Origin of the sequence: Aeromicrobium sp. 636 (genome assembly GCF_024433585.1) — a bacterium.
Taxonomy (GTDB): domain Bacteria; phylum Actinomycetota; class Actinomycetes; order Propionibacteriales; family Nocardioidaceae; genus Aeromicrobium; species Aeromicrobium senzhongii.
The window spans coordinates 169,542-227,212 of sequence record NZ_WNJU01000001.1 but is presented as its reverse complement, the minus strand read 5'-3'; the positions used below and the strand labels follow the sequence as shown (position 1 = coordinate 227,212).

Annotated in this window: 52 protein-coding genes (2 of these 52 cut by a window edge); 21 read left to right on the top strand and 31 right to left on the bottom strand. The window is 70.8% G+C overall.

The window, feature by feature from the left end; genetic code table 11:
• On the top strand, positions 1 to 302 hold the 3' portion of the coding sequence (locus GL325_RS15855) for a MaoC/PaaZ C-terminal domain-containing protein (protein ID WP_223110942.1). It extends 577 nt beyond the left edge of the window; the window shows 302 of its 879 coding nt (coding positions 578-879); its start codon lies beyond the left edge, outside the window; it ends in the stop codon at positions 300 to 302.
• Between the two features lie 42 nt (positions 303 to 344).
• Here GL325_RS15855 and GL325_RS01080 read toward each other — a convergent pair whose 3' ends face one another.
• The 8 genes from GL325_RS01080 to GL325_RS01045 all read right to left on the bottom strand — a co-directional run bounded on the left by GL325_RS01080 (position 345) and on the right by GL325_RS01045 (position 13,382).
• On the bottom strand, positions 345 to 1,223 hold the full coding sequence (locus GL325_RS01080) for an acyl-CoA thioesterase II (protein ID WP_187411385.1): 879 nt from the start codon (positions 1,221 to 1,223) through the stop codon (positions 345 to 347).
• 86 nt (positions 1,224 to 1,309) lie between these two features.
• Positions 1,310 to 2,206, bottom strand: a complete 897-nt coding sequence (locus GL325_RS01075) for a PAC2 family protein (protein WP_154594854.1) — start codon at positions 2,204 to 2,206, stop codon at positions 1,310 to 1,312.
• Complete coding sequence (gene dxs / locus GL325_RS01070) at positions 2,203 to 4,098, bottom strand: 1-deoxy-D-xylulose-5-phosphate synthase (protein WP_187768338.1); 1,896 nt, start codon at positions 4,096 to 4,098, stop codon at positions 2,203 to 2,205. Before dxs ends, GL325_RS01075 begins: the two co-directional genes overlap by 4 nt.
• Positions 4,099 to 4,166: 68 nt before the next feature.
• Positions 4,167 to 4,673 carry a flavin reductase gene (locus GL325_RS01065; RefSeq protein WP_187768337.1) on the bottom strand — a complete coding sequence of 169 codons (507 nt, stop codon included), beginning with the start codon at positions 4,671 to 4,673 and terminating at the stop codon, positions 4,167 to 4,169.
• Positions 4,674 to 4,767: 94 nt separating this feature from the next.
• The gene (gene acnA / locus GL325_RS01060) at positions 4,768 to 7,557 is read right to left on the bottom strand and encodes an aconitate hydratase AcnA (protein ID WP_187768336.1); all 2,790 of its coding nucleotides are present in this window, start codon (positions 7,555 to 7,557) and stop codon (positions 4,768 to 4,770) included.
• Positions 7,558 to 7,698: 141 nt separating this feature from the next.
• Entirely contained in the window at positions 7,699 to 10,209 is a 2,511-nt protein-coding gene (locus tag GL325_RS01055) for an SCO7613 C-terminal domain-containing membrane protein (RefSeq protein WP_187768335.1), read from the bottom strand.
• A 22-nt stretch (positions 10,210 to 10,231) separates the two neighbouring features.
• On the bottom strand, positions 10,232 to 11,437 hold the full coding sequence (locus GL325_RS01050; RefSeq protein ID WP_255955317.1) for a class I SAM-dependent RNA methyltransferase: 1,206 nt from the start codon (positions 11,435 to 11,437) through the stop codon (positions 10,232 to 10,234).
• Positions 11,430 to 13,382 (bottom strand): APC family permease, encoded by a 1,953-nt coding sequence (locus GL325_RS01045; RefSeq protein WP_187768988.1) that lies wholly within the window; start codon positions 13,380 to 13,382, stop codon positions 11,430 to 11,432. Before GL325_RS01045 ends, GL325_RS01050 begins: the two co-directional genes overlap by 8 nt.
• 105 nt (positions 13,383 to 13,487) lie before the next feature.
• Between GL325_RS01045 and GL325_RS01040 the strand changes: the two genes are divergently transcribed.
• Both GL325_RS01040 and GL325_RS01035 read left to right on the top strand, forming a co-directional pair.
• On the top strand, positions 13,488 to 14,153 hold the full coding sequence (locus GL325_RS01040) for a TrkA family potassium uptake protein (protein ID WP_187411386.1): 666 nt from the start codon (positions 13,488 to 13,490) through the stop codon (positions 14,151 to 14,153).
• Positions 14,153 to 14,818, top strand: a complete 666-nt coding sequence (locus tag GL325_RS01035) for a TrkA family potassium uptake protein (protein WP_187768333.1) — start codon at positions 14,153 to 14,155, stop codon at positions 14,816 to 14,818. The genes GL325_RS01040 and GL325_RS01035 overlap by 1 nt, the downstream gene beginning before the upstream one ends.
• A 2-nt stretch (positions 14,819 to 14,820) precedes the next feature.
• On the opposite strand, the gene GL325_RS01030 is transcribed toward GL325_RS01035, so the two are convergent.
• The 4 genes from GL325_RS01030 to dut are packed head-to-tail and all read right to left on the bottom strand — an operon-like array spanning position 14,821 to position 16,960.
• Entirely contained in the window at positions 14,821 to 15,501 is a 681-nt protein-coding gene (locus tag GL325_RS01030; protein WP_255955315.1) for a DUF3159 domain-containing protein, read from the bottom strand.
• Positions 15,498 to 15,851: an OB-fold nucleic acid binding domain-containing protein gene (locus tag GL325_RS01025; RefSeq protein WP_154594847.1), complete on the bottom strand. Its 354-nt coding sequence runs from the start codon at positions 15,849 to 15,851 to the stop codon at positions 15,498 to 15,500. Before GL325_RS01025 ends, GL325_RS01030 begins: the two co-directional genes overlap by 4 nt.
• Before the next feature lie 6 nt (positions 15,852 to 15,857).
• Positions 15,858 to 16,490 (bottom strand): DUF3710 domain-containing protein, encoded by a 633-nt coding sequence (locus GL325_RS01020; protein ID WP_154594846.1) that lies wholly within the window; start codon positions 16,488 to 16,490, stop codon positions 15,858 to 15,860.
• On the bottom strand, positions 16,490 to 16,960 hold the full coding sequence (gene dut / locus GL325_RS01015) for a dUTP diphosphatase (protein ID WP_255467018.1): 471 nt from the start codon (positions 16,958 to 16,960) through the stop codon (positions 16,490 to 16,492). The genes GL325_RS01020 and dut overlap by 1 nt, the downstream gene beginning before the upstream one ends.
• Before the next feature lies 1 nt (position 16,961).
• Between dut and GL325_RS01010 the strand changes: the two genes are divergently transcribed.
• On the top strand, positions 16,962 to 17,516 hold the full coding sequence (locus GL325_RS01010) for a DUF3093 domain-containing protein (RefSeq protein ID WP_308209228.1): 555 nt from the start codon (positions 16,962 to 16,964) through the stop codon (positions 17,514 to 17,516).
• Positions 17,485 to 17,853 carry a DUF4235 domain-containing protein gene (locus GL325_RS01005; protein WP_187411387.1) on the top strand — a complete coding sequence of 123 codons (369 nt, stop codon included), beginning with the start codon at positions 17,485 to 17,487 and terminating at the stop codon, positions 17,851 to 17,853. The genes GL325_RS01010 and GL325_RS01005 overlap by 32 nt, the downstream gene beginning before the upstream one ends.
• A 64-nt stretch (positions 17,854 to 17,917) precedes the next feature.
• On the opposite strand, the gene GL325_RS01000 is transcribed toward GL325_RS01005, so the two are convergent.
• The 3 genes from GL325_RS01000 to GL325_RS00990 form a co-directional block, all read right to left on the bottom strand.
• The gene (locus GL325_RS01000; RefSeq protein WP_154594842.1) at positions 17,918 to 18,217 is read right to left on the bottom strand and encodes a DUF4193 domain-containing protein; all 300 of its coding nucleotides are present in this window, start codon (positions 18,215 to 18,217) and stop codon (positions 17,918 to 17,920) included.
• 164 nt (positions 18,218 to 18,381) lie between these two features.
• A complete protein-coding gene (locus tag GL325_RS00995) occupies positions 18,382 to 19,170 on the bottom strand; it encodes an inositol monophosphatase family protein (protein WP_187411388.1) in 789 nt (262 codons plus the stop codon).
• Positions 19,167 to 20,207, bottom strand: coding sequence for a ferrochelatase (locus GL325_RS00990; RefSeq protein WP_187768332.1), 1,041 nt, complete (start codon positions 20,205 to 20,207; stop codon positions 19,167 to 19,169). Before GL325_RS00990 ends, GL325_RS00995 begins: the two co-directional genes overlap by 4 nt.
• Before the next feature lie 56 nt (positions 20,208 to 20,263).
• Here GL325_RS00990 and GL325_RS00985 point away from each other — a divergent pair, with 56 nt between their 5' ends.
• Both GL325_RS00985 and sepH read left to right on the top strand, forming a co-directional pair.
• Positions 20,264 to 21,442, top strand: coding sequence for an MFS transporter (locus GL325_RS00985; RefSeq protein WP_154594840.1), 1,179 nt, complete (start codon positions 20,264 to 20,266; stop codon positions 21,440 to 21,442).
• Positions 21,443 to 21,569: 127 nt separating this feature from the next.
• Entirely contained in the window at positions 21,570 to 22,442 is an 873-nt protein-coding gene (sepH, locus tag GL325_RS00980; RefSeq protein WP_187768331.1) for a septation protein SepH, read from the top strand.
• 105 nt (positions 22,443 to 22,547) lie between these two features.
• On the opposite strand, the gene GL325_RS00975 is transcribed toward sepH, so the two are convergent.
• Genes GL325_RS00975 through GL325_RS00960 form a run of 4 tightly spaced genes read right to left on the bottom strand, consistent with a single transcriptional unit; the run spans position 22,548 to position 27,597 of the window.
• Positions 22,548 to 23,201 (bottom strand): thymidine kinase, encoded by a 654-nt coding sequence (locus GL325_RS00975; protein WP_187411389.1) that lies wholly within the window; start codon positions 23,199 to 23,201, stop codon positions 22,548 to 22,550.
• Positions 23,202 to 23,216: 15 nt separating this feature from the next.
• The gene (locus GL325_RS00970; RefSeq protein WP_187768330.1) at positions 23,217 to 24,308 is read right to left on the bottom strand and encodes an alkaline phosphatase family protein; all 1,092 of its coding nucleotides are present in this window, start codon (positions 24,306 to 24,308) and stop codon (positions 23,217 to 23,219) included.
• The gene (locus GL325_RS00965; RefSeq protein ID WP_187411390.1) at positions 24,305 to 24,880 is read right to left on the bottom strand and encodes a DUF5998 family protein; all 576 of its coding nucleotides are present in this window, start codon (positions 24,878 to 24,880) and stop codon (positions 24,305 to 24,307) included. Before GL325_RS00965 ends, GL325_RS00970 begins: the two co-directional genes overlap by 4 nt.
• The gene (locus GL325_RS00960) at positions 24,877 to 27,597 is read right to left on the bottom strand and encodes a bifunctional GNAT family N-acetyltransferase/acetate--CoA ligase family protein (protein ID WP_255467019.1); all 2,721 of its coding nucleotides are present in this window, start codon (positions 27,595 to 27,597) and stop codon (positions 24,877 to 24,879) included. Before GL325_RS00960 ends, GL325_RS00965 begins: the two co-directional genes overlap by 4 nt.
• A gap of 61 nt (positions 27,598 to 27,658) precedes the next feature.
• Between GL325_RS00960 and GL325_RS00955 the strand changes: the two genes are divergently transcribed.
• The 5 genes from GL325_RS00955 (at position 27,659) to GL325_RS00935 (ending at position 33,389) form a co-directional block, all read left to right on the top strand.
• Positions 27,659 to 30,136, top strand: a complete 2,478-nt coding sequence (locus GL325_RS00955; RefSeq protein ID WP_154594836.1) for a DNA topoisomerase (ATP-hydrolyzing) subunit A — start codon at positions 27,659 to 27,661, stop codon at positions 30,134 to 30,136.
• A gap of 5 nt (positions 30,137 to 30,141) precedes the next feature.
• Positions 30,142 to 30,828, top strand: a complete 687-nt coding sequence (locus GL325_RS00950) for an LppX_LprAFG lipoprotein (RefSeq protein ID WP_187768329.1) — start codon at positions 30,142 to 30,144, stop codon at positions 30,826 to 30,828.
• 10 nt (positions 30,829 to 30,838) lie between these two features.
• Complete coding sequence (locus tag GL325_RS00945) at positions 30,839 to 32,545, top strand: MFS transporter (protein WP_187768328.1); 1,707 nt, start codon at positions 30,839 to 30,841, stop codon at positions 32,543 to 32,545.
• Positions 32,542 to 33,036 (top strand): carbonic anhydrase, encoded by a 495-nt coding sequence (locus GL325_RS00940; RefSeq protein ID WP_154594833.1) that lies wholly within the window; start codon positions 32,542 to 32,544, stop codon positions 33,034 to 33,036. The genes GL325_RS00945 and GL325_RS00940 overlap by 4 nt, the downstream gene beginning before the upstream one ends.
• An 83-nt stretch (positions 33,037 to 33,119) precedes the next feature.
• Positions 33,120 to 33,389 carry a hypothetical protein gene (locus tag GL325_RS00935; protein ID WP_154594832.1) on the top strand — a complete coding sequence of 90 codons (270 nt, stop codon included), beginning with the start codon at positions 33,120 to 33,122 and terminating at the stop codon, positions 33,387 to 33,389.
• A 67-nt stretch (positions 33,390 to 33,456) separates the two neighbouring features.
• On the opposite strand, the gene GL325_RS00930 is transcribed toward GL325_RS00935, so the two are convergent.
• Positions 33,457 to 35,547, bottom strand: coding sequence for a type IIA DNA topoisomerase subunit B (locus tag GL325_RS00930; protein ID WP_222865748.1), 2,091 nt, complete (start codon positions 35,545 to 35,547; stop codon positions 33,457 to 33,459).
• 128 nt (positions 35,548 to 35,675) lie between these two features.
• Here GL325_RS00930 and GL325_RS00925 point away from each other — a divergent pair, with 128 nt between their 5' ends.
• On the top strand, positions 35,676 to 35,873 hold the full coding sequence (locus tag GL325_RS00925; protein ID WP_154594831.1) for a hypothetical protein: 198 nt from the start codon (positions 35,676 to 35,678) through the stop codon (positions 35,871 to 35,873).
• A 115-nt stretch (positions 35,874 to 35,988) separates the two neighbouring features.
• On the opposite strand, the gene GL325_RS00920 is transcribed toward GL325_RS00925, so the two are convergent.
• The 8 genes from GL325_RS00920 to GL325_RS00885 form a co-directional block, all read right to left on the bottom strand.
• Positions 35,989 to 37,446, bottom strand: coding sequence for a phospholipase D-like domain-containing protein (locus GL325_RS00920; RefSeq protein ID WP_187768327.1), 1,458 nt, complete (start codon positions 37,444 to 37,446; stop codon positions 35,989 to 35,991).
• Positions 37,447 to 37,614: 168 nt separating this feature from the next.
• A complete protein-coding gene (locus tag GL325_RS00915; protein WP_187411392.1) occupies positions 37,615 to 38,946 on the bottom strand; it encodes an RNA polymerase sigma factor in 1,332 nt (443 codons plus the stop codon).
• A 101-nt stretch (positions 38,947 to 39,047) separates the two neighbouring features.
• Positions 39,048 to 40,523, bottom strand: coding sequence for a glutamate-cysteine ligase family protein (locus tag GL325_RS00910; RefSeq protein WP_187768326.1), 1,476 nt, complete (start codon positions 40,521 to 40,523; stop codon positions 39,048 to 39,050).
• A 19-nt stretch (positions 40,524 to 40,542) separates the two neighbouring features.
• Positions 40,543 to 41,514: a DUF4192 domain-containing protein gene (locus tag GL325_RS00905; RefSeq protein WP_187768325.1), complete on the bottom strand. Its 972-nt coding sequence runs from the start codon at positions 41,512 to 41,514 to the stop codon at positions 40,543 to 40,545.
• Between the two features lie 90 nt (positions 41,515 to 41,604).
• Positions 41,605 to 42,189 (bottom strand): hypothetical protein, encoded by a 585-nt coding sequence (locus GL325_RS00900; protein ID WP_187768324.1) that lies wholly within the window; start codon positions 42,187 to 42,189, stop codon positions 41,605 to 41,607.
• Complete coding sequence (locus tag GL325_RS00895; RefSeq protein ID WP_187768323.1) at positions 42,186 to 43,838, bottom strand: copper resistance protein CopC; 1,653 nt, start codon at positions 43,836 to 43,838, stop codon at positions 42,186 to 42,188. Before GL325_RS00895 ends, GL325_RS00900 begins: the two co-directional genes overlap by 4 nt.
• Complete coding sequence (locus GL325_RS00890; RefSeq protein WP_187768322.1) at positions 43,835 to 44,527, bottom strand: YcnI family protein; 693 nt, start codon at positions 44,525 to 44,527, stop codon at positions 43,835 to 43,837. The genes GL325_RS00895 and GL325_RS00890 overlap by 4 nt, the downstream gene beginning before the upstream one ends.
• 44 nt (positions 44,528 to 44,571) lie before the next feature.
• Positions 44,572 to 45,117, bottom strand: coding sequence for a hypothetical protein (locus tag GL325_RS00885; RefSeq protein ID WP_187768321.1), 546 nt, complete (start codon positions 45,115 to 45,117; stop codon positions 44,572 to 44,574).
• 298 nt (positions 45,118 to 45,415) lie between these two features.
• Between GL325_RS00885 and GL325_RS00880 the strand changes: the two genes are divergently transcribed.
• The 5 genes from GL325_RS00880 (at position 45,416) to lepB (ending at position 51,259) form a co-directional block, all read left to right on the top strand.
• A complete protein-coding gene (locus tag GL325_RS00880; RefSeq protein ID WP_187768320.1) occupies positions 45,416 to 46,903 on the top strand; it encodes a hypothetical protein in 1,488 nt (495 codons plus the stop codon).
• 135 nt (positions 46,904 to 47,038) lie between these two features.
• Positions 47,039 to 47,794 (top strand): hypothetical protein, encoded by a 756-nt coding sequence (locus GL325_RS00875; protein ID WP_187768319.1) that lies wholly within the window; start codon positions 47,039 to 47,041, stop codon positions 47,792 to 47,794.
• A 17-nt stretch (positions 47,795 to 47,811) separates the two neighbouring features.
• Complete coding sequence (locus GL325_RS00870; RefSeq protein WP_187768318.1) at positions 47,812 to 49,902, top strand: hypothetical protein; 2,091 nt, start codon at positions 47,812 to 47,814, stop codon at positions 49,900 to 49,902.
• A 104-nt stretch (positions 49,903 to 50,006) separates the two neighbouring features.
• Positions 50,007 to 50,696: a DUF305 domain-containing protein gene (locus GL325_RS00865; RefSeq protein ID WP_187768317.1), complete on the top strand. Its 690-nt coding sequence runs from the start codon at positions 50,007 to 50,009 to the stop codon at positions 50,694 to 50,696.
• Positions 50,681 to 51,259, top strand: coding sequence for a signal peptidase I (gene lepB, locus GL325_RS00860; protein WP_187768316.1), 579 nt, complete (start codon positions 50,681 to 50,683; stop codon positions 51,257 to 51,259). Before GL325_RS00865 ends, lepB begins: the two co-directional genes overlap by 16 nt.
• Positions 51,260 to 51,267: 8 nt before the next feature.
• Here lepB and GL325_RS00855 read toward each other — a convergent pair whose 3' ends face one another.
• Together GL325_RS00855 and GL325_RS00850 are read right to left on the bottom strand one after the other, a co-directional pair.
• On the bottom strand, positions 51,268 to 51,576 hold the full coding sequence (locus tag GL325_RS00855) for a helix-turn-helix domain-containing protein (RefSeq protein ID WP_222865749.1): 309 nt from the start codon (positions 51,574 to 51,576) through the stop codon (positions 51,268 to 51,270).
• Entirely contained in the window at positions 51,573 to 53,057 is a 1,485-nt protein-coding gene (locus tag GL325_RS00850; RefSeq protein WP_187768315.1) for an APC family permease, read from the bottom strand. Before GL325_RS00850 ends, GL325_RS00855 begins: the two co-directional genes overlap by 4 nt.
• Before the next feature lie 99 nt (positions 53,058 to 53,156).
• Here GL325_RS00850 and GL325_RS00845 point away from each other — a divergent pair, with 99 nt between their 5' ends.
• From GL325_RS00845 to GL325_RS00835, 3 genes are all read left to right on the top strand, one after another.
• Positions 53,157 to 54,494, top strand: coding sequence for a DNA polymerase IV (locus GL325_RS00845; RefSeq protein WP_187768314.1), 1,338 nt, complete (start codon positions 53,157 to 53,159; stop codon positions 54,492 to 54,494).
• The gene (locus GL325_RS00840) at positions 54,491 to 56,617 is read left to right on the top strand and encodes a S9 family peptidase (RefSeq protein WP_187768313.1); all 2,127 of its coding nucleotides are present in this window, start codon (positions 54,491 to 54,493) and stop codon (positions 56,615 to 56,617) included. The genes GL325_RS00845 and GL325_RS00840 overlap by 4 nt, the downstream gene beginning before the upstream one ends.
• Before the next feature lie 102 nt (positions 56,618 to 56,719).
• Positions 56,720 to 57,616: an RNA polymerase sigma factor RpoD/SigA gene (locus GL325_RS00835; protein ID WP_154596129.1), complete on the top strand. Its 897-nt coding sequence runs from the start codon at positions 56,720 to 56,722 to the stop codon at positions 57,614 to 57,616.
• Between the two features lie 39 nt (positions 57,617 to 57,655).
• Here the strand turns inward: GL325_RS00835 and coaE are convergent, their stop codons facing one another.
• Positions 57,656 to 57,671, bottom strand: partial view of a dephospho-CoA kinase gene (gene coaE, locus GL325_RS00830; RefSeq protein WP_187768312.1) — the final stretch only. Its footprint extends 593 nt past the window's final position; 16 of the gene's 609 nt are visible here — the last part of the coding sequence; the start codon falls outside the window, past its right edge; the stop codon is at positions 57,656 to 57,658.

Genomic DNA, 57,671 nt, shown 5'->3' with positions numbered 1-57,671 from the left:
GCCGCCGGTACGGAGCCGTCTCGGGCGACCGCAACCCGATCCACCTCTACCCGTGGACGGCCAAGGCGTTCGGGTTCCCGCGCCAGATCGCGCACGGCATGTGGACGAAGGCGCACAGCCTCGCCACGCTGCAGAACCGCCTGCCGGACTCCTACACGGTCGACGTGGAGTTCAAGAAGCCGGTGCTGCTGCCCTCGACGGTGGTGTTCGGCACCGACAACGAGGGTGAGGTCACGACGTTCGGCGTCCGTGACTCGCGCAAGTCCGTCCCGCACCTCGTGGGGCGCATCACGCCGGTCTGACCGACCCGCTGGGTCCCCGCTCGCCTCACGCGAGCGTGGGACTCAGCGGTCCTCGGGGCGCTTGGCGGGGCGGATGAGCCCCTCCTGCGCCACCGTGGCGACCAGCGTGCCGTCCTGCTTGAAGACCCGGGCCGTGCTGAGTCCACGCGCACCCGAGGCCGAGGGCGACGTCTGGTCGTAGAGCAGCCACTCGTCGGCCCGGAACGGCCGGTGGAACCACACCACGTGGTCGAGCGACGCGGGCTGGACCTTGGGCGAGCTGATCAGCACGCCGTGCGGCACGAGCGCCGCACCCAGCAGGCTGAAGTCGCTGTAGTACGTGAACGCCGCGCGGTGCAGCTGCGGGTCGTCGGGCAGCTGCTCGGCCGCGCGGAACCACATCCGCTGCACGACGGGCTGGAGCTGGCGGCTCGGGTCGTCCTCGGGGCGCGGGTCGCCCACGTACCGCATGTCGAAGCCGCCCCACTCCTGCTGCCACTGCTCGGTGCCGTCGGGGCTGATGAACTGCACCAGGTCGAGCATCGACGTGGCCTCGTCGGGCCCCGGCGTCGGCGGGAGCACGTCCTGGTGGTCCCAGCCCGCCTCGTCCTTCTGGAACGAGGCGGTCATGTAGAAGATGACCTCACCGTGCTGACGTGCCGACACCCGGCGCGTGGCGAACGACCGACCGTCGCGGACGCTCTCGACGTCATAGATGATCGGGATGCTCGGGTCGCCGCCCAGGATGAAGTAGACGTGCAGCGAGTGCAGCTGCTTGCCGTCCGTCACCGTGCGCTGGGCCGCGCTGACCGCCTGGCCCGCCACCTGCCCACCGAAGACGCGCTTGAGTCGGGAGTTCTCCGGCTGACCGCCCCGGAACAGATTGACCTCGAGTTGTTCGACATCCAGTAGATCGACGAGTTCGTTCACGGAGGCAGGCACGACCGCGATCCTATCGAACCCGGACCGTCCCACCGGCCGCTACGGTGCCGGGCTACGGTGATCTCGGTCCCACCGGCAGCGGGCTCTCAGCCCTGATCGTCCTTGCGCTGCCGCGCCAAGAACTGCTCCAACTGGCTGGCGAGCTCATCGCCGGTCGGCAGGCTCGCGTCGTCGGCCAGGAGGGACTCGGCCGCACCGCGACTGAAGATGTCGTACTGCTCCTCGAGCCCGGCCAGCACCTGCTCGCCGTCCTGGTCGGAGATCTGCTGCTCGATCTCGTGGATCGAGTCGGGCTGGCGGGCCCGCAGGTCCTCCAGGTCCAGATCCAGGTCCAGGCGCAGTGCGACCGCCTCCAGCAGCGCGAGCGCGGCCGTCGGGTACTCGACCTGCGTCAGGTAGTGCGGGACGTGCACCACGTAGCCGATCGCGTCCAGGCGCTGCTCGCGCATCCGGTACTCCAGCAGCGACTGCGCCGAGGACGGCACCGTCACCTCGGCGTTCCAGAAGTTCTGGCGATCGACCAGCTCGCTGCGCGTGCCGTGCATCGTGAGCAGCGGGGGCCGGGTGTGCGGGACCCCCATGGGGATGCCGCCGAGAGCGACCGTCAGCGGGACGCCGAGCTCGGTGATGACGTCGATCGTCTCGGCGACGAAGGACTCCCAGCCGAAGTCGGGCTCGGGACCGGCCAGCAACAGGTACGGCTTGCCGGAGCGGTCGACGTGACGGGTGATCTGCAGGACCGGCTCGACGTAGTCGACGTAGTGGTCGCGTCGGAACGTGATCGGGGGCCGGCGGGCCCGGTAGTCGTAGTACGAGTCCAGGTCGAACTCGTGCACGACCTCGCCATCGGGCGTGCGCAGTTGCTCGGCCGCCAGCACGGAGGAGGACCCCGCACTGAGGAAGCCGTCGAGGGCGACGATCAGGGGGATCGGGTCGCGCTCGTAGTCATCGGAACGTCGTCGTGAAAACCACTTCGGAGTCAACGCAGGTCACCCTCGGGACATTCCTTCAGCCGATCGAGCGCGTCGGCCGCGATCGCGTCGGGCGTCAGGCCGAGTCGGTCGAGAATGACGTCGCGCTTCGCGTGGTCGAGGAACTCCTGGGCCACGGCGTGGATCCGGACGGGCATGACCAGGCCCCGGTCGCAGATCTCGTTCAGGATCGTGGAGCCGACGCCGCCCTGGCGGCCGTTGTCCTCGATGGTCACGACGAGCCGGTGCTCGGCGGCCAGGTCGAGCAGCGTGGGGTCCAGCGGCTTGATCCAGCGCGGGTCGACGACGGTCGAGCCGACGCCGGAGTCCTCGAGCAGGCGAGCGACCTCGACGGCCATCGCGGCCATCGTGCCCACGCCCACCACGAGCACCTCGGGATCGGCTCCGCGGTGCAGGACGTCCATCGAGCCGACGCGGTCGATCGCCTCCAGGTCGGCCGGGACGGCGCCCTTGGCGAAGCGGACCACGCTGGGGGCGTCGGCGACCTCGACGGCCTCACGCAGCAGCTCGCGCAGACGGCTGCCGTCGCGCGGGGCCGCCAGGTGCAGACCGGGGACGATCTGCATGAGGGACATGTCCCACATGCCGTTGTGGCTCGCGCCGTCGTCGCCGGTGACGCCGGCACGGTCGAGCACGAAGGTGACGCCCTGGCGGTGCAGGGCGACGTCCATCAGCACCTGGTCGAAGGCCCGGTTGAGGAACGTGGCGTAGACCGCGACGACCGGGTGGAGGCCGCCCATGGCCATGCCGGCGGCACTGGTGACCGCGTGCTGCTCGGCGATGCCGACATCGAGGACCCGGTCGGGGAACTTGTCCGCGAACGCGTCCAGGCCGGTCGGGTAGAGCATGGCGGCGGTGATGCCCACGACGTCGGGACGATCGTCGGCGATGCGGACGATCTCGTCGCGGAACACGGAGGTCCATCCCGCGGGCGCGATGCTCACCGCCTCACCCGTCAGGCGGTCGAACGGGTGCGACTGGTGCATCTGGTCGTTCTCGTTGGAGACGGCGATGTCGTAGCCGTGACCCTTCGTGGTGATCGCGTGCACCAGCACGGGGCCGCCGAAGTGGCGGGCCGCGGAGAGCGCCTGCTCCAGCGCCCGCCGGTCGTGACCGTCGATGGGACCGAGGTACTTGATCCCCAGGTCCTCGAACAAGCCTTGGGGCGCCAGCGCGTCCTTGAAGCCCTTCTTGATCGCGTGCAGCGCCTCGTAGGCGACACCGACGACCTTGGGCCCCGTCGTCATCCGCTCACGGACGGCACTGAGCGCAGGCTCGTACCGCGGGTTGGTGCGGATCTGCGTGAGGCGGTTCGCGAGGCCCCCGACGGTCGGGGTGTAGGAGCGCCCGTTGTCGTTGACGACGATGACCACCCGGCGCGAGTTGTCGGCGCAGATGTTGTTGATGGCCTCCCACGCCATGCCGCCGGTCAGCGCACCGTCGCCGATGACCGCCACGACGTGGTCGTCCTTGCCCTGCACCGCGTTCGCGCGAGCGAGTCCGTCGGCGTAGGACAGCGACGTGGAGGCGTGCGAGTTCTCGACCCAGTCGTGCGGCGACTCGGCCTGGGACGGGTAGCCGGACAGGCCGCCCTCCTTGCGCAGGCGCCCCTGGGCGAACTGGTCGGCGCGGCCCGTCAGCATCTTGTGGACGTACGACTGGTGACCGGTGTCCCAGACGATCTTGTCGTTCGGCGAATCGAAGACCCGGTGCAGCGCGATCGTCAGCTCGACCACGCCCAGGTTCGGGCCGAGGTGACCGCCGTTGGCGGCCACCGACTCGATCAGCAGCTCACGGACCTCGGCGGCGAGTTGGGTCAGCGCCTCATCGTCCAGTCCTCGCAGGTCTGCGGGACCGGACACGGAACTGAGGACAGATGCCATTGCTCCATCGTAACGACGCCCCACCAGCGCGCCCCCTCGACTGGCCGCCACCGGTCCGGCAGCAGGTGTCAGTCCAGGTCGTGGAACCGCCCGCGGGCGTGAGCGACGCCGGTCGAGGACTCCACACCGACCTCGTCCACCACCCCGGAGAGCCGCAGCGACCAGCCCGTCTCCGTGACTCCGTCGACGGTGGCACCCCACCAGGAGCGGCCGTCGAGCCGGGGTCCCCACGAGGACTGGACCCACTCCCCCACGGTGAACATCCCGCCCGGCGCCGGCGCGAGTCCCGCGAACACCTCCGCCAGGTAGGCGTCCCCGGCGCGCAGGACGCTGACGGCGACGCGGGACCCGACCTCGACCGACTCCCCCAAGGTGGCGTCGGGATCGACGAACGCCTCGAACCGGGCCGGATCCCCGTCGACCAGCACGATCGCCGACACGGTCAGGCCGGCGCGGTCACGACCGGAGCCGGTGGCCACGACCGTGACCGGCGCGGGCAAGCGCCCGCGCAGGCGCCGGAAGGCGTCCTTGTCGCGGTCCGGGGGTACGAAGGGGTGCTCCGAGTGGATCGTCACGAACCCATCCCATCATCGAACGTCGTGCCGTGGGCATGAGAAAGGCGCGCCCCCGCCACCGGTCCGGTGACGAAGACGCGCCTTCGGCTCACACTCAGTCCAGCAGCGAGCGCAGCACGTACGGCATGATGCCGCCGTTGCGGTAGTAGTTCGCCTCACCGGGGGTGTCGATCCGGACGACGGCGTCGAACTCGATGTCGTCGGCCTTGACCTTGACGGTGCGCGGCGTGCGTCCCTCGTTGAGCTCGGTGACGCCGGTGACCGTGAAGGTCTCCTCGCCGGTCAGGCCCAGCGACTCGGCGTTCTGGCCCTCGGGGAACTGCAGCGGCAGGACGCCCATGCCGATGAGGTTCGAGCGGTGGATCCGCTCGTACGACTCGGCGATGACGACCTTGACGCCCAGCAGCGCGGTGCCCTTGGCGGCCCAGTCGCGCGACGAGCCCGAGCCGTACTCCTTGCCCGCCAGGACGACCAGCGGGATGCCGGCGGCCTGGTAGTTCTCGGAGGCCTCGAAGACCGTCGTGACCTCACCGTCGGCCGAGAAGTCGCGGGTGAAGCCACCCTCGGTCCCGGGCGCGATCTGGTTACGCAGGCGGATGTTCGCGAACGTGCCGCGGATCATCACCTCGTGGTTGCCACGGCGCGAGCCCAGGGAGTTGAAGTCGCGCGGCTGCACGCCCTTCTCCATGAGGTACTTGCCTGCAGGGCTGTCCTTCTTGATCGCACCGGCCGGGCTGATGTGGTCGGTCGTGACCGAGTCGCCCAGCTTCAGCAGGACGCGCGCACCGTCGATGTCGGTGACCGGGTCGGGCTCGAGGCCCATCCCGTCGAAGTACGGCGCCTTGCGGACGTACGTCGAGTCCTCGTCCCACGCGAACGTGTCGCCCTCGGGGGTCGGCAGGTTCTGCCAGCGCTCGTCACCGGCGAAGACGTCGGCGTACTCGCGGCTGAAGGTGTCGGAGTCGATCGACGAGGCGATGACGTCCTCGACCTCGGACGGCGACGGCCAGATGTCCTTCATGAAGACGTCGTTGCCGTCGGCGTCCTGACCCAGCGGATCGTTGAACAGGTCGACGTCCATCGAGCCGGCCAGCGCGTACGCGATGACCAGCGGCGGGGACGCCAGGTAGTTCATCTTGATGTCGGGGTTGATGCGGCCCTCGAAGTTGCGGTTGCCCGAGAGCACGGCGGTGACGGCCAGGTCGCCCTCGTTGACGGCGGCGCTGACCTCGGGGATCAGCGGGCCCGAGTTGCCGATGCAGGTCGTGCAGCCGTAGCCGACGAGGTTGAAGCCGAGCTTGTCGAGGTAGACGTTCAGACCCGACTTCTCGTAGTAGTCGGTGACGACCTTCGAACCGGGGGCCAGCGTGGTCTTGACCCACGGCTTGCGCTGCAGGCCCTTCTCGACGGCCTTCTTCGCCAGCAGGCCGGCGCCGATCATGACCGACGGGTTCGACGTGTTGGTGCACGACGTGATCGCCGCGATCGTCACGGCGCCGTGGTCGACCTCGAAGGTCGTGCCGTCCTCGAGCGTGACGGTCTGGGGGTTGCGAACCCGCTCGCCGGGCGCACCCGTGGCGTGCTCGCTGGGGCCCTCGCCGCCGTTCGCGAAGGTCGACGTCTTGGGCGGGTCGGACGCCGGGAAGGAGTCCTCGACCGCCTCGTCGTAGCCGTTGAGCTGCTGCTCGTCGTGGTCGACGTAGTCGCGCAACGAGGAGCGGAACGCGGTCTTGCTCTCGGTCAGTGCGATGCGGTCCTGCGGACGCTTCGGGCCGGCGATCGACGGGACGACGTCACCGAGGTCGAGCTCGAGGTACTCGCTGTAGCGCGCCTCGTGCTCGGGGTCGTGCCACAGGCCCTGCGCCTTGGCGTAGGCCTCGACGAGCGCGACCTCCTCGGCGCTGCGGCCGGTGAGCTTGAGGTACTTCGTGGTCTCGTCGTCGATCGGGAAGACCGCGATGGTGGAGCCGTACTCGGGGCTCATGTTGCCGATCGTGGCGCGGTTGGCCAGCGGGACGGCGCCGACGCCCGAGCCGTAGAACTCGACGAACTTGCCGACGACGCCGTGCTCGCGCAGCTTCTCGGTGATCGTCAGGACCAGGTCGGTCGCGGTCGCACCCTGCGGCAGCTCGCCGGAGAGCTTGAAGCCGACGACGCGCGGGATCAGCATGCTGATCGGCTGGCCGAGCATCGCGGCCTCGGCCTCGATGCCGCCGACGCCCCAGCCCACGACGCCCAGGCCGTTGACCATGGTGGTGTGCGAGTCGGTGCCGACGCAGGAGTCGGGGTACGCGACGCCGTCACGGGTGAAGACGGTGCGCGCGAGCTTCTCGATGTTGACCTGGTGCACGATGCCGGTGCCCGGGGGAACGACGCGGAAGTCGCTGAAGGCGCCCTGGCCCCAGCGCAGGAACTTGTAGCGCTCGCCGTTGCGCTCGTACTCGATCTCGACGTTGCGCTCGAACGCCTCGGGCGTGCCGAAGACGTCGGCGATGACGGAGTGGTCGATGACCATCTCGGCCGGCGCGAGGGGGTTGATCTTGGAGGGGTCGCCGCCCAGGTCGGCCATCGCCTCGCGCATCGTGGCGAGGTCGACGACGCACGGGACACCGGTGAAGTCCTGCATGATCACGCGGGCCGGCGTGAACTGGATCTCCTTGCTCGGGTCGGCCTTCGGGTCCCACGAGGCCAGGGCCTTGATGTCGTCCGCCGTGATGTCGGCGCCGTCCTCGGTGCGCAGCAGCGCCTCGAGCAGGATCTTGAGACTGAACGGCAGGGAGGCGACGTCGAGTCCCTCGCCCTGAACCGCATCGAGTCGGTAGTAGTCGTAGGACGTGTCTCCGACCGCCAGGGAATCCTTCGCCTGGAATGTGTCGACGCTCATGGGCTTCTCCTTCACTGGTGTTCCCATCCTGCCTTCGCGCGGCATCTCGTGCCGGATCAGGATGACCTAGGACGCACCATTTATCTTGATGTCAAGATACACGATATCAACTGATTCTGGGCTGCGCCGCTCAGGCGACCCTCACCGGAGTGCGGCCAGTCGCGCGACGAGGGCACGCCCCTCGGCGACGCGCTTCTCCCAGGTCGTACCCACCACGAGCAGCACCAGGCCTGCGGCGGCGATCAGGATCCACCGTTGCAGGGCCAGCGCCGTGGGACCGACGTTCGCCAGGACCACGAGCAGCAGCACCGCCGAGCCCGCCACGACGGGCGCACCCCAGCGCAGGACCACTCCAGCGGCGAGGCAGGCCGCCGCCACGAGCGCCAACAGCCCGGCACGCAGGCTGGTCGGCTCGGCGAGCGCCTGGGGCAGCGACGGCAGCAACGCCAGCGTCAGGCCCGGGACCAGCACCGACCAGGTCCGGCTGGCCGGATCGGTGCGCAGGCGCCACAGTCCCGCTGCGAGGACCGCGACCGCGAAGGGCGCCGTGTACGCCTCGACCGTGCCGACCTCGCTGGCGGCCAGACGGGTCACCCACGCCCCGCCCACGAAACCGGCCGCGACCCATCGCAGGTACGTCCGGTCGTCGTCCAGGAGTCCGACGACGGCGGCCGCGACGGCCCCGATCGTGAACACCAGCGCGGCCGTCGCGAGATCGTCCGCCTCCACGAGGGCGATGAACAGCGAGAGCGCGGCGACGACCTCGACGGCGATCCGGTGCCAGACCAGCTCATCCAGGGCCAGGGTCAGCAGCAGCGCCGCAGCCGCACAGCCGGCGATGATCGGACTCCACCACGTGGCGTCCGTGTCCGACAGGTTCAGGACGAGACCGATCGTCGCGATGGCGGCGCCGGCCGCGAGACCCAGCGACACCGCGGAGGTCCCCCGCCTGAACTCCTCGGGGTCGTCGAAGCCCGCAAGCGCGCACATCGCCAGACCGGCGGCGACCAGGCCCCACGTCCAAGCCGTGACCGGAGCGTCGCCCGGCACGACCGCGACGGCCGCCAGGACGGCCACGGGCGGCAGCACCGCGAACCACGCAGGGCCCCGCCGCAGGGCGAAGGCGAGACCGGCGCCCACGAGCACCACCGTGATCGCATGCACGAGGAACGGCAGTGTCGAGGACGCGACGGCCGTGACGACGGCCGCTCCCCCGGCGACGACGCCCAACGGCAGACGGAGGTGGTCGGGGACGAGCCGGGGCGAGGGCCACCGGCCCATGGCCCACCACGCCACCAACAGACCCGCGGCGACGCCGAGGACCTTCCAGTCCTCGCGAACGGCGATGTCGGAGGGGCGCACCCAGAGGTCACTCGGCGATCCGTAGCCGGAAGCGACATCGGCCCGCTCGAGGTTCATCATCGCCACCGCGCCGCCCCACAACACCAGGGCAGCCCCGGTGACGACCGTGCCCCACCGCACACCGAGCGACCACGCATCGGGCCGCGCGACGAGGAGGGCCAGCAGTGCGACGACCGCCGCCACCGCCACGAGACCGATGCTCCCGGCCGCGTCGGCGCGCCACGCCCATCCGGACACCGCCAACCCGACCAGGTAGAGCAGTCCGACCGTGGCCGAGCCGACGAGCCAGGGCCGGAGGGCGACCATGAGGACACCCCCGAGGAGGGCCGCCGCGACGAGCGTGAACAGCGGCAGCGCGTCCGCGAAGGTCAGGGCCGGGGAGCCGGACTGCGCCTGGATGACGGCCAGGACGACGGAGAAGGCGCCGAGGCACAGCGCGAGCGCGGCAGCGCCCCACATGGCCCAGGGCATCGCGAGACGGACGCTGATCGCCACGACGACGAGCGGCACGACGAGGGCGGCCATCGCACTCCAGAACCAGGTGTCCTGGTCCCCCAGGTCCAGCAGCCGGTCCATGAGCGCGGGCGCGCTGACCCACGGGGCCAGGCCGGCCGCGATCTGGGGCATCGCCAGGTCGTGGTCGAACGCCGTGCGGGCCCATCGCACCACCACCACGGCGGTGGCCACGACACCGGCGGTCCACACCAGGGAGACGACGGCGAAGTCGCTCCAGCTCAAGCCGAACAGGCCCTCGGCGACCGCGGCCAGGACGTCGACGGTGAGCAGTCCGAGGAACACCGACCAGAGGGCCTCGGCCGCCCCGAAGAGCCGCCGCCGGGTCGCCCAGGTGGCGCAGCCGCCGAACACCGCGGTCACCGCCAGCAGGATCAGGGCACGGCCCAGGATCCCGACGGCGGCCCACGCGATGGTCGCGAAGATCAGGCCGGCGACGATGAGGCAGACCGCACCGAGGCCGAGCAGCACGGAGCCGACCGACCACGCGTGGTGCGCGGGGGCGGGCACCACGCCCGGAACGAAGACGGGCGCGGGAGCCGGCGTGACGGGCTGCTGAGCGGCGGCGGTCGATGCTGGCCGTGCCTCAGGATCGATGCGCGGCGTGCGCGCCTGGACCGCGCGTCCCTGCGCCACGAGCCCGTCCGCCTGGACGAACAGCCCCCAGAGCTGATGGGCCTGCTGCGAGGTCAGGTCGAAGGCACAGTGCGGACACGAGATTCCCCCCGAGATGGCGCCCCGGCAGGCCGGACACGCGTGGGGATCGGCGTACTTCACGGGGGTGACTCAACCGGACCCGTCAGTCGCGCGCAAGCGACACGACACATTCGACGTGGTGTGTCATCGGGAACAGCGCGAACCCGCGCAACGACTCCAGCCGGTAACCGAGGGTCGCGAAGGTGGCGACGTCACGCGCCAGGGCTGCGGGATCGCACGCGACATAGACGATCCGCCGGGGCTCCAGCGCGGCGATGGCGGTGACGGCGTCCTTCGCTCCCTGACGGGGCGGGTCCAGTACGACGACGTCGGCGCGCGCGCCCAGCGTGCCCCGGGCGAGGGCTCGCTCGACCGGAGCGTGCACCGTCGAGGCGTTCGACAGGTCGGCGAGGTTCTCGGCGGCATTCGCGGACGCCCGTCGGTTCCCCTCGACGCTGACCAGCTCGCCCGGAGCACACGCAGGTGCCAGGAACGCGGAGAACAGACCGGCCCCGGCGTAGAGGTCGAGGACGCGATCACCGGGACGGACCTCCGCGGCCTCCATGACGGCATCGACCAAGGTCGTGGCGGCGGCGGGATGGACCTGCCAGAACCCCGAGCCGCTGACCCGGAAGTCCCGCCCGTGGACCCGCTCGACGAGCGTCCCCGTGCCCGCCCGGACGGTGCCGTCCGAGGCGACGACGCCGTCGACCTCGGTCTCGAGCCGGTCGCCGATGGTCGCGTCGGTCACCAGCAGGCGCTGGCCCGTGGACGACACGATGGACTCGACCCGCGGCTCGTCCCAGGTCTGCTCGGTGACGTCGGGCAGGTCGGGGTGCGCGATCGGGCACGACGGGATCGGCAGGACATCGTGACTGCGGTGGCGGCGCAGTCCGGCCATGCCGTTCTCGGCCACCGACCACACCACCCGGGTGCGCCAGTCCAGCAGCGGGCCGACGGCCTCGACCCGCCCGGTCCACTCGAGGCCGGCCAGTCGCTGCAGCTGCTCGCGCACGACGTCGGTGAGGAGCGTCAGCTGACCCTCCGCCGAGACGTGCTGGAAGTCGCAGCCGCCGCAGAGTCCCGGCCCCGACAGTGGGCACGGAGGCTCGACCCGGTCCGGCGAGGGCTGGAGCACGCGGATCGCGTCGGCGCGCAGGAACTTGCGCGAGCGCTCGGTGATGCGGATCTGGACGACCTCGCCGGGCAGCGCATGCCGCACGAACACGACCTGGCCGTCCAGGCGGGCCACGCAGTGGCCACCGTGCGCCACCGGTCCGACCTCGACCACGGGATCCGTCTCAGCCACCGCTCCGCCCTCCGATTCCACGCCGCACGTCACCGGGGGTCGGTCGTGCATGGTCCTTCTTCACACGCTGCGCCGAGGCCAGCTGGTACGGCACGCTGACGACCAGCACCCCGGGCAGGAACAACAACCGGGCCTTCAGACGCAGCGCGGTCTGGTTGTGCAGGAGCTGCTCCCACCACCGGCCGACGACGTACTCCGGGATGTAGATGGTGACGATGTCGCGCGGGTTCTGCGTGCGCTTGGTCTTGACGTACCTGACGATCGGCCGCACGACCTCGCGGTAGGGCGAGTCCAGCACCCGCAACGGTATCGGCACCCGCAACTCGTCCCAGCGGCGCGCGAGCTCGGCGCTGTCGTCCGGGTCGAGGTTGACCGACACGGCCTCCAGCGAGCTGGGCTGGCCGAGCCGGGCGTAGGCGATCGCGCGCATCGTCGGCTTGTGGAGCTTGCTGACCAGCACGATGCCGTGCACCCGAGCAGGCAGCGCGACGTCACTCTCGTCGACGGCGAGCTCCAGGGCAACCCGGTCGTAGTGCCGCGAGATCCCCCGCATCACGAGGAAGACGGCGACCATCGCCAGGATCGCGATCCATGCGCCGGCGAGGAACTTGGTGACGAGAACGATCACGAGCACCGTCGCGGTCATCGCCAGACCGAACGCGTTCACCCCCCGCGACCGGTGCATCCGGCCGCGCTCCGCCGGATCGGTCTCCTCGGCCAGCAGCCGGGTCCAGTGCCGGATCATCCCCAGCTGGCTCAGGGTGAACGACACGAAGACCCCGACGATGTACAGCTGGATCAGCTTCGTGACCTCGGCGTCGAACGCCACGATCAGCACCCCGGCCGCCGCCGCGAGGGTGACGATGCCGTTGCTGAACGCCAGCCGGTCGCCGCGGGTGTGCAGCTGGCGCGGCAGGTGGCCGTCGCGCGCGAGGATCGACGCCAGGACGGGGAAGCCGTTGAAGGCGGTGTTGGCGGCCAGCACCAGGATGATCCCGGTGCAGGCGATGACGAAGTAGAACAGCGGCGGCACGCCCTGGAACAGGGCCGCCGCGAGCTGGCCGATGACCGTCTCCTGGACGTAGCCGTCGCCCACGGGCTTGCCGTCCAGCAGCAGCTGATGGGCCGGGTCCTCGACGTAGCGAAGGTCCATCAGGTCGGCCAGGACGATGATGCTCATCAGCATCACGATCGAGATCGTGCCGAGCAGCAGCAGCGTCGTCGCGGCGTTGCGGCTCTTGGGCTTGCGGAAGGCCGGCACGCCGTTGCTGATCGCCTCGACCCCCGTGAGGGCTGCACAGCCCGACGAGAAGGCGCGGGCGAGCAGGTACGCCATCGCCACGCCCGAGACCGCCCCGGCGAAGGGGTCCTCGGCGGCGATGTCGTACTTCGCGCTCTCGACCTGCGGCAGCGTGCCCAGGGCGTACTGCGTGTAGCCCCAGATCGCCATCAACGCGATGGAGGCCATGAAGAGGTACGTGGGGATCGCGAAGGCCCGGCCGGACTCCTTCGCCCCGCGCAGGTTCACCGCGGTCAGCAGGGCGACCAGCCCGACCGCCGCGGCCGCCTCGTGTCCCTTGAGGAACGGCAGCGCCGCCGCGGCGTTCTGCACGCCCGAGGAGATCGACACCGCGACGGTCAGGACGTAGTCGACCATCAGCGCGCTCGCGACCGTGAGGCCGGCGTTGCGCCCCAGGTTCACGGTCGCGACCTCGTAGTCGCCGCCCCCGCTGGGGTAGGCGTGCACGTTCTGGCGATAGGACGCCACGACCGTGAGCATGACGACCACGACCGCGATCCCGATCTGCCAGTTGAAGGCGTACGCCGTCAGCCCGCCCATCGACAGGGTCAGGAAGATCTCGTCCGGCGCATACGCCACGGACGACAAGGCATCGCTGGCGAAAACGGGCAGCGCGACCCGCTTGGGCAACAACGTCTCGCCCATCTGGGAGGTGCGCAGCTTCTGTCCGATGAGAGCGCGCTTGAGCGCGCCGGTCAATCCCACGCAACCGATGCTAGACCGGTTCCCGACCGGTGTACCGTCGCCGGTGTGCACATCGTGATCATGGGGTGCGGGCGCGTCGGGTCGTCACTGGCCCGCAGCCTGGAGTCCCGGGGACATTCGACCGCCGTGATCGACTCCAACCCCGACGCCTTCCGCCGTCTCGGACCGGCCTTCGCCGGGCTCACCGTGACCGGCATGGGGTTCGATCGGGGCGTCCTGGTCAAGGCCGGGATCGAGGGCGCCGACGCATTCGCCGCCGTCTCCAGCGGCGACAACTCCAACATCATCGCCGCCCGCGTCGCCCGCGAGGTGTTCTCGGTCGAGAACGTCGTCGCCCGCATCTACGACCCCCGGCGCGCCGAGGTCTACGAACGCCTCGGCATCCCGACGGTGGCGACCGTCCCGTGGGCCGCCGACCAGGTCCTGCGCCGCCTGCTGCCGGCCGGCTCCGAGCCGGCCTGGCGCGATCCCTCGGGCCTGCTGCGGCTCGACAACGCCTACGCCCCGTTCGCCTGGGTGGGCCGCACCGTGGCGGCGCTCGAGGCCGAGACCGGCGTACGGGTGGCGTTCATCACCCGGCTGGGCCGGGGCGAGCTGATCGCGGCCGACACCGTCATCCAGGAGGGCGACTACCTGAGCATGTTCCTGGTGGCCGCCCGGGCCGAGGAAGCTCTCGAGGCGCTGGCCGCAGGACCGAAGGAGGACGACTGATGCGCGTTGCGATCGCCGGAGCCGGGGCCGTCGGCCGCTCCGTGGCCCAGGAGCTGCTCGACCACGGACACGGTGTGCTGCTCATCGACAAGTCCGCGACCGCGATCCGCAGCGATCTCGTGCCCGGCGCCCAGTGGCTGTTGGCCGACGCGTGCGAGATGTCCACGCTGGAGGAGGCGCAGCTGCAGACGTGCGACGTGGTGATCGCGGCCACCGGCGACGACAAGGCGAACCTCGTCACGTCGCTGCTGGCCAAGACCGAGTTCACCGTTCCCCGCACGGTCGCCCGGGTGAACAATCCCAGCAACGAGTGGCTCTACGGCGAGTCCTGGGGTGTCGACGTGGCCGTGTCCACGCCGCGCATCATGGCCGCCCTCGTCGAGGAGGCCGTCGCCGTCGGCGACCTCGTGCGCCTGTTCACCTTCCGCCAGAGCAACATCAACCTGGTCGAGATGACCGTCCCGGACGAGTCGGCGCACGTGGGCCGGCGCCTGGGCGACATCGCCTGGCCGCAGGGAGCCACGCCCGTCGCGATCCTGCGCAACCAGCAGTCGCTGCCGCCCGAGGACGATCGCACCATCGAGGCCGGGGACGAGCTCTTGTTCGTCACCTCGCCCGACGCCGAGGCCGACCTGTCGGCCCTGCTGGCACCGCCGAAGGACTGACCTCAGGCCCTGCCGGGCTCGTCGGCGTCGCCCAGGTCGGTGACCGGCGTGCTGTTGCGGCTCAGCAGCCACACCATCGCGGCCAGGGTCGCGATCTGCAACGGCCAGCCCATGACGATCTTCGACGTGCCCAGCCAGCCGATCTGGTCGGCGGCGTAGAGCGGGTACTGCACGACGACGCGCAGGATGCACGGCAGCGCGAACACCAGGGTCAGACGGTTGCACAGCCGTCGCATGCCCGGATCGCGACGCCATCTGCTGAGGTCGCCGACGAGGGCGCCGATCATGACGCCGATCGCCGGCCAGCCGATGACGACGGTGGCGACCAGGACGACGGCGTACCCGGCGTTGTAGATGATGCCGGGCAGGAAGACGTCGCGGGCCTCACCGGTGCGCGAGGCGAACAGCGCCGCGATGCCGATGCCCACGAGCGCGTTGATGACGAACTGCGGGTTCGACCGCTGGACGACCCGGGCGATCAGCAGCACGGCGGTGAGCGCCGAGGCGATGATGAGGCTGAGGGTCAGTTCGCGGGTGCTGAGGTAGCAGACCGTGAACGTGATGGTCGGGACCGCGGCCTCGACGATGCCGCGCACTCCCCCGAAGGCCTCGGCCAGCCGCTGGCGCACGACCTGCTCGACGGTGGCGGCATTGACGTCCGGCTGCTCGGCGGGATCGGTCACGGGTCCAGCCGATACGCGGGGTTGTACATGACACGCTCCTGTCCTCGGTGACCGATCCGCCCGCCGGCGGTCAGGGAACGACCGGCGGCGATGCCCTCGATACGACGTCGTCCCAACCAGATCAGGGTGACCGTACCGGTGCCGTCGTACAGGGTGGCCTCGAGCGCCGTGGCGTCGTCGACGGGGCGCAGGGTGACGTCCTGGAGCACGCCGTGGACGTCGACCCGCTCGCGCGTCGGCGCGTCCTGGATCGCCGAGCATCCTGCGGCGGCCGTCCGGCCACGCAGCTCGGCGTTCTCCTGCTGCTCGAGCGAGAAGCGCTCGAGCCAGCGTGACACCACCCCGGCCATGACCGCCTACTCCTCCGGGATCCGCTGGGCGTCCGGCGGGAGCTGCAGCGGCAGCGACTCGCGCAGGATCCGGGGCTCATCACCGCGCCGGACCCGCAGGTCGCGCAGGATCTCCATGAAGACGCCCTCGTTCGTCGACTCGAGCCCGGCCGCGCCCAGGACCGTGGCGCGCACGACCCAGCGAGGGCCCTCGATGCCGATGAAGCGCGCCGGCTGGATCGCGTCGTTGCCCTCGGTGTCCTTCGCGGGGAACTGCGCCAGCACCTCGGTGCCGAACGGTCCCTCGACCTCCTCGTACCGGCCGCCGCGCTTGTCGACCTCCTCGCGGAGCTCGGCACGGACGCCGTCCCACGTGCCGCCACTGCGCGCGCCGGCGAAGGGCCGCAGCTCGACGGCGGAGCCGCCCGAGGTGACCAGGACGGCCGTGACGACGTCGTCCTCGGTGGGCAGCTGGACCTCGATGTCCCCGCGCATCTTGATCAGCAGGGTCCCCAGGTCGACGTACTCGTCCGGGTTCTCGAGCGGGCGCTCGACGAGGTCGAACGGCCCGTCGGCCCGCGGGCCGGTGACCTCGACGCGCTCGACCGGCGCGGAGTCCGACCCGGAGTCGGTCGCCCCGGACTTCTTGCGACCAAACATCACAGACTTCCTTCCGTTGTCGCCTCGATGGAGGCGTGACCACCCGAGGAACCGTACCCGCCGGCACCCCGCACGGTCTCCGACAGTGCGTCGACCTCGACGAACTCGACCCGCTCGACCCGCTGGACCACCAGTTGCGCGATGCGGTCACCGCGCCGGATGTGGACGGGCTCGCTCAGGTCGTGGTTGATCAGCAACACCTTGACCTCGCCACGGTAACCCGCATCGATGGTGCCCGGCGTGTTCACGACCGAGAGACCGTGCCTCAGCGCGAGCCCCGACCGCGGGTGGATGAAGCCCGCGAATCCTTCCGGCAGGGCGATCGCCACGCCCGTGGGCACGAGCGCCCGCGCGCCCGGCTCGAGCGTGACGTCGACGCTGGAGACGAGATCCGCCCCTGCGTCGGCCGGGTGGGCGTAGGCGGGAAGCGGGACGTCGGCGTCGAGCCGCCGGATCTGCACCTCGGTCACGGTGGCGACGATACTGGCGCACACCCCCATCGGGCACAGTGGAGTGGTGGAAACGAACCCTCGACGTCACTCTGAACGACTCGTCGCCTCCGGCTTGTGGTGGGGCATGGTCGTCCTGACCGCCGTCATCGTGGCGTGGTTGCTGCTGGTCGCGACCAGCCCGTCCGTCGCCGCGACCGTCGGCCTGGCGACACTCGTCGTCCTGGGCGCGGGTCTGTGGCACTGGGGCTCCTTGCGCGTCGTCGCCGAGCCCGGCCGCTTCCGGGCCGGCGACGCGCACCTCGAGGCTCCCCATCTGGGGACGGTCGAGGCACTCGACCCCGCCGCCTGGCGCGCCGCGCTCGACCGTGCCGGCACCGACCGGGCGTTCCTGCTGACGCGCCCCTGGATCGATCGCGGGGTCCGCGTCGCGGTCGCCGATCCGGACGACCCCACGCCCTACTGGCTCGTCTCCACCCGACGTCCCGCCACGGTGGAGCGCGTCGTGGGTCACACTGGTGCTGCCCCCGACGAAAGGACCACCGATGGCCAGGAAGCGCGCGAAGAAGACGACTGACGCGGCGACGACGTCGGTCGCCGAGGCGAAGATCCAGAAGAGTCGCGGCCGCGGCGCCTGGCGCGCCCTGGACGCCGGCTCCGGACTCCTCGCGGCGTCGCTGGCCCCCCGGGTGTCGAACCTCGCCTGGCGCGCGGCCACCGGCCGCAAGCCCCCGACGAACACGCGCAACCCCGAGCTCAGCACCAAGGAGGCCGTCGCCTGGGCGGCCATCGGCGGGGCCACCGTGCAGGTCGTGCGCACCATGGCGCGTCGCAGCGCGGCCAACTACTGGCTGCGGTCCACCGGCGACCTGCCGCCGGGCATGAAGTCACTCAAGGACCCCACCGACCGCTGAAGACAACGACGTCCGGTCCCCCGCAACAGCGGCTGGGACCGGACGTCAGGTGGCTGCGCGAACGTCAGTCGGCGCAGTCCTTGCAGATCGGCATGCCGTTCTTCTCGCTCGCCAGCTGGCTGCGGTGGTGCACCAGGAAGCACGACATGCAGGTGAACTCATCGGACTGCTTCGGCACGACCTTGACGGCCAGCTCCTCGTGCGAGAGGTCGGCGCCGGGCAGCTCGAAGGACTCAGCCGCCTCGACCTCGTCCTCGTCGACCTTGCCCGAGTTCTTCTCGTGGCGACGCGCCTTCAGTTCCTCGATGCTGTCCTCGGACTGCTCTTCGTCGGTCTTGCGCGGCGCATCGTAATCGGTTGCCATCAACTCTCCATGCTGGTTCTCGTGGAACTGTGGTCGTGTTCTTGTGGAACGCGCAGATTCAACCACATGGGTCAAAACCGCTTGCAGCCGGAAGACCTGAACCAGCTCGTGCGGCCGACGTTTCCACTCTCACGGCGAACGCGCGAGTCGAACTCTACGACCGATCAGAAGCGGCAACGCTCGACCAGCGCGAGGAATTCCGCGATCGCGGCGGCCGGGGCTGCGACGACGAGCCGCTCGTCCGGGACTCCGTCGAGGCCCGTGACCACCAGACCGGCCTCGCGGGCGATCAGGCCGCCCGCCGCATGGTCCCACGGCTTGAGGCCCTGCTCGACGTAGGCATCGAGCCGGCCCTCGGCCAGGTCGGTGAGGTCCAGGGCCGCCGCACCGATCCGGCGGATGTCGCGCACATGCGGCAGCATCCGGCCGACGGCGGCCGCCTGGTGCTCGCGCACGCTCGGCACGTAGTTGAAGCCGGTGGCGACGAGCATCTGATCGACGGGAGCCGCGGGAGGACCGGTCAGGCGGGTCCGTTCGTCCCCGTCCACGCGCCAGGCCCCACCGCCGGCGGTGGCCTCGTAGGCCTCACCCGTGGCGATGTTGACCACGACGCCGATCTCGTCGACGCCGTCACGTCGCGCCGCGATGGAGACCGCGTACCTCGGGATGCCGTAGACGAAGTTGACGGTGCCGTCGATCGGGTCGACGACCCACTCGACGCCGGAGGTGCCCGAGACGTCCTGGCCCTCCTCGCCCACGAAGGCGTCGTCGGGGCGGGCGGCGAGGATCCGCTCGCGGATCAACTCCTCACAGGAACGATCGATCGCCGTGACGAGGTCGGTCGGGCTGGACTTCGTGTCCGCCACCCCGACGCGGCCCCGGGGTCGAAGCACGCGCACGTGCTCCGCCGCCTCGGCGGCGACGTCGCGGGCGAGGTCGAGCAGCTCGGTCACGCGATGACCGGGCGCTGCGACCGCGGATTGAGGCAGCAGTCCGCCGCGCAGGTGTCGGCCTTCGGGCCGAACTCGCCCATGGCGGGGCGCTCGGGTGACTCGCCCCGCTCGGCGGCGGCGCGCTCGAGCAGCAGGTCGCGGATCATCGCGGCGTACCGGGGATCGGCGTTCGGGCTCGCCGCACGGGCGAACCGCAGCCCCAGTTTCTCGGCCGTCGCCTTCGCCTCGGTGTCGAGGTCGTAGACGACCTCCATGTGGTCGGCCACGAACCCGATGGGGACGAGCGCCACGCCGGTCACGCCCTGTCCGGCCAGCTCCTCGAGGTGGTCGTTGATGTCCGGCTCGAGCCAGGGCTGGCTCGGCGGCCCCGACCGCGAGCAGTAGGCCAGCGACCACTGCGTCACCCCGAGCGCCTCGGACACCAGCCGGGCCACGGACAGGTGCTGGCGCTCGTAGAGTCCGCACCCCGGTCCGCCGCTGGCCTCGTTCATCTGGTCGGGGACCGAGTGCGTCACGAACACGACGTGGGCGTCGGGACCAACCTGCGCCAGCGCGTCCCGGGCGTACTCGGTGAACAGCTCGACGAAGACGGGGTGGTTGAAGTGGTGGCGCAACCGGTCGACCCGGATGGGCAGGTCGTTCGACACCTCGAAGAGGTCCTCGCGGTACTGGCGGCAGCTGGAGTACGACGAGTAGGCGCTGGTCATGAAGCACGCGACGCGCTCGACCCCGTCGGCGACCATCTGCTCGAAGGCGTCGGCCAGGTACGGGTCCCAGTTCCGGTTGCCCCAGTAGACCGGCAGGTCCAGACCTTGCTCGGCGAAGTCGGCCCGCAGCGCAGCCCGCAGCTCGCGGTTGATCCCGTTGATCGGCGACTTGCCGCCGAAGCCGAAGTAGTGCTCGCCCACCTCGACGAGTCGCTCCTTCGGGATCCCCCGCCCGCGGGTCACGTTCTCGAGGAACGGCACCACGTCCTCGGGCTTCTCGGGGCCTCCGAAGGAGACCAGCAGGAGGGCGTCATAAGGCCGTGCGTCCATGCCGTCAGTCTCCCACGGCCGTGGTTGAGGCAGCCGGGTCCTAGATTGGTCCCGCCATGCTCTCCGCCTACCGCACGATCCTCGCGACGCCCGGCGCTCCGGCCTTCACCGCCGCCGGCGCCCTGGGCCGGTTGCCCCTGTCGATGACGGGACTGGGCATCGTGATGCTGATCTCGTCGCGCACGGGTGAGTACGGCCCTGCCGGACTGGTCATGGCGGTCTACGTCATCACCGCGGCGGTGTTCGCGCCGGTCCAGGGCCGGTGGGCCGACCGGCTGGGGCAGGCGCCCGTCCTGCTCGCCGCCGGCGCGATCTTCGCCACCGGCGTCACCGTGGTGCTCCTGACGGTCGACCAGACCCTGTGGGGTGCGTCCGCCGGCGCCATGATCGCGGGTGCCGGGGCGCCGCAGACCGGCAACCTTGTCCGGGCGCGCTGGACCCATGTGCTGCACGACCGCCGCCGCCTGCAGACCGCCTTCGCGCTCGAGGCGGTCCTGGACGAGGCCGTCTTCGTCGTCGGGCCGGTCCTCGTGACCGTCCTGACCCTGAGCGCCCTCGACTGGTCCGGCCTGGCGGTCGCCGGCGTCGCGGCCATCGTCGGGGCGTGGGGGCTGGCGCTCCAGCGGGGCACCCAGCCGGCGCACCGCACCGACACCAGCGTCCCGCGCGAGCCGCTGCCGTGGGCCCTCCTCGGCCCGCTCGTCGTCGCAGCCTTCGGGCTGGGCGTCCTGTTCGGCGCCACCGAGGTCCTGGTGGTCGCGTTCACCGAGGAGCAGGGCCGTCCCGGCGCCGCCGGCGTGGTGCTGGCCATCTGGTCGGCGGGGAGTCTCGCGGCCGGGCTGGCCGTCGGGGCGCTGGCTCCTCCCGCCGATCCCGTCCGCCGGTTGCGCCTCACCACCGTGGCGCTCGTCGTCTTCCTGGCTCCCCTGCCCTTCGCGCCCAACATCGCACTGCTGGCGATCGGCTTCCTGCTGGCCGGGTTCGCCCTCTCCCCCACGCTCATCACCGCGGTGCACCTGGTCGAGCTGACGGTGCCGAACACGCGCCTCACCGAGGCCCTCACCTGGACCACGACCGGCATGTCCACCGGAACGGCGCTCGGCGCCGCCGTCGCCGGCCTGATGGTCGACCGCTGGTCGGCCTCGACGGGCTTCACGCTGCCCGTCGTGGCTGCCCTGCTGACCGCCGTCGTCGCGCTCCTCTACCGCGCCCCCGCGGCGGCCCCGGTACGCTGACGCACTGACGGCTGCGGGTGGCTCGTCGGTCGAAACCAGGAGCGGCCACGGCGAGTCTCCCCTCGATCAGCTGCGGCCGTCATTAGCATCGAAGTCGGTGGCAGTAGTGACACGGGGAGGCTCGAACATGCGGGAACTCGCAACCGTGGGACTCAGCGACGACGGGCGATTCCTCGTCGCCCGGGACGCGACCACCGGAGAACGTTTCCGGCTCAGCATCGATCGCCGGCTCACCTCACTGGTCGATCGCACCCCCGTGGGTTCGAGTCGTTCCGGACAGATGGAGATTCCGATGGAGAGTTCGCTCAACCCCCGCGAGATCCAGACCCGCATCCGTCGCGGCGAATCGGTCGAGGAGGTCGCCGAGCAGGCCGGCATCACGGTCGAGCGCGTCCACGGCTTCGCCGTGCCCGTCATCGCCGAGCGCGAGTGGATGGCCCAGTCGGCGCGCGCCACGACCGTGCGCCGCAAGCACGTCGGCGGCCCCGCGGTCGCCCTGGCCGAGCTGGCCGACGCTGCCCTGGTGCAGCGCGGCATCACCCCCGAGGACGCCGAGTGGGACGCCTGGCGCCGTGAGGACGGCCGCTGGACCGTCCGCGTCGACTTCGACGGCGGCTCCGCGAGCTTCCTGTACGACCCCAAGAGCCGTTACGTCGTCGCCGACGAGGACGCCGCCCGCGACCTGGTGGGCGACCTGGCGACCGAGGAGCAGCACGACATGGCGTTGGCCGACCTGGTCACCGAAGCTCCCGAGGCGTACGGCGGCGCCGACGAGGTCGACCACGCTCCCCTCGTCCGCTCGATCAAGGAGGCCCGCGACCGCCGGGCCCTCGAGCAGGCCGTCTTCGACGAGCCCGTCGAGGAGCCGGTCGAGGACGTCGAGGACCAGGCCCTGGAAGAGCGCATCGCCGTCCCCGACACCCCGAAGCCCCGCAAGAAGCACTCGCGCCGCTCGGTGCCCAGCTGGGACGAGATCATGTTCGGCGGCTCGCCGGAGTAACGGCGGTTTCGTCAGGTCGGTCGGTTTACCACGGTCCCGTGGTAAACCATCACATCCCCAAGGAAGCTTTCCTGGGGAGGCGACAGTTTGCCCAGGGAAGTCCGGTCAGTCGAACGGCAGCACGTCGGGCGACAGCGCCCCGGCCTGGGCCCGCGCCGAGGTCATCCGCTTGCGGTGATGACGCCGGCACAGCACCTCGTAGCCGATCTGCGGCGTGGGGCGGTCCGGGTCCTCGACGTCGCCCACCACGATGACCTCGCCCTCGGTGACCATCTCGCCGTCGGCGGTACGCGCGTTGTGCGTGGCGCGAGCGCCACACCAGCACAGCGCCTCGACCTGCAGCGTCAGCACCCGGTCGGCCAACTCGACCAGCCGCAGTGAGCCCGGGAAGAGCCGCGTGCGGAAGTCGGTGAGGATGCCGAAGCAGTACACGTCGATCGACAACTCGTCCGCGACCTTGGCCAGCTGGTCGACCTGATCGCTGGTGTAGAACTGCGCCTCGTCGCACACCAGGTAGTCGACCCGCCCTCCCCCGGTCAGCTCACCGACGACGTCGGCCCAGAAGTCGAGCTCCTCGCCGACCTCGATCGCGGGGGTGGCGAGACCCAGCCGGCTGGACAGGACCGCCTCGCCGGCACGATCGTGCGACGAGTAGATGCGGCCCACCCGTCCCCGAGCGCGATGGTTGTGGTCCAGTTGCAGGGCCAGGGTGCTCTTGCCCGAGTCCATCGTCCCGGAGTAGAAGACCAGTTCTGCCACGTTCTCGGCTCCTCCTCAACTCGCCACGAGGACGGGGATACGACGTTCGCGGCCGGTGATCGACCCGTGGAAGCCACGCAGCAGCAACTCGACCGAGAACACGTCCGACGCGAACACGGCGAAGTCGTCCAGCGCCGCGACGACGACGTCGCCGAAGCGGCCACGCACGGCGGGGTCCAACGGGCCGAACCACTCCTGCGCGTCGTCGCGCAGCCGCACCTCGACGCGGTCGCCGAGCACCTCGCGCCAGCGTGCCGCGACGGCCTCCTCGGCACCCGAACGGGTGTGCACGTGGCGGAAGCGGGCCTCGCCGGCGACCAGCACCACGTCGTCGCGCAACTCGGGATGGTCGACCAGGTCGAATCGCCCCTGCATCGGGACGTCGACCATGCCGTGGTCGGCGGTCACCAGCAGGACCGCGTCGGCAGGAAGGGCCTCGCGCAGGTCGGCGACGTCGCGGTCCACCTCCGCCAGAGCCTTACGCCACTCCGGCGAGTCGACCCCGTGTCCGTGCCCGGTGTGGTCGACCGCCGACTCGTACGCGTAGACGACCGAGCGATCGCCCTGCTCGACCGCCTCGGCGATCGCCGTCAGGCGGTCCCAGGAGCGGTCGGCACCGATGAACGGCACTCCACGCTGGCTGACCCGGGTGAGGCCGCTGCGCTCGAACCTCGAGTCGTTGACGACGGTGGCCGCGACGCCCGCGTCGGCCAGCCGGCGCAGGACCGTGGGATGGGGCTGCCACTGCTCGGGGTCGACACGGTCGTCCCACGTCAGGGTGTTGAGGAATCGCGGCGTGCCCGGGATGCGGCACGTGTAGCCGGCCATCCCGTGCTGCCCGGGCAACAGACCCGTGCCGAGCGACGTCAGGCTGACCGAGGTGGTCGACGGGATCCCCGCCAGCACTCCCTCGACATTCGTCAGCGACGACAGGAACGGCGCGAGGTCGGCGTGCTCACGGAGCAGGTCCAGACCCAGCCCGTCGACGACCATCACCACGTAGCGGTCGGCCTTCGGCAGGCCCAGGACGTCGGTGAAGCCGGCGACGTCCAGGGCACCGCCGACCGAGGTCATGATCTCGTGGATCCCGGCGCGGGCAGCGGTCATCGGGCGGCGGTGACCGTCGTCGCGGCCGTCAGGGTCCGGGCGAACTCGAGCAGTCCCACGACGGCGGCGCCGCCCTCGGCCGCAGCACTGAGCCGCAGCGAGAAGTCGTCGCCGGTCAGCGTGCCGCCGTACCCGTGGTCGGCCTCGCACTCGGGGTCGTCGCACCGCGCCGGTTCGAGCTCGACGCGCGAGACCGCGCCCCACGAGACCGTCAACAGGGCCTCCTCGAGCTGCTGGGTCTGCGTCGAGACCATGCGGGTGACGACGACACCGGTGACGCGCGACAGCGGCACCGCCTCGACGGAGGTGGAGGTGTACGGCTTGGGCAGCAGGGTGTCGCCGGGGTGCTCGTCGGTGTGGGTCAGCAGGAGGCGGGAGGGCGTGAGGACCAGCACCGACATGTGCCGGCGGATCTCCTCGCGGTCGAAGGTGGGCTCGTGGTGCACCACGAACGACTCCACCGGCTCACCGGCCAGGGCGTCCTCGAGCGCGCCGGAGATGATCTCGGGGTAGTACCCGCTGCGCGAGATGGACTCGTACAGGTCCTTCGTCCGGTCCTTGGTCTGGGTCACCGACCCAGCGTATCCGCCGCGGCATCGGGCTGGCTCAGGCGCCGGACGAACCAGTCGCCGCGGCTGTCGGACGACGGGATGACCTTCGCGCGAGCACTCAGGGCGGTGTACCCGTCGGGGTTGACCAGCACCGGCTCGAGATCGAGCGAGACGACCTCGGGCAGGTCGTCCTTGAGCGCCGCCAGGCGCAGCACGATGTCCTCGAGCGAACCCACGTCGACCTGCTCGCTGCCCTGGTAGCCGAACAGCAGGGGCGCCGCCCGGATGCCGCTGATCATGGAGCGCGCGTCGACGTCGGTCAGCGGCGGGATGCCGTAGCTGCGGTCCTCGAGCAGCTCGCTGGGCGCCCCGGCGATGCCGAACGAGACCAGCGGGCCGAACAGGCGGTCCTCCGTGGCGCGGAAGGCGACCTGGACGCCGTCGGGAGCCGACTTCTGCACGAAGAAGGTCGTGTCGGCGCGGATGCCGCTCCACGTGGTCATCTCGTCCCACGCGATCGCCATGTCGCCGGCGTCGTGGATCCCCCGCCAGACGTGCGCGAGGTCGGGCCGGGCGCGCAGGTGCTCGCTGCCGGCCTTCAGGACGACGTCCCAGCCCAACTGCTCACCGGCGGCGATCGCCTCCTCCTTGCTGTGCACGTTGGTCCAGGTCCACAGATCGATGCCGTAGCAGGACAGCAGGTAGTGCACCTGCTCGGTCGAGAGGACCGCGCCGCGGGGGGCGATGGTGAGGACGTCGCGGATGAGCGCCTTGGCGTCGCCGGAGCGGTGCTCGGCCGCGACGTGGTACTCGCCGTGGTCGCGGGCCGCCCACTCGGCGTAGTTGACCGCGCGCGCGAGCGCCTTGACGGCCGCCTCGGGAGCCGCGTAGGACGGCACCGAGCCGCGGCCGGCCGAGCCACCCTCGAGATCGGGGACGCGCAGCAGCACCGGGATGCCCTTGCTGGCCAGGAAGGTCGAGACGATCGGCTTGTCGGACTGCTCGCCGATGGCCGCCAGCACGTTCGCGACCGCGTCGCTGTCGGTGGTGATCGGGGGCGTGTAGACCGCCACCAGGGCGTCGACGTCGGGACGGGCCAGTGCCGCCTCGATGGCGACCTCGAACTCCTCCGCGCCGGCGTTGGCCCCCAGCGGGATCGGCGGCGCGACCTGCAGACCCTGCGACTTCGCGGCATCGGTGACGATCAGCGCGACGGCGTCGGAGTTGCCCACCACGGCGATGCGGTTGCCACGCGGCAGCGGCTGGTGCGCCAACAGCTGGGCGACGTCGAACATCTCGTCGAGGTTGTCGACCTGGATGACGCCGGCCTGGCGGAACATCGCGTCGACGGCCTGCTGCGGCGCCGAACTGCGGCGCACGGTGTGGCCGACGGGAACACCCTGGGTCGAGCGGCCCGACTTCACGGCCACGACCGGCTTGACCTCCGACACCCGCCGGGCGAGCCGCGAGAACTTGCGCGGGTTGCCGATGGACTCGAGGTAGAGCAGCACGACGTCGGTGCTGTCGTCCTGGTGCCAGTACTGCAGGAGGTCGTTGCCCGAGACGTCGGCGCGGTTGCCCGCGGACACGAACGTCGACAGGCCCAGGCCGCGCGCCGCGACGGTCTCGAGGATCGCCGAGCCGAGAGCACCGGACTGGCAGAAGAAGCCCGCGCGTCCGGGCGGCGGCATGGTCGCCGACAGCGAGGCGTTCAACTGGACGTCGGATGCCGTGTTGATGATGCCCAGGCAGTTCGGGCCGATCAGGCGCAGTCCGTGGGTGCGGCACAGGTGCAGCAGCTCCTGCTGGCGCGCGCGCCCCTCGGCACCCTCCTCGGCGAAGCCCGCCGAGATCACGACGAGCCCGTGGACGCCCTTGGCGGCGCAGTCCAGGACGACGTCGTTGACGTGCTCGGCCGGCACCGCCACGATCGCGATCTCGACCTCGCCCGGGATGTCCCGGACGGTCGGATAGGCCGTGAGGCCCGAGACGGCCTCGGCCTGGGAGTTGACGGCGTAGACCGTTCCGCCGTAGTCGCCCAGCACGAGGTTGCGGACCATGGCCTGACCGATCGACCCCTGGCGGCGGCTGGCGCCGACGACCGCGACGCTGCGGGCGCCGAAGATGCGGGCGATGGACGCCGCCTCGGCGCGCTGCTCGCGCGAGCGCATGACGCCCAGGGCCGAGTCGGTGGGGTTGATCTCGAACGTGAGCCGCTGGACGCCGTCCTCGAGCGTGCCGCTGATCGTGTAGCCCATCTCGCGGAAGACCTGGAGCATCCGGACGTTCTCGGGCAGCACCTCGGCGATGAACTCGGTGAAGCCGCGCTCGCGTCCGGCCTGGGCGAGGTGCTCGAGCAGCAACTGGCCGATGCCGCGGCCCTGGTGCGCGTCCTCGACGAGGAAGGCGACCTCGGCCTCGTCCTCGGAGACCGCGTCGTACCGACCGACGGCGATGATGTCGTCGTGCTGGGTCACCACGAAGGCGACCCGCTGGTGGTGGTCGACGGTGGTGAAGCGCGCGATGTCGCGATCGGACAGGCGCGGGTAGGGCGCGAAGAACCGGAAGTACTTCGACTCGGCCGACACGCGGTCGTAGAAGGCCACGAACTTGGCGGCGTCCTCGGGCACGATCGGACGGATCTGCGCCACGCGACCGTCCTTGAGCAGGACATCGGCCTCCCACGCGGGGACGGGGTGCGGCACGACGGTCGTCTCCACTGATTCGCTGCCACTCACGAGCACAAACCTACCCCGCGGGCGGCGGGTCGGTGGCGACCGTGCGACGCGGCGCGGGAGAATGGCCCGCGTGACTGGATCTGGTACCGAGACCGCGGACTTCGAGGAGCACATCCTCGACACCGACGTCGGCGACGAGATGCGCTCCAGCTTCCTCGAGTACGCGTACTCGGTGATCTACGCCCGGGCCCTGCCCGACGCACGGGACGGGCTCAAGCCCGTGCAGCGGCGCATTCTCTACACGATGGACGAGATGGGACTGCGCCACGACCGGCCCCACGTCAAGAGCGCCCGCCCCGTGGGCGAGGTGATGGGCAAGCTGCACCCGCACGGCGACAGCGCGATCTACGACGCACTGGTCCGCCTGGTCCAGCCGTGGGCGCTGCGGTTGCCGCTGCTGGACGGCCACGGCAACTTCGGCTCGCCCGACGATCCGCCCGCCGCCATGCGTTACACCGAGATCCGCATGGATCGCTCCGCCGAGGCGATGACGGCCTCGCTCGACGAGGACACGGTCGACTTCAAGCCCAACTACGACGGCCGGCTGCAGGAGCCCACGGTGCTCCCCGCGGCCATCCCCCACCTGCTGGTCAACGGTGCCTCGGGCATCGCCGTCGGCATGGCCACCAACATCGCCCCGCACAACCTCATCGAGGTCGTCCAGGCGCTGCGCCACCTGATCGACCACCCCGATGCCGACCTCGACGCCCTCATGCGCTTCATCCCCGGTCCCGACCTGCCGACCGGCGGCAAGATCGTCGGACTCGACGGCATCCGCGACGCCTATGCCACGGGCAACGGCTCGTTCAAGATGCGGGCCACCACCCGGGTCGAGAACGTGACGCCGCGCAGGAAGGGCATCATCGTCACCGAGCTGCCCTACAACGTCGGTCCCGAGAAGATCATCGAGTCGATCAAGAAGCTGGTCCAGGCCAAGAAGATCCAGGGCATCTCGGACCTCAAGAACCTCACCGACCGCAAGCACGGCCTGCGGCTGGTCATCGAGATCAAGAACGGCATCGTCCCCGAGGCGCTGCTGGCCCAGCTCTACCGCCAGACGCCGCTGGAGTCCTCGTTCGGCATCAACAACGTCGCCCTCGTCGACGGTCAGCCGCGGACCCTGGGCCTGCGCGAGATGCTGACGGTCTACCTCGAGCACCGCATCGACGTCGTCCGGCGCCGCACCACCTACCGGCGCGGCAAGGCCGCAGACCGCCTGCACCTCGTCGACGGCCTGATGATCGCCATCCTCGACATCGACGAGGTCATCCAGCTGATCCGCGGCTCGGACAACCGCGGCGAGGCGCGCGGGCGGCTCATGTCGGTCTTCGACCTGTCCGAGCTGCAGGCCGACTACATCCTCGACCTGCAGTTGGGCCGTCTCACCCGCTTCTCACGCCTCGAGCTGGAGAAGGAGGCCGACGAGCTGCGCCGCACCATCGAGGAGCTCGACGCGATCCTGGCCGACGAGCAGGTGCTGCGGGGCCACGTGGGCGACGAGCTGGCCCAGATGGCCCAGGAGTTCGGCACGCCGCGGCGCACCGTCCTGCTGGAGTCGGCCGGCGTTCCCGCGCTCGCGGCCGCCGGCGGCTCCCTCGAGGTCCCCGACGACCCGTGCTGGGTCCTGCTCTCCTCGACCGGCCTGGTGGCCCGCACGTCCGATGCCGAGCCCCTGGGCACCCACGGCCGGCGCGCCAAGCACGACACCGTCGTGGCGGCCGTCCGCGCCACCGCCCGCGGCCAGGTCGGAGTCGTCACCTCCGCCGGCACGGTCCACCGCCTCGACGTCGTCGACCTGCCGAACCTGCCCCCGACCGCGGACTCGCCGCGTCTGCAGGGCGGGCTCCCGCTGACCGAGCTGCTGAGCCTCGACGGCGACGCCCTGACCCTGATGAACTTCGACGAGGACGTCCCCGGCCTCGCGATGGGCACCCGGGCCGGTGTCGTCAAGCGGGTCAAGCCCGACCACCTGACGAACCGCGACTCCTGGGAGCTCATCCGGCTCGAGGACGGCGACCGCGTCGTCGGCGCCGTGCCCCTGACCACCGGCGACGAGGAGCTCGCGTTCGTCACGTCCGAGGCGCAACTGCTGCACTTCCCGGCCTCCGTCGTGCGCCCCCAGGGCCGCAGTGGCGGCGGCGTCGCGGGCATCAAGCTCGGCGCGGGCGCCCACGTCGTGGCCTTCGGTGCCGTCTCGGACATCGAGACGGCTCACGTGGTCACGGTCGCCGGCAGCTCGTCGGCCCTGCCGGGCACCCAGACCGGCTCGGTCAAGGTGACTCCCCTGTCGGTCTACCCCGGCAAGGGACGAGGCACCGGCGGCGTCCGCTGCCAGCGGCTGGTCCGAGGTGAGGACGCCCTCGTCTTCGCCTGGGTCGGCGACGGCATGCCGGTCGCATCGGCCGCGAGCGGCTCGCCTGTCGACCTGCCCGAGGTGGTCGAGAAGCGCGACGCGTCGGGCACTCCGGTGGCCCAGCCGATCGCCGGTGTCTCGGCATCCGCGTCCGACCTGCCGGGCGCCAGAAACGTGTCAGACTGACCAGCGTGTTCTCACGACTGCTGACCGCCACACTGCTGACCAGCACGCTGCTGCTGACCGCCTGCACGGGTGACGACGCCGACTCCGGTGACGCCGCCGAGCGCCTCGACACAGCCGCGCAGGCCCTCGCCGACGCGCAGTCCCTGGACATCTCGCTGGCCACGTCGTCGCTGCCCGACGGCGTGCGCGGCCTGCTCTCGGCGAAGGGGGTGGGCGACCACTCCCCCGCCTTCAGCGGCGACGTCAAGATCGTCGCCGGGGGCGCCACGATCGGCGCCGAGGTCATCGCGGTCGACGACAAGGTCTACGCCAAGACGGGCTTCTCGCCGGTGTGGGCCCCGCTCGACCCGAAGAGCCTGGGCGCGCCCGACCCCGCCGACCTGCTCGGCTCCGACGCCGATTCCGGCCTGGCGGGCCTGCTGAAGGTCACCACCGACGTCGAGACCGGCGACAAGTCCCGCGACGGCGACACCGTGCTGACCGAGATCGAGGGCGACATCCCCGGCGACCGGATCGCCACCCTGATCCCGACGGCCGACCAGAACGAGAACTTCGACGTCGTCTACCGCCTCACCGACGACGACGAGCTGCACGACGCCAAGATCACCGGCCCGTTCTACGGGGACGACGACGTCACCTACACCGTGGAGCTGCAGCCGCGCGACGAGCCCGCCGACATCACCGCCCCCTGATCCCGTGCCGATGAAGGAGCTCGCGTCGCGCGGGTTGCTGGCGCTCGCGGCGGTCGCGATCGGCTTCGCCGCCGCCGACACGTACGTCGTCGTGCTGGCCCTGCCGGACATGATGACGGCCGCCGGCCTCACGGTCGCCGAGCTGCAGCGCGCCGCGCCCATCATCTCGGGCTTCCTGCTGGGGTACGTCGCGGTGCTGCCGTTGATCGGGCGCGTCTCGGACCTGCGCGGACGCGTCCCGGTGCTGACCGGCTGCCTCGTGGTCTTCGCGATCGGATCGGTCATCACGGCCGCCGGGTACGACCTCCCCACCATCGTGCTGGGCCGGTTGATCCAGGGCATCGGCGGCGGCGGGCTGATCCCGCCCACGCTGGCCCTGATCGCCGACACCTGGCCGGCCGAGCGCCGCGGGATGCCGCTGGGCATCATCGGCGCCGTCCAGGAGCTGGGCAGCGTCGTCGGCCCGCTGTGGGGCGCTGCGATCCTCGCGTTCGGCACGTGGCACGACATCTTCTGGCTCAACGCCGCCGTCGGGCTGGCCATCGCCGCGGCGATGCTGCGTCACCGGCCGGCGGAGCGCACGCGGGGGTTCGACCTCTGGGGGCTGATCCTGGTCGGGATCGCGTCGGTCTGTCTGCTGCTGGTGATGATGGAACCGGAGTTGCTCACCACCGGCGTGACCAGCGGCCTGGCGTTCCTGCCGGTCACCGGCGACTCGCGCTGGCTCACTCCCCTGGCGCTCGCCGGCTACGCGTTCCTGCTCGCGTTCGTCGTGCGGCAGGCCACCGCGGCGCGTCCGCTGCTCGCCTGGCGCGGCTGGGGCGAGATCGCGCGCGAGACCGACCTGTGGGGCGCCGCGGCCCTGACGGTGGCGCTCGGCGCCGTCATCGTGACCTTCGCGAGTGCCGAGCCCGAGCAGGCCGTGCTGGCCGACGACGCCGTCGTGCTGCTGCCGATCGCCGCACTCGCCCTGGCCGCGTTCGTGTGGCGCGGCCGGCGCGCCGCGAACCCGCTCATCCCGCGCGGCTCCCTCACGGCGACGCCCGCGTGGGGGTCGATCGCCGTCTCGTTCTTCGTCGGCGCCGCCCTGATCGCCGCCTTGGTCGACATCCCGTTCTTCGCCCGCCTCACGATCGCCCCGGACGATCAGCTCGAAGCCGCGCTGGTGCTCGTGCGGTTCCTGGTCGCCCTCCCGGTCGGCGCCGTGCTGGGCGGTTGGCTGTTGCGCCACGTGCCCGCCGGTCCCCTGACCGCCGCCGCCCTCACCCTGTCGGGCGCCTGCTTCCTGGTGATGGGCTCGTGGGACGCGCAGTCGCTGGAGTCCTTCTCGTCCACCGTCGTGCTGGCCGCGTGTGGCTTCGGCTTCGGCCTGGCGCTCGCGCCGGTGAACGCCGCACTGCTCGAGCACACCGCTGCCGACGTGCACGGACTGGCCAGCGCCCTGCTCGTCGTCGCTCGCATGGTCGGGATGCTGATCGGCATCTCGGCACTGACCACCATCGGGCTGCGCACCTTCCGCGGCGCGGTCGCCAAGATCCCCTCGGTCGAGAGCCTGTGCGACGGTGAGTCGACCGCGTGCGGGGCCTACACCGGGGCGATGCGCGACGCCGGGATCGCGCAATTGCAGGCCGTCTTCACCGGCGCGGCCGTCGCCGCCTTCATCGCGGCGGCCCTCGCCCTGCTGTTGCTGCGTCGACGCGATATTTTCTCCTCATGACGAGCACTTTCGACGATCTTCTCGAGGCGAACCGCCGCTACTCCCAGACCCATGAGGGAGGCTTCGACGGCATCGCCCGGGCCGGCGTCCTCATGGTGACGTGCATGGACTCGCGGATCGACCCGCTGGCCGTGATCGGCCTCCAGCCCGGCGATGCCAAGATCCTGCGCAATCCCGGCGGTCGCGTGACCGACCAAGTGCTCGTGGCGATCGTCCTGGGCGTCTCGCTGCTCAAGGTCGAGCGCGTCGTCGTCATGGAGCACACCCGCTGCGCCATGGCCACGTCCACCGAGGCGGACGTCAAGGAGAAGATCGGCGCCAAGAGCGGCACCGACGCCTCCTGGATGACCATCGGCGTCATCGAGGACCAGGAGTCCACCGTTCGTGCCGACGTCAACCGGGTGCGCAGTCACCCGCTCGTCCCCGACTCGGTCAGCGTCGGCGGATTCATCTACGACGTCGACTCCGGGCTGATGACACCGGTCGACTGAGACGGCGGGACTTCAGGGCCGCCCTCACGAGCCCCGCCTCCGCTAGTGTCGTGCATCACAGAGCTTTCGAGGAAGGCAGGCGCATGGCACTGGAGTTCGTCGACGAGGTCCCCGCGAGCACCGTCGGTCGCGGTCGTGGTTCGAGGATCTACACGCCCGAGGTCATCGAGGCGCTGAAGGACCATCCCGGCAAGTGGGCGAAGGTTCCCGGTGCGACGCCGGGCAACGCCGCCGCCTTCAAGCGCAGCCACGACGGCTTTGACTACAAGAGCGTGAACACGGGCAAGACCAAGAAGAACGCCAAGGGCGAGGCGGTCGCCGTCTACGACGTGTACCTGACCTTCAACCCCTGACCTGCGCGACAGAGCCCCCGTACGTCGGACGTACGGGGGCTCTGTCGCGCCGTGGCGAACGGCCGGGTCAGGCGTCGATCAGCTCGCTGTCGATCTCGTACGCACCCTGGATGATGAACTCCTTGCGCGGCGGCACCTCGTTGCCCATGAGCAGCTCGAAGACGGCGGCCGAGTCCTCGGCGTCGTCGACGGTGAGCCGCCGCAACGTCCGGTGGCGCGGGTCCATCGTGGTCTCGGCCAGCTGGTCGGCGTCCATCTCGCCGAGGCCCTTGTAGCGCTGGGGCGCGTCCTTCCAGCGGACGTTGCGCTTCTTCAGCTGGGCCAGCGTGCGCTGCAGCTCGGCGTCGGAGTACGTGTAGATGTACTTGTCCTGGCCCTTCTTGGGCGAGACCAGCTCGATCCGGTGCAGCGGCGGCACGGCCGTGTAGACGCGGCCGGCCTCGACCATGGGGCGCATGTAGCGGAAGAACAACGTCGCCAGCAGGCAGCGGATGTGGGCGCCATCGGAGTCGGCGTCGGCCATGAAGATGATGCGACCGTAGCGGGCGGCATCGAGGTCGAACGTGCGTCCCGAGCCCGCACCGACCACCTGGATGATCGACGAGCACTCGGCGTTCTTGAGCATGTCGCCGATGCTGGCCTTCTGGACGTTGAGGATCTTGCCCCGGATCGGCAGCAGCGCCTGGAACTCGGCGTCACGCGCCGACTTCGCGGTGCCGAGGGCCGAGTCGCCCTCCACGATGAACAGCTCGGAACGCTCGATGTCGGTGCTGCGGCAGTCGGCGAGCTTCGCCGGCAGCGCGCTGGACTCGAGGGCGTTCTTGCGTCGCTGGGCGTCGCGTTGCTGGCGCGCTGCCAGCCGCGTGCGCGAGGCGCCGACGACCTTCTCCAGCACCTGACGGGCCTTGGCCTTCTGCGCCGCCTTGGTGGACGTGAGGAAGGCGCTCAGCTCGCGGGTGACGATCTTGTTCACGATGCGCGTGACCGCCGGGGTGCCCAGCACCTCCTTCGTCTGCCCCTCGAACTGCGGCTCGGCCAGGTTGACGGTGACGACGGCGGTGAGGCCCTCGAGCACGTCCTCCTTCGTGACGTCCGGGTCGCCGTTCTTGAGCAGCCGGGTGTTGCGGAGCACCTCGTTGAAGGTCTTGGTGATGCCGCGCTCGAACCCCGAGACGTGCGTGCCGCCCTTAGGCGTCGCGATGATGTTGACGAACGACTTCATGACCGTGTCGTAGTCGGTGCCCCACCGCAGCGCGATGTCGACGCCCAGGGTGCGCTCGACGTCCTGCGGGGTCATGTGACCCTTCGTGTCCAGCACGGGGACCGTCTCGACGAAGGTGTCCTCGCCCTGGATCCGCAGGACGTCGCAGACCGGCGCGTCGGGCGCCAGGAAGTCGCAGAACTCCGAGATGCCGCCCTCGTGGAAGAACTCCTCCTCGCGCGGCTCCTCGCCCCGCTCGTCGCGGATGACGATGCGCAGGCCCGGCACGAGGAAGGACGTCTGACGGGCGCGGCCGACCAGGTCCTCGTACGAGAACTTGGCGCCCTTGATGAAGATCTGCGGGTCGGCCCAGTAGCGCACGCGGGTGCCGGTGCGCGACTTGGCGACCTTGCCGATCTTGCGCAGCGTGTTGTCGGGGGTGAAGTCCGCGTCGGCGCCGTCACCGGCGAAGACGCCCGGCGTGCCGCGACGGAACGACATGGCCCACGTGGCGCCGCCCTTGTCGACCTCGACGTCGAGGCGCTCGGACAGCGCGTTGACGACCGAGGCACCCACGCCGTGCAGGCCGCCGGTGGCGTTGTAGGACCCGCCGCCGAACTTTCCGCCGGCGTGCAGTTTGGTGTAGACGACCTCGACGCCGGTCAGGCCGGTCTTGGGCTCGATGTCGACCGGGACGCCACGGCCGTCGTCACGGACCTCGACGGACCCGTCGGCGTACAGGATGACGCCGATGTGCGAGCCGTGGCCACCGAGCGCTTCGTCGACGGAGTTGTCGATGATCTCCCACAGGCAGTGCATGAGCCCACGCGTGTCGGTCGAGCCGATGTACATGCCGGGCCGCTTGCGCACCGCTTCGAGTCCCTCGAGGACGAGCAGATTGCGTGCGTCGTAAGTCGAAATGTCCTGTTCCTCCTGATCAGGTTCCCCACCTGCCACCGTATCGACCCGCACCCATCGGATCGGGACGTGACACGCGGCCCCCGCGTGTTCGTGCGGATTTGGCTCGGTGAGAGAGTATTCATGGTGTAGTTCGACCCATCTCCCCCCGACGAAACGAGGACACCGTGAACGCCACTGCCGAGTTCCCCGCCCTCACCACCGCCGACCGCTGCGACCGTTGCGGCGCGCAGGCCTTTGTCCGCGTCGAGCTCTCTGCCGGCACCGACCTGATGTTCTGTGCCCACCACGGCCGTCAGCACGAGGAGCGGCTGCGTGAGATCGCCGTGTCCTACCGCGACGAGAGCGACCGCCTGTCGGTCTGAGTCCGGTCGGGCCCGGCCCGAAGACCCCGAGCAACGAGAACGGCTCGCGGCGCGCATCCCCTCTCGGGGCGCGTACCGCGAGCCGTTGCCGTTGGCGGGCCCAGGACGTGCGGGCTCAGTACTTGAACGCGCCGTAGGCCTTCGTCTGCGTGACCGAGCGCCAGTGCTCGACGTAGGCGTCGTAGACGTCCGCGTCGGACGTGATCGTGGTGATCTCGTCGCTGGCGACCAGGTTCGAGCCGGTCAGGTTGGCCGAGCCGGCGACCGTCATCTTGACCCGCGAGCCGCCCTTGGGCCAGGCGCGGCCGTTCGGCAGCCGCTCCTCGGGGTTCAGCCGGTTCGGCGTCATCTTGGCGTCGATGAGGATCGGCTTGCACACGCGCAGCACCTGACGGCAGTGCTCGAGGTAGTTCTTCTTGTTGTCGTCCTTGAACCCGACCACCGAGACGCGGCAGCCGCCGTTGTTCAGCGCGGCGAGCTTGTACGCCAGCGCGATGCGGCGGTACTTGAAGCGGTTCTCCATCACGCGGATGCGGCACTGCTCGTCCGGGACGACACGGTTCAGCACGTTGAGGATGGGATCGCGACCGTTCGTGGGCGTGGCCCGCAGCGGGGACACGTGGACGGTGTAGTTGGACAGGTTCGAGTACAGGACGCCGCGGCGCGCGAAGGCGCTCGTGTACCCGTCGCGGGTCGCGGTCTTGTAGCCGTAGCGGCTGTTGCGCTTGGCGATGTAGCGGCCGTAGTCCTTGCCGATCTTGCGCTTGGCCCACATGTCGTTCCAGACTGCGCTCATCTGGTACCACAGCTTCTTGTCGTTGTAGACGGTCGTGCCGTTGTTGTACGTGCGCTCGGCGCTGCGGCCACCGAAGTTGCTCGAGCCGGTCCACACGACACCCCGGGCGCGCTTGCCGCTGCGGGTGTAGGTGTCGCTGACCATGACGATCTTGGAGTGCATGAGCGCCCCGTTGACTCGCGAGAGGCAGGCCATGGACTTGCCGTTGGAGCAGGTCTTGAACTTGCCGTACTTGGTGGCGTTGAGCTGCTTCCTCAGCTTGTTCGACGCGGGCGACTGGTGCGCGTTCGGGTGGATGAAGCGCACCTTCACGCCGGCCTTGGCGGCCTTGACCAGCTCACGGCCGACCCGGACCGAGTCCTCCATGCGGGAGTTCGCGGCGTACACCGACGTCGCGCGGCGCTGGCTCTTGGACTTCATCTTGCCGTCGGGGGTCTGGTACGACCCACGGATCAGGCGCTCGAGGTCGTTCAGCAGCGAGTAGTCGCGGTTGGAACCGCCCTTGTCGAAGTACGGGCGCGAGAAGTTGGGCTCGACCTCGACCGGGTAGGCGGCACCGAAGGGGCGCCGATCGGTCGCAGCAGCGGCGGCGGGCGCCACGGCCTGCGGCGCAGCGGCCTGCGGTTGGGCGGCCTCGGCCTGGGGGACGACCGCCGGGGCCTGCTCGGCGACCGCGGGCTCGTCGACACCGAAGGTCGAGCTGGTGGCCACGAGCGGCAGGACGAGTGCGCCGACAGCGGCGACACCCGCAAGTCGAAGCCGGTGACTGACGGACACTGAGGAACTCCCCCGAGAAGACAACGAAACGGTCGCCCCAGACTAACCCATCCTGACGGGGCCCTCGGGCACCACGGCATCGGCCGGTGCGGCGACACGACCACCCCGACGACGAAGCCGGCCCGCGACCATGAGGTCGCGGGCCGGCTCGGTCGGATCTGACTCGACTCAGTCCAGGTAGTCGCGCAGCACCTGCGAGCGCGACGGGTGACGCAGCTTGCTCATCGTCTTGGACTCGATCTGGCGGATGCGCTCACGCGTGACGCCGTAGACCTTGCCGATCTCGTCGAGCGTCTTGGGCTGACCGTCGGTCAGGCCGAAACGCATCGACACGACACCGGACTCGCGCTCGCTGAGCGTGTCCAGGACCGCGTGCAGCTGCTCCTGCAGCAGGGTGAACGACACGGCGTCGGCCGGGACGATCGCCTCGGAGTCCTCGATGAGGTCGCCGAACTCGCTGTCGCCGTCCTCGCCCAGCGGCGTGTGGAGGCTGATCGGCTCACGGCCGTACTTCTGGACCTCGACGACCTTCTCGGGCGTCATGTCCAGCTCGATGGCCAGTTCCTCGGGGGTGGGCTCGCGACCGAGGTCCTGCAGCATCTGACGCTGGACACGGGCCAGCTTGTTGATGACCTCGACCATGTGCACCGGGATGCGGATGGTGCGGGCCTGGTCGGCCATGGCGCGCGTGATGGCCTGACGGATCCACCACGTGGCGTACGTCGAGAACTTGAAGCCCTTGGTGTAGTCGAACTTCTCGACCGCGCGGATCAGACCGAGGTTGCCCTCCTGGATCAGGTCCAGGAACAGCATGCCGCGACCGGTGTAGCGCTTGGCCAGCGAGACGACGAGTCGCAGGTTGGCCTCGAGCAGGTGGTTCTTGGCGCGGCGGCCGTCGACGATGATCCACTCGAGCTCCTCGCGGAGCTTGTCGTTTACGCGCTTGGACTTGGCCAGCTTCTCCTCGGCGAACAGGCCCGCCTCGATGCGCTTGGCCAGCTCGACCTCCTCGGCGGCGGTCAGCAGGGCGACCTTGCCGATCAGCTTCAGGTAGTCCTTGACCGGGTCGGCCGTCGCGCCGGCGACGGTCACCTGGACCGCGGGCTCGTCGGTGTCGTCGGCGCTGGAGAGCGTGAAGCTGGCTTCCTCGTCGGCCTTGATCGTCGGGTCGGACGCGAGGTCCTTCTCGAACACCTCGTCGGCGATGTCGGGGAGCACCTTCTTGCCGTCGGCGTCCACCGCCGGGGCGGGCTTCTCCAGCACGTCGGCCAGGTCGATCGCATCGCCGAGCACGACCTCCTCGGAGAGCTTCTTGGCAGCAGCCTTCTTGGCGGGCGCCTTCTTGGCCGGGGCCTTCTTCGCGGGGGCCTTCTTGGCCGCCGCCTTCTTCACCACGGAGCCCGCGTCGTCGTCGCCTGCGGCGCCGGGGGCCTTCTTGGCCGCCTTCGCGGGCGCCTTCTTCGCGGTCGCTGCCTTTGCGGTCTGGGCGGCACGAGTCACCGGGACATCAACCTCACAACGTCGTTTCGGGCATGACAATGAGGCCTGCGGTCAACCTCTGGCACCAGTCTGCCACGACCCCCCACACGGCTCCGAATCGGTCACCCGACGGGCCAGGAGTGCACGGGTTCGCCCTCGCCCATGTGCTCGGCGTAACGCCTGGTCAGCGCGCGCATCGAGTCGGCGACGTCCGAGCCACGTCGGTGCAGGCGGTCGAACTGCTCGATCATCCAGGTCGAGCCGTTGCGCCCGGTGACGCAGCGTCGCTCGATGATCTGGAGGAACTCGTCGATCACGGCCCCGTCGACGCCGCGCTTCTCGAGTCCCACGTGGGCCAGCGGCAGCAGGTGTTCCAGGACGAGCTCACGCACCGGGACCGTGCCGACTCCGGGCCAGAACGCCTCGGCCTCGATGCCGGCGACGGCGGCCTCGTGGAAGCCCTGCTCGGCGGCCTTGAACGGCAATTGGCTCCACACCGGCCGCTCCTGCTCGGTCAGTGCCGTCACCAGCCCGTAGAACAGCGCGGCGTTCGCGACCGTGTCCTTGACGGTCGGACCGGCCGGCAGCAGCCGGTTCTCGACCCGCAGGTGCGGCTTGCCGTCGACGACGTCGTAGATCGGCCGGTTCCAGCGCCAGATGGTGCCGTTGTGCAGGCGCAGCTCGGGCAGGATCGGGATCCGGCCGGCCTCGACCTCGGCCACGGGGTCCTCGTCCTCGACGATCGGCAGCAGGGCCGGGAAGTACCGCGAGTTCTCCTCGAACAGGTCGAACACGGAGGTGATCCAGCGCTCGCCGAACCACACCCGCGGGCGGACGCCCTGGGCCTTCAACTCGGCCGTGCGCGTGTCGGTGGCCTGCTCGAACAGAGCGATGCGCGTCTCGTGCCACAGCCGCTTGCCCAGGAAGAACGGCGAGTTGGCGCCCACCGCGATCTGTACGCCGGCGATCGCCTGGGCCGCGTTCCAGGTCGGCGCGAACTCGTCGGGCTCGACCTGCAGGTGCAGCTGCGTGCTGGTGCACGCCGCCTCGGCGATGATCGTGTCGATCGTCGTCCGCAACCGCTGGACGCCGTTGATGACGATGTGGATGTCCTCACCGCGCGCGGTCAGGATCTGGTCGGACAGCAGGTGGTACCGCGGGTTGGTCGAGATCGCCTCGCGCGTGAGATGCCGCGAGTCCAGGGTGGGCAGGATGCCGATCATCAGCATCTCCGTGCCGATGCCGCGGGCCTTGTCCTGCGCCGTGTTGAGGTCGTCGCGCATCCGGTCGGACATGGCGGCCAGACCCCGACCGGCGACCGGCGACGGCGGCACGTTGATCTCGACGTTGAACTGGCCCAGCTCGGTCTGGAAGTCCTCGGCCGCGATCACGTCGAGCGTCTCGGAGTTCCGCAGCGCGGGGTCGCCGACCTCGTCGACCAGGTTGAACTCGATCTCGATGCCGACGTGCGGATCGGGCACGGAGAAGTCCTGCTGGCCCAGCATCGCGGCCAGGACATCGAGGTTCCGGCGCACCTTCGCGCGGTAGCGTGCGCGGTCCTCGCCGGTGAACTCCCGGGCTTCGACGTCTTGTCCCATGCAGACACCCTAGGACGGATCAGGCCGTCACATCAGCCTGAGACCACCGGTCAGGATGGACGCCGGCCTCGAGCACGTCCTGCAGCAACAGACCCATCCGGTAGCGGGGCTCCAGACGCAGCGCCCGGTCCAGGGCGACGAGGGCCCGCGCGCCGTCGCCCATCTGCCAGGCGGCGAATCCCGTGAGGCACAACGGGGCCGGGGCGAAGTCCGGTGACGCGACCCGTGAGACCGCCGCCCAGAGGCGGTGCATGCCGCGTGCGTTGTCCCGCCCGATCCCCGGCCAGACGGCGTCCCGCACGTTCATCGACGACGTCAGGACCGCGAGCTCGACCAGGTCCTCCTCCGCCAGATCAGCGCCACCGAGGGCACGTTCGACGAGGTGAGCGACGCGCGCCCGCTCGGCCGTGAGGAAGCGGGCCGGATCGGTCGTCGTCGCGCGCTCGAGGAAGCGTTCGAGGGCGACGTCGTGGGTCCGGTCGAGTCGTTCCTCGTCCTGCTCCGCAGGTGGCGCCACCTCGTTCGCGAGCTCGGACCGGTCCGCCAGGATCACCTGGCCCTGCGCGACGGCGCGCACGATCGCCTCGTGATGACGGTCGAGGGCGTAGGCCACTCCCTCCTCGGGGTGCCCCGGCACCGCGGACCACACGCGGTCCTCGTCGGCCCAGAGCACCAACCAGGAGCGTCCGACCGGCAGGGCGTCGCGCAGGGCCGTGACCATGATGCGCGCGCGCTCGGCGTCGGCGGACAGCGCGATCAGGAAGAAGCCCTCCCGTCCATGGCGGACGAGGTGCTCGGCGAGCCCCGCCGCCACGGCCTTCTCGCGGCCGCGCGGCGGCAGGTCGTGTCGCAGGCGGAACCCGAACCGGCACGTCGGCCCGGACACCGACAGGCCGATCACGCACTCGCGCGGCACGAAGCCGAACAGGGTGGGCAGGGCGTTCAGGAGGTCGTCGAAGGAGTCGACCCGGAACATCTCGTCGTCGTTCATGCCCTGAGCCTCGTGCTCAGGGGCGCCCGGCAGAACCCGCCGGCACCCGGTTGTGGACGGGCTCCCGACGGAGCTCGACGCTGTGGACCGTCAGCCGGCCCGACCGCGTCGTGGGCCCGCCACGGCGACGGCCGCACCCACCAGGGCCGCGAATCCCACGACCGCCACCGCGACCTGACGGCCGTCCGCCCCGGCCGGGACCTCCTGCGGGACGCTCACCGTCATGGCCGGGTCGACGGTCTCGGCGGAGGTTGTGAACCCCGGCGTGGACCGGGTGTCGCTCGTCCCGTCGTCGCATCGCTGCTCGGCCATGAGCGTGACCCGCTCCCCCGCCGGCGCGCCGATCCGCGCCGTGAGGAGGAACTCGGCCACCTGTCCCGCGGGCAACGCGCCTCCGGCGAAGTCCACGCGCCGACCGTCCAGGACACCGGTCCAGCCGTCGGGCGCGGTCGCACTGACCACCGCGGACCCCTCAGGGACCTCCAGCGTCAGCCCGGTGGTGTCGGCATCGCCGCACCCCGGCGCGACGGCGACGACGAGGGCGACGGTCCCGTCCCCCTGCGGCACCACCGCGTCGACGGTCACGTCCGCGGCTGCCGGCGACGCGCCGGCCACCAGCACGAAGGGCAGGGCGACCAGGGCGCCCGCGAGTCGACGCCCGCTGCGGGTCCTCATGGGATCTGCACCTCTCCGGAGACGACGGGCTCCTCGAATCGATCGATTCGCACCGCGACGGACACGCGCCACGCACCGGCGAGCGGGAGGTCGGCGGTGGCCTGCCAGTGTCCCGCCCGCGTCCTGGTCAGGGTCCGGTTCAGCGCACCCACCCCCGCCTCCTCGAGCCCCAGTTGCAGGCGAGGGGCGTCCGGGACGTCGACCGCCGCGCCCTCACGGTCGGTCAGGGAGACCTGGATCGCATTGGTGCCGCGCCGCGCCGGGGAGACCACGACGGTCACCCGGTGGGCGTCGTCCAGGTCGAGCTCGAGGCGCTGCACGGTCGGGACACCGGTGACCACGGTGTCGGCCCGAGGCGGAGGGGTCTGACCCACGAGCACTCCCGTGGCGACCAGCACGCCGGCGACGACGATCAGCTCGAAGGTCACGGTGCGTCGCAGCAGCGCGGTCGCGGCCCCCGCCTCGCGCCCGGTCAGTCGACGCACCAGGACGAAGCGGTTCCACGCGGCCACGGCGACGACGGGCACGAGCAGCAGAGCCTTCACCAGCACGGCTCGGCCGTAGCCGGTCTGCCAGAGCGCGGGCAGCGAGTCCGCGATCCGCCAGTACAGGACGATCCCGGCGGCCGCCAGGGCCACCAGCACGAGTCCGGCGACCGCCGAGAACCGCGCGATCGCGGTGGCGCGGTCCGCCACCCTCAGCGCCGAGCCGGCAGCCAGGACGATGGCCAGGCCGACGAGCCCGCCCCACCAGAGCGCGGCGGCGCTCACATGCACCAGGTCGGCGGCCAGCACGAGCGAGGCCGGGCCGTAGCTGCGGGTGTGGCCCACCGGCAGCAGGGACGCGACGGCCAGCGCCACGCCGACCGCCGCGACGACGGGACGACGTCGCCGTCCCGCCACGGCGAGGGCGGCGCCGAGAACCACGACGAGCACCGCGACGCCCGCCGCCGAGGTGAGCCCGTCACGCCATGCGTCCACACCCCACGCCGACGCGAGGGTCCGACCGGACTCCCACGTGGCCGTCAGGGGTGCGAGCAGGAGCGTCGAGACGACGGCGAGCCCGGCGAAGCCGTACGTCGCGCCGCGGGTGCGGCGCGCGACCAGCGGCTGCCGGCGCACGGCCGAGGGGACGATGAACAGGGAGAAGACGACGAGCCCGGCGAGGCCCAGGACACCGGCGTACCGCAGCGCGTCGACCGTGGTCCGCACGACGGACAGCTCGCGCTCGGCCTGGGAGTCCGGGACCCCGATCGCGCCGGGGGTGGCCTCACCGACCGCGAACGTGAACCCGCCCGTCACGGGGTGGGAGTCCGCCGACACCACGCGCCAGGTCACGACGTGGCTCCCCCGCGGCAACGGCTGCTCGGGACGGATCGTCAGCACCCGCCCACTGACCGAGAACGTCGCCGGTGACGGCTCGCCCGTGGCGTCCAGCACCGCGTTTCCCGTGCCGCCGAGCGTCACGGGCTCCGTGAACGTCACGGTCATCTGGTCCGGCGGCGAGGTCAGCACCTGACCGTCGGCGGGGGTGCTCCCGATCGGCGAGGCGTGGCCGAACGCCGCGGCGGGCCACATCACGACGAGCAGGAGCAGCCCGGAGAGCACGGCGGTGAGCCGTGTCCTCCGGGCAGGAGCGGGCAGGGTCACCCGCGGCTCCGCGTCCGAGCCAGGGCGGTGCCACCGGCGACGAGTCCGAGCGCACCGAGCACGACACCACTCCAGCCCAGCGCGTCCGAGCCGGTTCCCGCCTCAGCGGGCTCGTCCTCGGCCTTCGCCGCACCGTGGCCGTGTCCGTGTCCCTCGGCCTCGGTCGTCACGACGAAGGGAGCCGGCGACTCGGGCTCGTCCTGGCCCTCCTCGTAGGTCTGGGTCCACGCGGTCTCGCCCTCCTCGCAGGTCTGGATGACCGGGAAGACGAGCTTCTCGCCCTCCTTCTCGGGCAACGGCAGCTGCAACGAGATCGTGTCGCGCATCCCGTCGGCCAACGGGGTCTTCGCCGTGTAGACGACCTCGGCGACCCGCTCGGACTGCTCGGCGCCGTGGCTGTCCGAGGACGGCGACTCGAGCTTGGCCATCTTCTTCTCGACGGTCCAGTTCGGGTTCACCGTCGGGGTGACCGAGAGGACCTCCTCGGGCACCTGGACGGCGAGCTTGGTCGTCGGCGAGGTCCCGCACCCGTGACCGACGGAGAAGGTCAGCACGGCGTACGACCCGGCCGCGGTCGACGACGGGGTGACCGACACGTGGGCCGAGGCGGCACCCGCCGCGACGACGACGAGGGCGGAGGAGCCGAGGGTGAGCGCCGCCGTGCGGGCAGCGTGCTGGGCAAAGGACATGGTTCTTCTCCTGGTTCGGGACCGCCCGGACGGGCGGGACTGGGTCACCGGCAGGTGCCGGCGACCGGGGCGAGGTCGACCCGGGAGAAGGGCGGGCCGCGTCGCACGAGGACGTGGTCGAGCAGGTCGACGTGCCGGACGGGCCCGGCCGCACGGGGCGGCACCGGGGCCGCCACCGGCCGGCGGGACCGGTGCACGGGACGCAGGACGAACGAGACCCGCGCCCACCACGACCACCAGAGCCGCTCGGCCACCGCGATCCCGGCGGCCACCACCACGAGACCTGCGGCGTGGGCGGCGAGCATCGCCGGCGTCGACGGCACGATCGCGTGGCCGTGCACGTACCCGGACACCACGTGGACCCCGAGCTGGGGCAGCGCCAGCAGGACGAGCGCCCCGGTGAAGCCGATCCGGCGGCCGGCGGCCCACCACGCGAGCCCGGCACCGGCCGCGACGACCGGGAGGAGGGCCACGACCGACGGGGCCTCACCGCTGCCCGCCACGTGGGCGGCGACGGCCATGAGAGTCGCCCACAGGCTCACCGCACCGGCGCGCACGAGGCGCGCGATCGGGGCTCCGGGGGCTGGCACGGACGTCAGCGTACGACCTGCCTGACCGGACTCCGGCAGCGGTGACGAGATGTTTACACGGTCGTCACCGACCCCCGTGCGTCACGACGTCGGACCCCCGTGACGGGCGCTGCCGCGGCCCGCCCCGGCGACGACTGCAATGACGGGAGATTCCCATTCGGTGTCTCATTCACCGTCGCGACACCTTCACAGCCGGGTCGTTCTCGTAACCCACCGGTTCCCGCGGCGACCGCCACGCGAAACGCACCGCATCCAGATTGAGGGCCGAATCGACTCCCCCGCCGAAGGAACTTCCCCGATGACTGTCACCCGAGTCCTGTCCCACCTCACGGCCGCAGCAGTGGCCGCGACCGCCCTGGCGCTGCCCTCCGCGGCTGCACACGCGGAGGCCACCGGCGTGATCCGGGGCACGGTCCTCGAGACCGGCCACGTGATCGCCCCCAGCCTCGACGTCTCGCTCTACAAGACCAACGGCGAGTTCGTGAAGTCCACCGTGACCAACTCGTCCGCCGGCGCGTACGAGTTCCGCGGCGTCGAGCCCGGCGCGTACGTCATCTGGTTCGAGAACCAGAACGAGGCCGTCCAGGAGTGGTACGACAACCAGCCCGACCAGGACCACGCCACCCCCATCACCCTCGCGGCCGGTCAGACCTTCGTCGCCGACGCGTACCTGACCCAGATCAGCGAGAACATCGTCCGGCCGACGATCACCGGCACCCCGGCGGTGGGCTCGACCCTCTCGGCCGCCCGCGGCACGTGGTTCCCCACCCTGGGCGTGGACTTCAGCTACCAGTGGCTGCGGGGCGGCGCCCGGATCGAGGGCGCGACGGCCTCCACCTACCGCCTGCGTGACGCCGACTCGGGGCACGCCGTCTCGGTCCGGGTCATCGCCACCGTCCAGGGCGCCCAGGAGTCGGCCACCAGCGCACCCACCGCCGCGGTGACGGGCGGCACGCCGTCGGTCCCGGCCGTCGCGAACTCCACGAAGCCCTCCGTGACCGGGTCCGTCGTCGCGGGCTCCGTGCTGACCGCCACGAGCGGCACTTGGACGCCCTCGGACGCCGCCGTCACGCTGCAGTGGCTGCGCGGGGACGTCGTCGTGGGCAGCGGACCGACCTATCGCACCACGACCGACGACATCGGCTCCGGACTGCGCGTGCGCGCCGTCGCGACGAAGTCGGGCTGGACGTCGGCCGTCGCCGAGTCGGACGTGTTCGGACCGATCGCGACCCCGGCCCCGGTGCCGAGCGCACCGGTCAACACGGTCCCGCCCATCGTCTCGGGCACCATGCGCGTCGGCAGCACCGTCACCGCGAGCACGGGCTCCTGGAGCTCGTCGGCCTCCCACACCTACCGCTGGACCCGCAACGGCACGACCATCCCCCGGGCCACCGCTCGCTCGTACCGGCTCACGGCCTCGGACGCCCGGGCACGGATCGCCGTGGTCGTGACCGCGACCAACACCGCCGGAACCACCAGCGCCACGAGCGCCGGCCGGACCGTCGCGAAGGCCACCGCCCGGCTCCGCGTCACCACCAAGTCGCCGGCCAAGGGGCGACTGAAGATCACCACGAAGGTCACCTCCGCGGGCGCCCGGACCGGCCGCGTGACGATCACCGTGAAGGCCGGCGGCAAGACCAAGGTCAAGCGCACGACCGTGAAGAAGGGCATGCGCACGATCACCGTCACGGGCCTGCGCAAGGGCCGGGCCACCGTCCGCGTCGTCTATGCCGGCGACGCCTCGACCACCCGCGCCTCGACCTCGAAGAAGGCCACCGTGCGCTGATGCCCGGCGGTCCGCCGCCCACCCAGACCTCGGCCCGCCGCCCCTGTCGGTCGGCCGAGGGACCGGCTCCCCACCCGGTCCCGACGGTTCCGGTCCCTCCGGCGCCGATCACTTCCAGCCCCACAAGGAGACCATGTGAATGCGTCACAGCGCGTGCCCTGGAGGACACGCAGAGTCGCCGTCGCTGCCCTCGCCCTCGGACTGACCGCTGCCGCCACGACCTACGTCATGGCCCAGCAGGACGTCAGCGGCACCGACTCCGGCACCAGCACGAAGTTCACCGTCGTCGGCGATGGCGAACTGCCCACCAAGAAGCCCAAGCTCGGAGAGAGCCGCTCGGCGCTCTCGGCCGAGGAGACGGGCTATGCCATCCACGTGGCCTCCACCGACGCCAGCGTCCCCTCGGACGCCACCGACGTCCGCGGCAAGCCCGGGCCGGAGTTCCTCTACGCGGACCTGCCCGACGTCGGTGAGGAGCTCAGCGGCCGCAAGGCCGTCGTCGCCCTCTACGACTACACGCACGACGTGGCCTACGACCAGATCGTCGACCTCGCCGCCGGCAAGGTCATCGACTCCACCAAGTCCACCAAGGCCCAGCCGCCGACCTCGTCCACCGAGGCCGACCTGGCGATGAAGCTCGCGGTCGAGTCCGACGCCGACCTGGCCTTCAAGGCCGAGTTCGAGGAGAACATGGGCGTCCCGCTCATCGATCCCGACCAGGTCGACTACGTCGCCGGCGCATGGGTCTACGACAAGACCACGAGCAAGGGCAAGGAGTGCGGCGCCGACCGATGCGCCCAGCTCATGGTCTCGACCGCATCCGGGGTGTACCTCAACACCTTCGACTTCGTCGTGAACCTGTCCACCCAGAAGATCGTCCGCACCCAGTGAGCAGGGAGAGAAGTCCGATGCGCAAGAAGACACTGACGCGGATCGTCGCCGCCGGCGCGACCGCACTGATGACGGCGGGGCTGATCTCGGCCCAGCCCTCGGCGGCGAGCGCCGCCGAGGACACGCCGCTGGCGTGTGCCGACAGCCTCGTCACCAAGAAGCTCGAGAACGGCTCCAGCTGGCGGATGTGTGCGCGCATCCACCCGATCAAGGGCCTCATCCTCGAGCAGATCGAGTTCAAGCCCGCCACCGGCGAGTACGAGTACGCCGGGTACAAGCGGGTCCTGGACCAGCTCAACATCGCCCAGCTGAACGTGCCGTACGACACCGGTCACGTCCAGTACAACGACATCACCTCCTACGGTTTCGGCAAGCAGTACCTGCAGTCGCAGGGCCCCGAGGTGTGCACGGGCGAGGCGCTCGACGTGGACCAGTCGTTCACGTACAGCGGCCGTCTGGTCGAGCGGACCATCCCGGGCATCTGCGTGCAGGAGGACCCGACGGGGCTCATGACCCACGCGCAGGAGACCCAGATCGGCGGCGGCACGCTGTACGCCGACCAGGGCACGGCTCTCGCGGTCTCGTCGATCTCCAAGATCAGCTGGTACGAGTACCAGCAGCGGGTCGTGTTCGACGACCACGGCCAGATCGAGGTCGGGCTCGGCGCCACGGGCGACATCGCCCCGGGCTGGGCCTCCGACAGCGCGAACCAGTTCTTCGGCAACAACCCGAAGACGGGGTGGCCGCTGTCGGGCAAGTCGACCGTGACGACCACGGCCGGGGGCGAGACCACCACCAAGGAGATCCAGTCCTACGCGGGCTCGCACTGGCACAACGCCATGTACAAGGTCGACTTCGGCATCGACAAGGGTGAGAAGCAGACCGTCGAGCAGTGGGACTTCAGCAGTCCCGGTGCCGGCGTGCGCGCGCCCATCGTCGAGGGCACCGGAACGGTCAAGAGCTCGGCGTTCTCGTCGGTCGAGAACGAGGACCACGACCAGTTGAGCTGGTGGCGCGTCCTGAACCCGAACAGCAAGAACAAGGACGGTCACGCCCGTTCCTACGAGATCGTGAACAACAACACGTCGAACCTGTTGATGCCGGACTGGTCGCCGTCGGTGACGTTCACGAACTACCGCTCGTGCGAGGAGTACGGCTCGGACAACCTCAACGCGGGCTGCCCGAACCAGAGCATCTTGGACTACGTCAAGAACGACACGCACGAGCTGACCGATCCGGTCGCGTGGGTCAACGTCGGGTTCCACCACACGGACAAGGACGAGGACCAGTCGCCGATGCCGATCCACTGGCAGAAGTTCCAGCTGGTGCCGCGTGACTTCTTCGCCCAGAAGCCGACCGTGAAGGATGCCCGCAAGTGCATCAACGGCCCGTTCTCCTCGGTCAACGCGGTGACCAAGCCGTGCACGCCGGAGAACACGGTCGCGCCGAAGATCAGCGACAAGGCCGACGGCACCGCCGCGGTCGTGCCGGCGGTCGGCAAGACCCTGACGGCCAGCACCGGCACGTGGCGCAGCGCCGCTCAGCGACTGACGTACGCCTTCACCTGGTTCCGCAACGGTGAGGCCGTGTCGACCGGTCAGGACTACACCCTGACCGAGGCCGACATGAACGCGTCGATCACGGTCAAGGTCAACGCCTCGGCTGCCGGGTTCCCCACGAACGTGGCGGAGTCCGAGCCGGTCGTGTGGGGCACTCCACCGACGACGGTTCCCACCGAGGAGCCGACGACGGCGCCGACCACCGCCCCGACGACGGCGCCCACCACGGCTCCGACGACCCGCCCGACGCCCGCACCGGTCGTCAAGAAGGCGTCGAAGCTCACGGTCAAGCTGTCGAAGACGAGGGTGAAGCCGGGCAAGAAGAACAAGGTCGTCGTCGCGGTGACCGTCGGTGGCAAGCCCGTCTCGGGCAAGGTCAAGGTGACGGTCAACGGCAAGGTCCGCACGCTGACGCTCAAGGGCGGCAAGGCGAACCTGACGTGGACGGCCCCGAAGAAGGTGAAGACCTACACGGTGAAGGTGTCCTACGCGGGCAGCAGCACGGTGAAGGCCGCCAGCACGACGGTGAAGTACAAGGTCAAGAAGTGACCCTGCGCTGATCCACGGACCGGGGCGCCACCTGCTCGGGCGGCGCCCCGGTCCCCCTCTCCCACGGCTCGCCGTGGGACCGCACCACCCACGATGGAGCTCCCATGCGCATGAACGTCGTCCTCCGCCCGGTCGCACTCGCCGTGGCCGCGCTGGCCCTGGCCTGCTGTGGCACCCAGCCCCAGCAGGTGTCCCTCGGAGGCACGAAGGCCGCCGACACCGCGGAGCAGCGCGGGACGGTCGAGCGCCCGTGGGGCACCGTGAAGACCTTCCCCCGCCTGCAGAAGGCCGAGCCGCCGAGCGCCGCCGACGTGACCTTCACGCGGGACATGATCATGCACCACCGCCAGGCCGTCGAGCTGTCCGAGAACGTGCGCACCCACCGTGGCCTCGACGCCCGGGTCGGCTCCGCCGCGCGGTTTATCATCCAGGACCAGAAGAACGAGATCACGACCATGCGGGCCTGGCTCCAGGCCTGGCAGGACTCCGCCGGCACCGAGAGCCACGACCACGACGCGGATGCGATGCCCGGCATGCTGGCGCAGGCGCGCGTCGACGAGATCGCAACCCTGGATCGCCCGGCCGCCGAGGTGGCCTTCCTCGTCGCGATGATCGAGCACCACGAGGGTGCCATCACGATGTCGCAGGACTACCTGCCCGAGCAGACGAACGCCTTCGTCCGCAGCACCGCGACGCACATCATCGGCGAGCAGACGACCGAGATCGCCTACATGAGGAACCTCCTCGACGAGCGGTGTGGCCCGAAGGGGCCCTCGACGTGCCCCCGCGACTGAGCCCGGCCCGTCCCCGGCACGCGGGCTGGTGGGCCGCGGCCGCGGTCGCTGCGCTCGTCGCCGGGTCGCTCGCGACCGGGGTGGTCGGCCACGCGACGGTCACCTCGCCGTCCATGGCGCCGACCCACGCGACCGGCAGCTCGGTGATCACCACGCGGATCGGCGTCGACCGGGTCGAACCCGGCGACGTGGTGGTCTTCGAGGTGCCGCAGCCCTGGCGCGCGGCGGAGCGCGAGCGCGCCGGTCGGTCCGAGGACTCCTCCGGTGGTGAGGCGATGGTCAAGCGCGTGATCGGCCTGCCCGGCGACCGGATCACCTGTTGCGCTCCGGGCGGCCTGCTGATGCGCAACGGGAGCCTGCTCGACGAGCCGTACCTGGCGGAGCCGCCCGGTGACCTGCTGAACACGACCTACGACGTCACGGTCCCTCCGGGTCACGCCTGGGTGCTGGGCGACAACCGGCGCCGCTCGTTCGACTCTCGCGCCATGCACGCACGCACGGGCGCCTCGGGCTTGCTGCCGCTCTCCTCGATCCGGGCCCGGGTCCTGTTCGGCTGGCCCTGAGGAACCGCTCAGTCCTCGTGACCGGGGTCCGTCGGCTCCATCGCCCCGGCGAGATCGCGCACCCGCTGGCCCAGCGCGAAGCCCGACAGGTCGGGGCTGCGGACGAGATACTCCTGCTGGACGAGGTGCTTGAGGATCCGGTAGGCCGTCGCGCGCGGCATCTGCAGGTTCTCGGCGATCTCGCGCGCCGACACCCCCGCTCCCGACCGGGCCACCTCCTCGAGGATCGAGAAGGCGTTGTCGACCGCACCGGGCTCGCGACCCCGGAAGGGCGCGGGCGGCACCTTCGGCTGCGGATCGGTCATGCCGGTGCTCATGCGCCCAACAGATCCGTACGGATGGTCTCGTCGTGGATGCCCATGCGGCGCAGCGCGCGACGCCGGTGGGATCGGAGCCACCCGAACCACACCATCGAGAAGACCAGGGTGACCCCCGCGAGCACCAGGCCCGAGGGATCACCGTCGCGGACGTCCCGGACGGTGTCGACGGAGGCCAGCGCGAGAGTCAGGACGACGGCCGTCGCGGCCAGGACCACCGGGCCGACCGTCAGCTCGTCGAGGCGATGCAGGAAGGCCGGCAGGGACAGCGCGACGAGGGCGTAGGCGATGAACAGGACGAACACGGCGGACTGCAACAACGCCGTCGAGAGGGGCCCCACCTCCCGACCGACGACCAACGTGACGGTGGCCGGGGCGATCGCGAACGGGGCGATCACCAGCAGCGCCCCGACCGGAGACGCCCACCGCGGGTGCGTGTAGCCCAGCCCCGCCGGCAGGATGCCCTCGCGGGCGAACGAGAAGACGACCCGCGCGAGCGCATTCCAGGCGCACAGGGTCAACGCCAGGAACGAGACCGCCAGCAACGAGCTGAGGACCGCGTCCGCGTGGTGGGCGTCGACCGTGTCGGGGAACCACCGCTGCGCCGGCCCGCGGGGATGGCCCGGAGCCGGGACCAGGGTGCTGGCGGCCAGGAAGCTGACCACGTACAGCGCCGCGGCGACGAGCACCGATCCCGTCATCGCCCGCGGCACGCTCCAGAACGGGCGCTCTGCCTCGCTCGCGAGCGCCGCCGAGGCCTCGAACCCGACCGTGATCCCCAGGACGATCGTGGCGCCCAGGACGATGCGCCACGGGTCGGCGCCCTCGAGGGAGAGGACCGCCGGCGAGGGCAGGCCCTCACGCCCGATCGTGAGGACGACGAGGCACGACAACCCCACCACGAGCGCCGACTCGACCACGAGGGCCAGCCGGGTCGCGACGCGGACCCCGCGGATGGAGACGACGAGGCAGAACACGAGGGCGGCGACGCCGATCCACCATTGCGGCCACGGCCCGGCAGCGGTCTGGCCCGGGGACGTCGGCGAGACGGCCTCGGTCGATCTGCGGATCGTCTGGGAGACCCCGAACGCGACGAGGATCCCGTAGCCCAGCAGCATCGATGTACCGACAAGGAGCCCCGGGAACGGTCCCAGCGACCGGGTGACCCACGTGTACATCGAGCCCGCCGCGGCGATCCGGGTGGCGAACTGGGAGAAGACGCCCGCGAGCAGCAGGGCCAGGCCGAAGCCCAGCACCGCGCTGAGCCAGGCGCCGGGGCCGACCACCCGCATGAGGACGAACGGGACGCTCAGAGCACTCGCCGCCGGGGCGATGACGGCCACCGACAGACCGAGCAGGTCACCGGGCAGCACCGAGCGCCGGTCCAGTCCCGCGAGGTCCGATTCCGCCCGCACCTGGGGCACCGCCGGCGGATGGGCGATCGCCTCCTCGAGTGCGGGCACACCGGATGGTCGGTTCATGGCGTCGCCACCCTAGGAAGGCGGCGTGTCGTGCCTGTTACGCCGCGGTGTCACCGGGCGAACAGCATCGGCGTGGGCCCGACCGGCGACAATGGCCCCATGCGTCCGACCGCCTCGATCCTGCACCTGGATCTGGACGCGTTCTTCGCCTCGGTCGAGCAGCGTGACAAGCCGTCGTTGCGCGGCAAGCCCGTGATCGTCGGCGGCATCGGCCAACGCGGGGTGGTGTCGACGGCCTCCTACGAGGCACGCCGCTACGGTGTCCGCTCCGCCATGAGCATGGCCGAGGCGCGCTCGCGGTGTCCCCATGCGGCGTTCCTGTCCGGTCGCTTCGACGCCTACCGGGCCGCGTCGGCCGTGGTGATGGAGCGACTGCGCAGCCTCTCCCCCGCCGTCGAGCCGCTGTCGTTGGACGAGGCGTTCGTCGATCTCGCCGCGGACCCGGACTTCGACCCCGACACCGTGCCCGAACTGGTGGACCGGTTGCGACGCGACGTCGCCGAGCTCACGGGTGGACTGACGGCCTCCGTCGGGGTCGCCACGTCCAAGCTCATGGCCAAGATCGCCACCGAGATCGACAAGCCGGACGGCTCGTTCATCGTCGCGCCCGGCACCGAGCGCGACCTGCTGGAGCCGATGCCCGTGACCGTCATCGCCGGGGTGGGTCCGGCCACGGCGGCGCGACTGCACCATGTCGGCGTGACCCGCGTGGGCGACGTGTGGCGCCATTCCGAGGCCGAGCTGATCGACCTGCTCGGCCAAGCCGCGGGGGCGTCGCTGCACCGGCTGTCGCGGGGCATCGACGACCGCTCCGTCAGCTCGCACCGCGAGAACAAGTCCGTCAGCACCGAGGACACCTTCGAGACGGACATCGTCGACCGCGCAGAGCTGGGACTGATCTGCGACGCCCTGGCCCGGCGCACGGCGGAGCGGCTGCGCAAGGCCGGACTGTCGGGCCGGACCGTCACGCTCAAGGTCCGCTACCACGACTTCACGACGCACACGCGCTCCACGACGCTGCCCGGACCGACCGACCAGAGTCGCCTGATCGTCGCCACCGCCCGGCGTCTCCTCGACGCGACGGACACCGGTGGCGGGCTGCGCCTGCTCGGCGTGGGGGTCAGCGGCCTGGCCGACTGGGTGCAGGACGACCTGTTCGCCGAGGAGACCGACGACGCGCCCGAGCCGCTCGAGCAGGAGCCCCGCCTCCCGGCCGACCCGCCGCGCGCGCACGAGTGGTCCCCCGGCATGGACGTCCATCACGACGAGTACGGCGACGGGTGGGTCTGGGGACGCGGGCTCGGCCTGGTCACGGTGCGGTTCGAGACGCGTCACACACCCGTCGGCCCCGTGCGCACGCTGCGCGCGGACGACCCCGCCCTGACACCCGGGCATCGTGAGTCGCCGTCGCCCGTGGCCGGTACGGTCGAGGAATGACCGACGTCCCCCGCGCCCCACGCCGTCCCCGCGAGCGCACGCACCACGGCGACACCGTGATCGACCCGTACGACTGGCTGCGCGACAAGGACGACCCCGAGACGATCGCGTACCTCGAGGCCGAGAACGCCTGGGCCGAGGACACGACGTCGCACCTCGCGGGCCTGCGCGAGCAGATCTTCACCGAGATCAAGGACCGGACGCTCGAGAGCGACATGTCCGTCCCCGTCCGCCACGACCGCTGGTGGTACTACTCGCGCACCGTCGAGGGCCGCCAGTACGCGATCCGCTGCCGCGTCCCGATCTCCGGCCCCGACGACTGGGAGCCCCCGGTCGTCGAGCCCGGCCAGACGCTGCCGGGCGAGGAGGTGCTGCTGGACTCCAACGACGAGGCGGAGGGGCACGAGTTCTACTCCCTCGGCACGTTCAGCCTGTCCGACGACGGCGACCTGCTGGCCTGGTCCGTCGACACGACCGGCGACGAGCGGTACACGATCCGCGTGCGCCGGCTGTCGACCGGCGAGGTCCTGTCCGACGTGGTCGAGGGCGCCGCACCGGGCGCCACCTGGTCGGCCGACGGTCGCTACCTGTTCTACGTCACCGTCGACGAGGCGTGGCGTCCCCACCGCGTCTGGCGGCACGAGCTCGGCTCGACCGAGGACGACGTCCTGGTCTTCGAGGAGCCGGACGAGCGCTTCTTCGTCGGTGTCGGCCGCAGCAGCTCCGACCGCTTCCTGGTCATCGGCGTCGGGTCGAAGATCACCAGCGAGGTCCGGCTGCTCGACGCCACCGACCCCACCGGCGAGTTCCGGGTCGTGTGGCCGCGCCGCGAGGGTGTGGACTACGCGGTCGAGCACGTCATCGTCGGTGGCAGCGACCAGTTGGCCATCCTGCACAACGACGGCGCCGTCAACTTCGAGCTGGTCCTGGCTCCCCTCGAGGACCCCACCGCCACCACGGTCCTCGTGCCGGGCTCGGACGACGTGCGGCTCGAGGCCGTCGACGCCTTCGCCCGCCATCTCGTGCTCTCGTACCGGCGTGACGCCACGACGCGGCTGGCCCTCATGGAAGTCGGCCCGGACGGCATCGGCGCGCCCACCGAGCTCGACTTCGACACCGAGCTGTTCACCTGCGGCCTGGGCGGGAACGCCGAGTGGGACCCGAAGTACCTGCGCATCGGCTACACCTCCTACGTCGAGCCGGCCACGATCTGGGACCTCGACCCGGCCACCGGCGAGCGGATCCTGCGCCGTCGGGCCCCCGTCCTGGGCGACTTCGACCCCGCCGACTACGAGCAGCACCGGGCGTGGGTCCGCGCCGAGGACGGCACCATGGTTCCGCTGTCGATCGTCTGCCGGCGCGACACGCCGCGCGACGGATCGGCCCCCGGGTTGATCTACGGGTACGGGTCGTACGAGATCAGCCTCGACCCCGACTTCTCGATCTCGCGGCTGAGCCTGCTCGACCGGGGCTTCGTCTACGCCGTGGCGCACGTGCGCGGCGGCGGCGAGCTCGGGCGCCGCTGGTACGACGAGGGCAAGCAGCTCGCCAAGATGAACACGTTCACCGACTTCATCGCGTGCGCGCGCCATCTGGCCGACGAGTCGTGGACCTCCCCGGACCGTCTCGTGGCCGAGGGCGGCAGCGCCGGCGGCCTGCTGATGGGCGCCGTCGCGAACCTGGCGCCCGACGCCTTCACGGGGATCTTCGCGGACGTGCCGTTCGTCGATCCGCTGACCACGATCCTCGACCCGTCGCTGCCGCTGACCGTCATCGAGTGGGACGAGTGGGGCGACCCGCTGCACGACCCCGAGGTCTACGCGTACATGAAGGGCTACACACCGTACGAGAACGTGACGGACGTGCAGTACCCGTCGATCCTGGCCGGGACGTCGCTCAACGACACCCGGGTGCTCTACGTCGAGCCGGCGAAGTGGGTCGCGCGGCTGCGCGAGGTCACCGGAGCCGAGCGGTCGGTCCTGTTGCGCACCGAGATGTCCGCCGGGCACGGGGGCGTCAGCGGCCGCTATGCCGCGTGGCACCAGCGAGCCTGGGAGCTGGCCTGGATCATCGACACGGCGACCGCGACCGCCGGTACCAGACCCAACCAAAGAAACTCCTGAGAACGGAATCCCCGGGCCCCGCTCGTCGTTGTACCCGGTGAAGCCACCGTCAGGAGGATCACCGTGGAAGACCGTGAATTCGAGGGCAAGGACAGCGTCGGCATGTACCTGTCCGAGATCGCGCGCACCCCGCTGCTCGACGCCGAGCGCGAGGTCGAACTGAGCCGCACGATCGAGGCTGGGCTGTTCGCCCGCCATCTGCTCGAGGCCGGCCGCGTCGGCCGGGCCAAGGGCGGAGCCCCGAAGCGCGCGACCCGTGAGGAACTGGAGTGGATCGCCGAGGAGGGCGACCGCGCCGTGCAGGAGTTCGTGCAGGCGAACCTGCGTCTCGTCGTGTCGATCGCGCGCAAGTACGGCCGCGCCCAGATGCCGATGCTCGACCTCATCCAGGAGGGCAACACCGGCCTGATCCGTGCGGTCGAGAAGTTCGACTACGCCAAGGGCTTCAAGTTCTCGACGTACGCCACGTGGTGGGTCCGTCAGGCCATCACCCGTGGTGTCGCACAGCAGGCCCGCGTCGTGCGCCTGCCCGTGCACGTCGTCGAGGAGCTGAACCAGGTCTCCGGCGCTCGTCGCAACCTCGAGCGTCAGCTGGGCTACGACCCGGATCCGGCCGAGATCGCCGCCGAGCTCGACATGGAGGTCGAGCGGGTCATCGACCTGCTCGCGTGGGGTCGCGACCACGTCAGCCTCGACTCCCCCGTGGACGAGGACGGCGACACCAGCCTGGGCGACCTGATCGCCCGTGACAGCTCGCCGGGCCCCGACCTGGCGATGCTCGACCACGACGCCCGTGACCAGCTGTTGGCCCTCGTCGATCGTCTCGACGACCGCGAGGCCGACATCGTCAAGGCCCGCTACGGCCTGCTGGACGGCCGTCAGCAGAAGCTGGCCGACATCGGCAAGCGCCACGGCATCTCCGCCGAGCGCGTGCGTCAGGTGGAGCGCCAGGCGATCGCGCGACTGCGAGAGATCGCCGATCCCGAACTGGCCGCCTAGGCGGCCGTCCCGGCCGGTCGCTATGCAGCGGCGTCCGGCTCAGCGAGCGCTCGGC

Coding starts and splice junctions, on each gene's coding strand:
- GL325_RS00880 (WP_187768320.1), top strand. CDS start 45,416: ATGACTGTCACCCGAGTCCTGTCCCACCTCACGGCCGCAGCAGTGGCC.
- GL325_RS00955 (WP_154594836.1), top strand. CDS start 27,659: ATGGCCCGCGTGACTGGATCTGGTACCGAGACCGCGGACTTCGAGGAG.
- GL325_RS00990 (WP_187768332.1), bottom strand. CDS start 20,207: ATGGACGCACGGCCTTATGACGCCCTCCTGCTGGTCTCCTTCGGAGGC.
- GL325_RS01000 (WP_154594842.1), bottom strand. CDS start 18,217: ATGGCAACCGATTACGATGCGCCGCGCAAGACCGACGAAGAGCAGTCC.
- GL325_RS01045 (WP_187768988.1), bottom strand. CDS start 13,382: ATGGGCGAGACGTTGTTGCCCAAGCGGGTCGCGCTGCCCGTTTTCGCC.
- GL325_RS00940 (WP_154594833.1), top strand. CDS start 32,542: ATGACGAGCACTTTCGACGATCTTCTCGAGGCGAACCGCCGCTACTCC.
- GL325_RS00890 (WP_187768322.1), bottom strand. CDS start 44,527: ATGTCCTTTGCCCAGCACGCTGCCCGCACGGCGGCGCTCACCCTCGGC.
- GL325_RS00870 (WP_187768318.1), top strand. CDS start 47,812: ATGCGCAAGAAGACACTGACGCGGATCGTCGCCGCCGGCGCGACCGCA.
- GL325_RS00850 (WP_187768315.1), bottom strand. CDS start 53,057: ATGAACCGACCATCCGGTGTGCCCGCACTCGAGGAGGCGATCGCCCAT.
- GL325_RS01005 (WP_187411387.1), top strand. CDS start 17,485: ATGGCCAGGAAGCGCGCGAAGAAGACGACTGACGCGGCGACGACGTCG.
- GL325_RS00910 (WP_187768326.1), bottom strand. CDS start 40,523: ATGGGACAAGACGTCGAAGCCCGGGAGTTCACCGGCGAGGACCGCGCA.
- GL325_RS00855 (WP_222865749.1), bottom strand. CDS start 51,576: ATGAGCACCGGCATGACCGATCCGCAGCCGAAGGTGCCGCCCGCGCCC.
- dxs (WP_187768338.1), bottom strand. CDS start 4,098: ATGGCATCTGTCCTCAGTTCCGTGTCCGGTCCCGCAGACCTGCGAGGA.
- GL325_RS00945 (WP_187768328.1), top strand. CDS start 30,839: ATGAAGGAGCTCGCGTCGCGCGGGTTGCTGGCGCTCGCGGCGGTCGCG.
- GL325_RS01020 (WP_154594846.1), bottom strand. CDS start 16,490: ATGTTTGGTCGCAAGAAGTCCGGGGCGACCGACTCCGGGTCGGACTCC.
- GL325_RS00970 (WP_187768330.1), bottom strand. CDS start 24,308: ATGACCGCTGCCCGCGCCGGGATCCACGAGATCATGACCTCGGTCGGC.
- GL325_RS00840 (WP_187768313.1), top strand. CDS start 54,491: ATGACCGACGTCCCCCGCGCCCCACGCCGTCCCCGCGAGCGCACGCAC.
- GL325_RS00935 (WP_154594832.1), top strand. CDS start 33,120: ATGGCACTGGAGTTCGTCGACGAGGTCCCCGCGAGCACCGTCGGTCGC.
- GL325_RS00865 (WP_187768317.1), top strand. CDS start 50,007: ATGCGCATGAACGTCGTCCTCCGCCCGGTCGCACTCGCCGTGGCCGCG.
- GL325_RS00835 (WP_154596129.1), top strand. CDS start 56,720: ATGTACCTGTCCGAGATCGCGCGCACCCCGCTGCTCGACGCCGAGCGC.
- GL325_RS00905 (WP_187768325.1), bottom strand. CDS start 41,514: ATGAACGACGACGAGATGTTCCGGGTCGACTCCTTCGACGACCTCCTG.
- acnA (WP_187768336.1), bottom strand. CDS start 7,557: ATGAGCGTCGACACATTCCAGGCGAAGGATTCCCTGGCGGTCGGAGAC.
- GL325_RS00985 (WP_154594840.1), top strand. CDS start 20,264: ATGCTCTCCGCCTACCGCACGATCCTCGCGACGCCCGGCGCTCCGGCC.
- GL325_RS01025 (WP_154594847.1), bottom strand. CDS start 15,851: ATGGCCGGGGTGGTGTCACGCTGGCTCGAGCGCTTCTCGCTCGAGCAG.
- GL325_RS00900 (WP_187768324.1), bottom strand. CDS start 42,189: ATGAGGACCCGCAGCGGGCGTCGACTCGCGGGCGCCCTGGTCGCCCTG.
- sepH (WP_187768331.1), top strand. CDS start 21,570: ATGCGGGAACTCGCAACCGTGGGACTCAGCGACGACGGGCGATTCCTC.
- GL325_RS01035 (WP_187768333.1), top strand. CDS start 14,153: ATGCGCGTTGCGATCGCCGGAGCCGGGGCCGTCGGCCGCTCCGTGGCC.
- GL325_RS00845 (WP_187768314.1), top strand. CDS start 53,157: ATGCGTCCGACCGCCTCGATCCTGCACCTGGATCTGGACGCGTTCTTC.